This is a genomic window from Mesorhizobium sp. 10J20-29, assembly GCF_054130485.1.
The window spans coordinates 2127271-2182931 of the sequence record NZ_CP199156.1; the positions used below are offsets into that span (position 1 = coordinate 2127271).

A 55661-nucleotide genomic window follows, 5' to 3' on the forward strand; every position below is an offset into this window, starting at 1 on the left:
CGTCGTCCAGCGCGCGAAACCCGACCTCTTTGTCGGCCAGCGTCTTCAGAATCGCGTGGAAGTCAGAAGCTGACCTGGCAATGCGATCAATCTTCGTAACCAGAAGCACGTCGCCGCGACGGACAAACTTGAGGCACTCCTGGAGCTTTGGGCGTTTAGCGTCGGCGCCGGAACGCTTTTCCTCGAACATTTCATCCGTACCGACGCCAGCGGCTAGCAGTCGGGCGCGTTGTGCGTCTAGTGATTGGCCTGTCGATGATACGCGGGCGTAGCCAACTGTGGTCACGTTTCTTATCTCCTAAGACGTTGTGAGAACGCCTTTCTGACACATAAAAAGAGACACACAAAGCAATAGCTTCAGAAAGCATACAATATGAGACACTTACCGCGGGAGTTTTCGGCTGGCTGCCAGTAGGAGCGTCGGACTGGGCTGAAGTGCCCAACCAACTCGCCCTACGCGCCCATCCAGATCGCGCAACAAATCGGCGGCATCGTGAAAACTGGGCAGACGTCTATAGCGGCGAGCGACTCACAAAGACTCGAAGCTCTCGTTGCAGGACCTCCGAAATTGGTGAGTCCTGACCTTAGTTGTGAATGATCGGAACTTCTTCCTCGCTGCGGTCTTCCGCATCGTTTGAAGGTAGGTCAGGAATTGTAGCCTGCACGCCGTCAAGTGCGTATTGCCAGGGTCCCGGCAACGACTGCTTGAGTACTTCGAGCATTGCAACGCCGGAATCGTTGCCATTGAAGACGATGGCCGACGCCAGTCCAACAGCCCATCCATCGGGATCCGCTTCCATCTCCTGTTTGATTCTTTCCATGTCTTCAGGCCCGCCATGGGCTGCAAGATACTGTGAGAACGGAGAACGATCGTTGAGCCCATAAGTTTTCACTGAATCCCGTGCGATTTGAAGCTGCAACTCGGCATTGGCAAGATCGAGAAACACTGCATAGGATTTGTAGAAAGTCGGCTTCTCTGCAGCAGCCTTTTCAAGATCCGGCTTCAACTTCGGGAGCACTAGTTCGGGTTCGCGCTGAATCCGCGCCACCGCGAACTCGTCCTTAGACTGCGAATCCCGAGGATAGGTTGGCGATTCCAGAAGCCAAGCGTATGCTTCTTCGTCCGTCGCGAAGGGGTTCTCGATCGGTTGCCCAATGGCAATGCTCGAAAAGGCCATCCATACCATCACGAGCCAACCCGACGTCGCTTTCATCAGGCCAGATTTGATCATCGCTATGGCACCCTTAGCAAGTTGTTGCCGGCCCCACCAATTCCGGCCCGAGGCGTGGTTTTGATCTGGGTTCCCCTTGCGTGCTGAATGCGTCGCAGCGTCAAATAGGTGGTGCTGTCTCCAGCAGCGGCTCCACTCGATGGAAAGTACATGTATTGCGGCACACCAGCCATGTCAGGCCGGTTGGTCAGTTGGTGCCCAAGCTCGTGTGGGAAAGCCCCTGGCACATTCTGAGTAGCGCTGTTGAGACCAACCATGACCAAATTGGCGATGTTAGCCGGGACACCCGGTTGTGTCGCAGCGTAGCCGGGCCGCCACTGCACCGCAAAGAAGTTGTCAGGGGCGCCGTGATTGAGCGGAGCAACAAGGTACAGATCAACGATATCGTTGTTCGGATTGACGTCAATATTGACGGCTGACCTCATCGCCGGGTGAATAGCCCGCTCGTCAGCACTTAAGCGGTTCCCCGCCGCATCGCCCAATCCGTCGGTGAAGCCCGGAATAGTGGTGAACAGCACTGGACCAGGGTTAAGCACTGTTCGCCCAAGTTCATGCACCCTTATGCAGTCGACCGCGAGATAAGACCGCAGATGCAGCATCTGCCGGTCGATTTGGGCTGTTGTCCAGATTGGCCCCCATGTGCCGCCCAACCCGAAAAAGACCGAGCCGGCGCTGATGTCGATGAACGGCTCATTGGCATCTCGCCGACCCGGGGTGAACGGGGGCGTGGGGATATCAATCCAGGGCTCGTTGAAGTTGTAAATCATCACCTCGAGTCGGTGGCGACGTTCCGGGTTGCGCTCGCATACCGGAATCTTCATTTCCACATTCTGGCCAGCGACGGCCCCCACGGGTTGATACGTCAGAACGACCTCGCCATCGACGGTGGCTCGGTGCGAGCGGTCCTCTGCTTGGTCATCGCAGACTACGCCGGCGGTCGACCTGACCGCAAAATCATCGTCGGCGTTGTCGGTGTCGTAGTTGCCGTTGCCATTCAAGTCGGTAAAGGCTTCACCTGCGTCGTGTTGGCAGTTTCGATTCGTGTCGGTGAACGGCTCATTATATACGTCTGGGCCCACGATCATCTGGGATTCGGAGGCGAAAATGCCTGTATTGGAGCCCGTCTCTACGAGAGTAATTTGCGTCGGGTTGTCGTCGGGCAGGGGCACCGGCAGTAGCGGTACGCCTCCAAAGGTGAAAGTAACGACTCTTGTCGTTGAGATGTTGGTCGTGGTTGTATCGACTGCACTCGGATCAGCGTCCAGCCGATAATCTCGCAGCCGGACGTAGATCCGGTTTGGATCCCTATCGATGAAATTGTTCCAGGCGTTGGCAGCCGTGCCAACAGCATTGCGAACTGCTGGCGGGACGCCCCCAATGTAGCCGGTAAGGCCGCCACCGACGCCGCCGATGTCAGCGCCCCAGCGACCGAAATTAACATGGGTCATGGCCGGATCGGACATGTCGATTGTGCGCGCCGGCGCTGCCGAGTCCTGTACTATCTGGAGCAACGCGTTGCTAATCTCGGATGTGTTTCCGTTCAGGTCCGTCACAGTCAGCGTGACATTGAGGCCGTTGTTAGAGAGACCTGCATGGGCGAAGTGAAATCGGCCGTCGGCGCCGACAGTTGCGTTGCCTAGATACTCGGCCGCCTCGTTGTTCGTATCTTGAAAGACTTCCACGCGGCTGCCGGACGGCTGAATCATTTGCCCGTCAACACTCGCAGCAGAAACAGCAGTTAGTACCGGAGGCGGCGGTTTCCCGTTTGCCAGGCCTGATAGTCGGATGCCCCAGCCGATGTTAGCCGTGATCAGATTCTGGGTGAAACGGTTGTTTATGGAGGTACCACCCGTCGCAGCGATTCCATCGCGCACATTGTGGGCAATCGCGTTGGCCGGTCCGACCGTATTCTCCGACGAGTCGGCTAGAACGAGCCCGTGACCGTCATTGGGCATCGGATTGTTCTGGCGGTCACGGCCAATGAAATTGTTAAGGATCTTGTTGAGCTTCCCACCGGATATATGGATAGCATTTCCAACATTACGGCCGATCGTGTTCATATTTATCAGGGCACCCTCGGCGTTGTGAAGCGCGATGCCGGCTCCCTCGCCGACGGCGGGTGGAACACCGATGACGATTTGCTTCGTGGCAGCATTTCTGACAATCGTGTTCTCGCCGAACAAAGTTCCGTCTCCGATGGTCGGCTTTGCGTCGCGCGAATAGAGGCCGCCGCCGACCTTGGCCGTATTGTTATCTAGCCGGTTTCCGACGATTTGGCCGTTGTACCCGCCGAAGACGGCGATCCCACCGCCAAGGCCACGGTCTGGCTGCGGCGATGCGGCCGTGTTGCCAGTGAAACTATTGCCACGAACTTCATTGCTGCCGCCTTCGATCAGCAACCCGCCACCATTGCCGTTCACCGTTGAGTTGGTTTCGAATCTATTGACGTCAGTTCGCTGGCGACCGCCGATTACGGTAGTTGGTGAGTCCTTGATGTAGAGACCGCCTCCATGATCGTCAGCCCTATTAAGCTTGAAATAGTTGCCCAGGATCGTAGCCTTACAGCGCGCCAGAATCGCAACACCGCCGCCACTCGCCGCACCAGTATTTGCTCCGTGGATGGCTTTGTTATTCTCGAATTCGTTGCCGACGAGCTCAATTCGCGATCGACCGGTACAGGCCAATCCACCGCCAACGCCGTCTTTCGCTTGGTTCAAACTGATTGTGTTTTTCTGCACCGCACTGAGACCGCCAACGAAACCTGCTGAATCGATTATCGCGATACCGCCGCCAGAGGATATTGAGCGATTGTCGGAGATTGTATTTCCCTGAATTCTTGCAGTTGACTGCTCTATTACAACAATGCCCCCACCTATCGCGGCACGTGTTGGAGTTTTCGAGTTACTGATGATCTTGTTATCGATAATTGAAAATTCTACCGGTGTTCGTCGCACGGAGACGCCGTTCTGGTGGTTGTCCCGAATTACATTGCTTCGTATTTCGCCCTGCATTTCATCCGAAATGCTGACGCCGCGCCCTTCGTTAGCTCTGATCTCGGGATTGTCCCGTATGATCGCTGTTCCTGGCCCAAGCGCGAACAATCCAGTCGCGTCGTTCTCAGTGATGCGGTTTTTCTCGACAAGGGCATCTGGGATCAAGTTAAGATAGACACCGAAATTACCGTTGTTATGAACCACCGCGCGGCGAAGGATGAACCTGCCGAGCTGATCGGCAAAAATGCCGTCGCCGCCATTATTGCGAACGTTAATATCGGAGAACAAGAGCCGGTTTGTGGTCTGCCGAGCGGATATGCCCCGCTGACCATTGTTGTCGACATCGGTGTCAATGACGCTTCCGTACGAGTTCCCGGAGTATGTGACGCCGTGTCCGCTGGGGTTGTTGGAAATCGTGCTGCGTGTCGCCCCTAGGCCCCGGATCAACATCACTGAGCCAGCGCGGGCATACGCCCCCCCATTTGCGTTGTTCGTGATCTGGCCACCTTCGATCAAATTCGCAGGCGAATCATCTGCCACGAAGCCAAAACCGCCGCCGTCCTTTATCTCGACGTCAATCAGGTGAGAGGTGCTTCGGTCAATGACACAGATCCCGTCGGAGAATGCATTGGTCACGTCAACGTCTCGGCCGTTAAGCGTTGAAGCCTGCCGCGCAACAATGCCGTGGGCGCCAGTTGGACCAATCTGCACCCGAGACAATGTGAGTGTTGTGCCGTTGACAATGATGCCGCTGCCGCCTGTGCCAGTCACCTGCACACGGTTTAACGTCAGCGCAGGGCCGCTCGTGCCGCCGCCGCCGCTCGCGACAACGCCTTGAGCCGAGGCGCCTCTGATGACTAGGTTCTCTAGGGTCACCCCGGCTGAACTCGACACCCTCACGCCAACTGTACCGCCGGCCACGACTGTCGGCGACGTGCCGGCACCTCGTATGGTGATGCCTACGCTTACATCAATATGCCTCGGGACCCCTGCCGGGACATTTGGTTCATGGGCGTTGAACGGGCCAACGCCTCTGATCTCGATAACCGTATCTGAGATTAGATTTCTCCGCAGCGCATAGAGCGCGCCCTGAATGGTACGGAAGCGCTTTGTCCTTAGAGATTGGTCTGGGGGGATGCCATTGGCAGGATCGCCACGGTCAATTCCGGGAATACCGTTCGTGTCGTCTTGCGCCCCCGGCTCGATGACTACGACGGCGTGGGCCGACCCCGAGCCGACGAGCGACAAGATCGCCCCAAATGAAATCGCAATGGCAATACTTCGTATCGACATGACCACCACTCCAGAGTGTGGTAGCGAGATAGTGTAGCACAAACCATCCCGGTTCACCAATTCAGCCATCGGCGGTCTGGCAGCAGGCGCGGCGAAAATCAGGATCCTGTCGCGCCCGGCCAGCGCCTTTCAGGCTGCCGCGATCTCGATAGTTTAGCCAAAGTCTTGGATCTCGAGGCGCATGTCCAAGCGCAAGCCAAAGGTCCGGAGAGGCTCCCGCTGTGAGCCGTTTCAATCCCGGACGCTAACGCTGATTGAAACTCGGCAGGAGACACAGCAATGGCCACCATTGTCGATTCAAAAAACCGCAAGCCTGCGCGAACGCGCCAACGCAAATTCCGATATCATCAATTGGGACGATCCGTACGTGAAAGAGCTTGCGCGCGTCGAAGGTCGCGTCTTGATTGACGGTCTGGTGCGTGTCGAGCTGGCGCTGGAGTCCAAAGAGATTGCGATCGGCGCAACGTCGTCGCTTAGGTGACCAGATGTGAAGTGCCAAAAGGACGCCCTTGGTGGCGCTCCTTTCGTTGGCCCGACACAGGACAATTTTCCCGAGAGACGCACGCTTCCGGTGCTTTGCTATCAATCCGCTACCATCAAACAATCGCAAAGCTTTGCGATGCATGGCGTGACCACTGTGTCAATAAGGGAGTGCATGCACCATTTAGCGCGATCCAATCGACGGAGGCTCGCTGCTGCGGTTCTATCTCCGAGCTACACGAGCATGAGGGCGCTGGACCGAGCCTAGCCCGCCCAGCGTCCGGGCACAGGCCTAGGCCACCCCCCGGTACAGTCCCTCGCGCCGTTCTATTGGGGCATCGAACCGCGATTGGAATTTGTCGCGGCGTGGAACTTTTCTGATTGAAAGATAGGGCGTAGTCAGGATCGGGTCCGATTCAGATCCAGAGCTTATCCTCGGGCAATCAAGGGACTGCAAACAATGTTTGAGCCCCGCAGGACGATGGATCGGCGTTCGAGAGGGTGAGATGGAGTTTCCTGAAAATGATCGATCTAGATCCTTTAGATGCACTAGCGTTGACGTTGCACCACTCGCCGGGGGTGCAAGCGCTTCTACTCGGCAGCGGTATATCTCGGCCGGCCGGAATTCCCACTGGGTGGGAGATTACACTTGATCTCATTAAGCGCCTGGCCAGTGTGCAGAATGTAGCGGACAAACACGACTGGGCCGCGTGGTACCGGGATCGATATGCTCGAGAGCCGAGCTACTCTGAAATACTGGACTCAGTTGCCACCGCGCCGGCAGAACGCCGTTCGATCATACATAGCTATATCGAGGCCCGCGACGATGAGGATATCCGCCAACCGACAAAGGCGCATCATGCGATAGCGAGATTGGTAGCACTCGGCGCCGTAAGGGTCATCCTGACAACGAATTTTGATAGGCTGTTGGAGAGCGCGCTTCGCGACGCTGGTGTGGAGCCAGCCGTAATTGCGTCAGAAGACGCCTTGGTCGGCGCAACGCCTCTGGTTCACTCGCGATGCACGGTCATCAAACTCCATGGCGACTATATGGACGCTCGCATTCGAAACACAGCGGACGAGCTTGAGCGTTATCCACCGGCTGTTGACGCCGTTCTAGACCGAGTTCTCGATGAGTACGGTCTGATAATTGCTGGGTGGTCCGGCGATTGGGATACCGCTCTTCGCAATGCGGTCCTTCGAGGAACGAGTCGAAGATACCCGTTTTATTGGGCAGTACGCGGCAGTCTATCCCCGATGGGGACAGACTTGCTTCTACATCGCAAAGGGCGAGCAATCGCCATCGACGATGCGGACAACTTCTTTTCGCAACTATCCAACAAAGTCGACACACTAAGCAAACTCGGTCGGGCACACCCCGAATCGATTGCGCTGACCGTTGCGGAAGGAAAGCGCCTCTGTCGCGATGACCGATTTGCCGCGGAGTGGTCTGACCTACTTGCACGAGAAGTCGATCGGGTTTCCTCGTTTGTGAACGGGCCCGATTTCCCTCGCGACTCCCCCACCAACCAATCAATTAATGATCTGGTGAGGACAACTATAGCCCGATCCGAGGCAATCCGAAGGCTCATTCTAGTTGGGATCCGTTGGGGAAGCGAAGAAGCTTTCAAGATCACATTGCGGGCAATCTCTGCGATGGCCTTCGATGGATCAGACAGCTCGGGGGTAAGATATCCATGGCTGACATCCCTAAGCCAGCTCTCAGCATCTATGGCATTCCATTGGGCTGTAGCCGCGGCCTTACTTCGCGAAGATTTCGGCCGCGCCTCGCAGGTCATGAGTCTGCCAATCAAGTCCCGAAGCGAGGGGCAACGACCGGCGGTCTCCGCATTGCCTTTGGCCGCACTCGACAGTGTCCAATGGAAGGTGCTTGAAGGATACGAGGAAAGAAGAACGCCCCACAGCGATTATTTCTCTGAGATTTTCCTGAACGAGGCCCGTGACCTGGTTGTCGGCCTCGATGAAGCTGAACAATCTTGGGACGATTCCGAGTTTTTGATCACGATGGAGGCGGCTCACCGACGATCATCGATAGTCAAAGATAGTGGACTTTGGTTTTGGGTCCCACTTGGGCGTTTTTATTGGAGACGTAGCGGTCAGGAGTTGAAAGATCGGCTAAATCGTTTCAGCGATTTGCCTGTAGACTCGGCGGAGTTGCAGGCGGGTCTTTTGGGGGGAACCCCACAATCGGCCAAGGAGGCGGCGGAAGAGGTCAGAAAATTTATTCGCGAGAATGTTCGTTTCTTTTGACGATCTTGCTGATGGGAGGATGGGTAACTTAGCGCCTCGCGAAGAGTCCTGCACCGCGGTATCGAATTGGATTCCGAGTGCTTGGCACCTTGGAAGGCCGCGACACGTACGGGTCGCTACTTATCGCAGCCAATTCCATCGCCGTCGCGGTCCAAGCCATAGATGTCTGTTCCGATGACGATCACCGGCCCTTGAACATACGCCGGGCCGTTACCCTTGCCTCCCGCGCAATCCACGTCACTGGCAATGGGGACGCAGGGCGGGGACTGGTAGTCCGGGTCGCACTCCTGCGCGCGAGCCGAAAAGCAGACGAGCATTCCGGTTGCCGCAAAGATCATTTGTCTGCATCCGCGCATTGTGCTCCCCAAAAGCCCCTGCAGGTTCGCTATTTCTGTCAGCGTGGGGCGAGACTTTCTGTATACGACCTAGAATATTTCTGGACTATCTCGTCCACCTCCCTCAGTAGACGCAAGGGGGGGGATTCTACAATGAAATCGATAGCAATATTGGTGGCCGTTGCTGCGCTGCTTTGCGGTTGCAATGCAAGTACCACTGTTCAGCGCGGCGATATCAGGTCCGAGAGTACCAACAGTCTGTGCCAAGCCTGGCTCAACAGCAGTGATCAACAGCATCGTATCGAGGTCGCCGAAGTGCTTAGAAAGCGCGGTGCGTCGAATGATAAGTGCCGCCGCCTCGTCCAGGCCGACAATTCGATCGCGACTGGAATTGCCATCGCGGGACTTGGGGTGGCTGCCGGCGCCGCAGCCAGCAATGGCGGCGGGGGCTACTATCCGAACGCCTACGGTGTCGCTTGGGACCAATTCTACGATCAGTACTACCAACTGACTTGGCGTTGCAGAGACCGCGCGACGGGGGGATTCGTGGACGACTATCGTTGCAACGGGAAGCCTATGGTAGACTCCACGTGGCCCGGATGGACCGCGTGACCCATGTCAGAGCTTGTTGAGAAAGTGCTGGTCGAACTCATCCGCGCAACCGATGCGGCCGAGCGCCCACCTCTGTTTGCACGCGCCAGGCTGCTTCGACAAGCGGCTGTGCTGATCGAGGTTCTCAGGGAAAGGATCAGTTTCCAGGACGGGGACGGCGCCGTAGCAGGACTTGCCGAAGAGCTCAACGTCAAGGCTGACACCGTGGATTTGCAAACTTGGCCAGAGGTGAGCGGATTGATCCTGAGGGCACGATCGGCGATCGAGACGCTCCAGCGGGAGCTCGATCACACTATGGATCGGGACTATGAAAATTTGATCGATGACTTGAACGCGTATCTGCGTGATCGATGAAAACGTCTGCGATTTCGTTGATGGATATTCCCGCTACCGCAAGATAATCGTGATACAGCGCAGGCATCTGACCAGAACTCGGCAGGCCACTTTGTCCACGCTCTGCAGGGTCCGCTGATAATCCTCTCATCAGTTCAGATGGAGGTTCAAATGCTGACCCACGAGACGTTTTTCTTCACCACCCTTACCCTTACCACTGTCAGCGGAGCGACCGCTGTCGCGATTGTCGCATTTGGCGATACCCGCAAGAACGCGGGCCACCGTATCGTCGCTCAGACATTTGCGCAGATCACATTGCTCGGGGCAGCCGCCATCATTGCGCTGCTGAAGATTAGCGCCTAGGGCTGCCGATATGCTGAGTTTGATTTCCTCGACGATCATCGCCTGCGCCAGCCTATCGGCAGTGGATGGCGACACGATCAAGTGCAACGGTCAGAACATGCGCATTATGGGGAATGGCGCACCCTTCAAATCAGGGGTCGATACGCCGGAGATCCGAAACGCGCAGTGTGCCAAGGAACGCTTATTGGGCGTCCAGGCGAAGTTGCGGCTTTCCGAGTTGATAGTCGAGCCGGGGACCGAGATCGAAGATTCTGGCAAGCGTGATCGGTATGGCCGCCCACTAGTCTGGGTGCGTCTCGCCAACGGGAGAACGGCAGGGGCAACGCTTGTTGCGGAAGGCTACGCAGTAGTTTGGCGGCCAGGAGCAAAGGTCTCATGGTGCGATTGAGCTTCGGCACGGCACTTCGCTGCAATACATTGCTTCCAGTTGATATCAGATTAACTTGACGAGCTGCCCGGATGGGGCAGCACTTCAGTTCTGGCGAGGGGAGCATTTGCGATGCATATTATTATCCAAGTTTTTGGCATCATCGTCGTGATTGTTGGCGGCGCAGTTCTCTATTTCGGGTTGGGCGCTGCAGGCGAAGCTGCCGGTTCCGGTCTGGTAGCTGTTGCAGTCATGGCCACGGGCCTGGGCACTGTCGTATCTGGGGCGGCGATCTATTGCTTCGGCGCCATAGTTCAGCATCTGATCGCGATCCGGCGAAACAGCGAAGCGCAGTTAGCGATTTTCCAGCAAAGGATTGGGCAACGATGAGCAGGACTGGATACTACCTGGGTGGACACAAAATCATCCGAGGCCCTGCACCAAGCAGTAAGGGTCGTCCGAAGGTGGAGTCCAAACTGATCTGGGCGCCGGCTGCTCTCGAAACAGAATTGCGTGCAAGCCGTCAGGGCCAACGGCCAAGCGCGAACCCCCAATCGAGCCAAAGAGGGTTGGATACGGCTTGTGCGGTCACTGCTAAGAAGGAATAATGTCCTAGTGCGGCGATTCTCATTTGGAGTTCGTCATGTCTGGATATCGCAAGAAACCTAGCCATCTCTCCGAGCCGGAAATTGACCGGCTTTTGGAGGATGCCGAGAAACTGCACGCCACGATTTGCCGCCCGCTGATCTCGCCTCAGAGCAGCCATTACAAAGCTTGCCTCGCCCTCAATGAGGCAATCTCGCGCGCAATTATCGAGATCACTGGAAAAGAACCGCCATGGTTCTTTCGATCAAGTAGCGGGCCCGTGAGGTTGGCCGCTGACCGCCCGCATTATCGCCCCCCAAACCATAGTGAATAGCTCAAGACGCATCTTCTGCCGAAGCCGAGGCGCATCACAGTTTCGTTCCGACATGGTCAGAACCGGCGCGACGCTCGACAGGGGCAGGAGAAACCGAATGTGAAACCTCTACAACTTGGCAACCACGCAGCAGGCCGTTATCGAATGGTCGCGCGCCAGGGCTAGGGAAGCAAAAGCCGCCTACTCGGCTCCACAGTAACCGGACAAGGCAAAGCCAAGGGCGATGCTGGCGGGCTCTATGAGGGCCGCGCGCAGGCCCTGACGGAATCGCCAGAAAAGGCTATGAAGCATGTGGTAGGGCAGCCCTTGGGTGAAGCTTTGGCTCAGAGCGGCTGCGCACGGAGTGTGGTGCAATCCTTCATCCTCACATGCGCCGGGCGACCAAACTTCGGACCGCAGCGGCGATAGGCAGACTCAGGCTAGAAGCACTCCTGGCACCGAGTAAATTTGACTGACTTATCCCCTAGAATTTTTCAATGAACGTCCAACGATCATTGCTACACGAAGTTGTTCGTGAATACTCTATAAACCTTCAGCATTTTTTGGGAGGGGCGATATGAGGCAGAGCATATATATCGCAGTCTTGGCGTTCTTGCTTGCCGCGTGCGCTCACGTCGCGCCGCTTCCCTCCGAATATGACGTAAGTGTTTCTGATGTAGTCAATAATGTCCGATGTGAGTTCAGGAATGCTAGCCGCGATTTCCGATTCTTGAGTGATGGGCCCGGTTGGCGCGCGGCAACAAACTTGAGTCTACAAGTTGTTGCGTCAGCAGACGTTGGCGGAGACCCGAGACTGGACGCACCATTGTCGCCGGGCTTACTGGTTGTCACGGCAGGCGCGAAGTATCTCGGTAAGGCTGATAGCACTGCCTCACTGAAATTTACGCAGAACCTAGACAACTGGGAATCTATCCCTTGCGACACCCCAAATGCCGACAGGAAAAATCTCCCGCAACTCAGGGGTGATCTGAAGATATACGACTGGCTCAAGAACATCCGGAATACAATTAAGGAGACCGATTCAGAGATTCCTGAGGCCGGCTACACTGTCGAATTCACGATTGATAAAACCGCTGGTCTTGGCCCTACATTCTCGCTTGTTCCAGTCGGAAACAATTTGTTTGGCGCCTCCTTTAAGCTAAACGGAGGCCGCAAAGACGTGCACAAAATCATCATTGCCTTCGCACGAAATGAGCCACCGTCTTCTGGCGGGAAGAAAGGCAAGAAGGCGCGCGAAGCCGCAGATAACAAGGCTATCCTCGACCAGCTAAACGTTCTGACTATTATCGACGCGGTGAAAGACAAGTAAGTATCGAACGGCAAATGCCGGCCGACAAATCCGCATGAAAGATCAAGGGCAATACCCGCGGATCTCCACCCGCTCGACAATCCACGACTCTGGCGTCCCGCTCGGCCCCGCGGACTTCGTATACCACCAGGAATTGCACGAGGTGGAGAAAATAAAGACGCGCTGGCCGGTCAGGTTGAAATAGTTGTCAGGCGTGGCGCCGTTCTTCAGCATGAAGTCGGACAGCGGGCGACCGACATAGGTCGAGTTCAGGAGTGCTGTCTTGTTGGCTTCCTGCTCGACGGTCGTGCAGCCCGCAAGGAATCCGACCGCAATGACGACTGCGCGCTTCATTGTTCCGATCCTTTGGTGGCTTTGGGAGGCAGCTCGGCTTGGCCGATCCATAGCAAATTCGACGGCCAGGCGAGCCCTTATGTGGGACGACTGTGTGGGGCGGTTGAAGCAACCGCCTGACAAATCCGATAACGCATTGATTTCATTGGCGCACCCGAGAGGATTCGAACCTCTGACCTCTGCCTTCGGAGGGCAGCGCTCTATCCAGCTGAGCTACGGGTGCTGGCCGGGAACCGACGTGGGCTCCGGGCGCGGCAGCCTGACGGCCGCCGCAACCTGGCTGTCATAGCCGAAGAGACATGGCGCATCAACGGCCAATATGGAGGCTGCGCTGTCCTCCTCAGGCAGATGTCAGAGGTTCGAACTCTCTCGGGTGCGAGTGGCGGGGATGTGCCTGTCGATCAGGTTCTATTGCTGTGATTGCGGCAGTAGTCGGTGTCGACCAGCTAGGGCGACCCGATACTGGTCAGTCGGGTAGAGAGCTATCGGTCTGGAACACGAAAAACCCCGCCAAAATTGGCGGGGTTTGTCGAGATAGCGAACTGCAATCGCGCTAGCTCTTGCGAGTTTCTGGTTAGTCGACCGCAGGAACAGCGCCGAGCCAGCGTCCGAAGTTGGGCAGATCGGGAGCCGTGTTGCGCTCGCGGTCCTGTGGGGTCATTGCGCCGAAGCGGAACTTCAATCCGACACGCACCGTATGGTCGGTCAGCTTTTCGTCTCCACTATCAACACTGTGTTCGATGACATGAATGCCTTCGTATGCAGCAAACACAGACAGTGCGCCACCACCGACAGCGAGGTCTGGCGTGTGCTCAAGCTCCAGACCCCACGCGATCAGATCCGTGTCGTCTTGAAACTCCGGATCTGAATCATAATCCTGGGTCCCGTTCGCATAAGCGATGTCGCCCTGGAGCATCGTGCGCCCGCCATTGAAGAACGCTTGACCAATGCCGCGGATGAAAAAGGCATCATCAATGTGTTCGCCGTCGTCACTGTTCGAGCCGAGATAGCCACCCTGTGCCGCAAATGAAAGATTGTTGAAGTTCGTGCGGGCCGCGAGACCGGCGAAATAGTGCGTCGCGTTCTGATCGTCGTCGTCGCTTTGGTCAACATTAAAGGTCTTGCCACCACCTGCGAACGCACCGAAGAGATACTGGTCAGACGTCCATGCCGCCTGCATGCCGGCCGTAATGCTGCCGGCATAGGTGTCATCGACGTCCAGATCATCGTCGTAGAATGAACCCTCCCCGCTAATCTCGGTCTGCCAAAGCCAAGAGTCGCCGATAGGAACAGCTGCTAGACCGCCGCCACCCATCAGCGGAAAACCGTCATCCTCATCGCCATCGTCATCAATAGCGTCGCCGGTCCGCCATAGGTAGCCACCCCAGACGTTTACTTCGACAACCATCTGACGTTCCGCCGACTTGGATGTCCAGACTTGGTGGCGCGGGCTCGCGATCAAGCATCTGTTGGAGAGAACCGCAGGATCCGAAGCTGCTTTACGCGAGCCTGTGGCCTCGCTCCCGAACGACCCTTGGATAGACGGCGGGCCGGCAGCCCGACAGACTTTCGCAACGCAGACGTCGCCTGTATGAAATCCCAAACCGGCGAGGGATCATGACGGTAGCAGATCAAGGACAAGTGACGCTGGGCAAGGTCCATCCGCCGGTACCGGACCCACGGTTCCTGCCGAAGATGAAGCGAAAGCTGCGGGCGTTCCGGCAGGCAATACGCTGCACGGCCATTCCCTGGCTTCTGGCGCGCGGCAAGAAGCCGATGACGGTCCAGATGGCGGAGGTCTACGACATTCTGCGCGTCTATCGCCGCTGGCCGGGATATTGCTTCCGGTTTCGCGGGTATCTGAAAGAGCCGGACAGGGCCGAGCAACTCGTTTCGCCACGGCTGCTCGATAAGGTGCAGTTCGATCTGAACCGCAATGCCGACCTGCAGCTTGTCGGCGACAAGCGCCGGTTCAGAATCTGGATGCAGGAACTCGGCTATCCGGTCATTCAGGAGTTCTTTTCCAAGTACGGACCGGGCGCGATCGTGGACGGCGAGGGCGCCCTAGTCCCGCTCGAGCAGGTCGCCGCCTTCCTGAAACAGCGCAAGGGCGACCTGTTCGTCAAGCCGCTTGGCAGTTCGCTGGGCCGCGGAGCCTTCGTCTGGAAGCCGGGCGACAGCACCGGCTTCCTTGAAAGGGAATGCACCTGGATCATTCAGGAACGGTTGAAGCAGCACCCTGATATGAACCGGCTTTACCCCGGCGCGCTCAACACGCTGCGCATCCTGACGGTCGAACATGCCGGACAGATCCATGTCGAGATGCTCGTCTTGCGGATCGGGTCGGGTGGATCCTGCGTCGACAATTCAGGCGCTGGCGGCCTGTCGGCCCGCGTTGACCCAGACACCGGCAGGATCGCCACCCCGGCGACGAGACGCTACGAGTTCGATCCGAGCCAGCGGCCTTATCGAGAACACCCAGACACAGGGGTGACGATTGAAGGGTTCGAGATTCCGTTCTTTCGGCAGGGCCTTGAGATGGTCGTCGATGCAGCGTCGAAGACCAGCAGCTTCCGGTCGCTCGGATGGGACGTTTGCTTCATGGGAGACGGCCCGCTGATCGTCGAGGCGAACGCCCAGGCCTCGGTCGACCTCTTCCTGCGCTTTTGCGATGTCGCAAACACGGCTACCGGCCGGATGGCTCGCGAAACCTACGCGCGCCGCGGCGGGTAGGGTCTTTGGCGCGGTAGGGTCAAGTTTCGTTCTTGCCGGCCAGGGTCGCTTCGTAAAGCGCCAACAACCGGTCGATCCCCTTTTCCAGATCGGCGTTTGCACGCAGCCATTGCGTCGCTCTCGCGGCTTGTGCCGGATCGTAGTCGTCGATGGCGCGATTCAGCGCATCGAGCGACACGGGGGAAGAGAACGACCGATAAGAAAAATTGCCCTCGTAGTAGTGCCGGATGTTATCTCCAGTGAGAAAGCCTCCGACACCGTTGAAGTCGGTCACCACCACGCCCGCGCCCGCACAGCAGGCCTCCAGCGCACATCGGCCGGAGGCGAAGACGAGGTCGAACTCCGCGCAGGCCTTGGGCAGGTTGTCGACACGGTTGAAGTAGCGCGGACCGATGGACCGCAGCATCCGGCCATGCTTGAGCGCGATCCAGAAAAGTTGCGCGTAGAGACCATAGCCGCGCTTCTGCTGGCCGACGAGAAGCCAGCGGGCCGGCCTCGCGGGCAGAGGCGCACTTCTCGCCTCGAAGCGCCGAAGGTCGACGTAATTGTGGGCAAGACCATGCGTCGGCCGTCCGGTGTACCGTGCAATCTTCTCGATGATGCGCTGGCTCACGCCGGTGATCGCCACGATGTTCGTGCCCTCGACGCTGAAGCTCGTCGGCACGAACCGATGCCATTGCAGGACGGCGGGCGTGCTCGGAAACGCCCGGGTCGTTTCCTGCGCCATGGTCAGATCGTTGAAGTGAATGATGTCCGGCCGGAACGGGATCGCGGCAGGATCGGTGGACACGCAAACCCCGTTCCTCTCGACCTCGGCCGCAATTTCGCCCGCCTCGCCCGTCAGGATGGCGACGCGATGTCCTCGCCGCGCAAGCCCGAGACTGTAGTCGCGGGTGACGATTTCAGTTCCGGTTCTTTTTGCGAACCGTTCGTTGACGATCAGACTATTCACTGAGGCCTGCGGCGAAAAACGCTGGATACCCTTCGACCCGCCTGCGCTCTTTTGCTGGACGCGATGACTTGTCCGTGCTGAGCATGGTCTGCGGCGATGCTGGGCCAATTGCACGTGCTGACCAGCAGTGTTGCGATCTGATATGTGCCGTGTCGCGAAGCGATGGTAAGCATTAGCGGATCCGGGAAGGCCTCTTCGAGTTGGACAACCCGGCCGTCCGCATCTCGTTCCATGCCGAACGTGACGATCAATTGTCTTGTTCGGCTGGCCATCTGCATGACGTACTCGTCATCGACGTTCAATACCGCGGCCACCTTTTGAGCGCCTTGCCCGACGGCGCAGGGGGCGGGTGCTGCTGCTGCGCAGCCAGTCGAGAATGCCGGGCAAGAAACCATGCGCGGGTTTTAATATAATCGGGACTCGAAGCAAGGCATGCCGGCGGCACTGGATGCGACCGAGAACCTCGGCTACTGCGCGGCCATGCCGGTCAGCTTGCCGAGAGCCTCGCCCATCGCTTCGAAGGATTGATCGGCGCCCTCAATGCCATACCTGGCTTTCAGGGCCTCTGGCTTCTCGTAGCCGATCATGGCCGAGCCGTTCTCCTCCCAGACCAGCACGCGGATGGGCAGGTCGAGGCCGGCGCGGCGGTCGGCCTGGATGATCGGCGTTCCCACCTTGGGATTTCCGAAGATGACCAGAACGGTCGGCTCCATCTCGGCGCCAATCGACTTGGCTCCGGCAGCATGGTCGACGGTTGCAAACACCTTGGCGCCGGCAGCCTCGATGGCCGTCACCAGCTTCTCTACCGTCGTCGGAACATCCGACCTGCTTTGCGTGGTGACCCAGGTGTCGGCGGCCAGCCCGGCATTCATGCCGAGGGCCAGGAATGCGGCTCCGATGATCAGTCTTTTCATGTCCATCTCCTTTGCGCCGGGTGAGCGCCGTGATCGCATCGCGTGGGGCGAGGTCGTCCTGCTCCGCAACGATACGACGATCCGGTTCGAAGTGACCGTCCCGGCATCTCAGGACTGTCGCACGGGCACGGACAGCCCTCGTTCAAGAATTGCAGGGCAACGTTCACTTCATGGTGTGTTTCGCTCAGCTAAGGTCGGAGAGCCTTGCATGCGGCTCGTGCTGATCGAGCTGAGCCTTCAGACGGTTCCTGTATAGCTGCAGCAGGCCCGCGGCTTCGGTAGTCAGGAACCACGAGCGGCGCAGGTCCCACAGTTCGCCCTGGCGCGCAAAGACCTCGGGCCAGTCGATGCGGTCGTAGCCGCCTTCGGAATAGAAGGTGTATTCGGAAAACCATATGTCGCCGTCGGTCTCGTAGAGATCGACCCGTACCGAATCGAATTCCCGCCCCAGCCTTTCGGCCGAAGCGAGGATCGCGTCCCAGTTGTCGGGCTTGTCGTGATGAACCGAGAAATAGCGGCCGCTGCACTCGGTGATCCGTGAGTTTCCGGCCCGATCGAACAGCACATCGAGCGGATTGTCGCCGAAACGGTCGACCTTCATGTAGACATAAATGCAGCGGTCGCCGGCCATGTAGCATTTGTATTCGCGGTCGACCGGGCGGCCGGAATGCATCACCATCTCTTCGACGAAAAGGCGGGGCGCGATGTCGCGGTAGCCCCACTGCATGCGGCCGCGGCCGTAATAGCGCCGGCGCATCCACTTTCGTGCCTTGCGCAGCATTTCCCGTCTGTCGTAGCGGCCGTCATGCACAAGGAAGTTCCAGCCGCTGCCGTGACTTGCCTTGACGACGCAATTGCCTGCAAGCACGGAGGGCGGGATCAGCGCCGGGTCGTCGCCCTCCCACAGCGTGGCAGGCAGCCGGATGTCGGGGAATTTCTCGCCGATATGCTGTTTGCAGCGCAGCTTGTCGATTCGTTGCGGCAGGCGCGGGTCGTGATCGAACAGCTTTCGCCACAACATCTTCTCATTGTAGTTGCGCGGCCGCGAGGGCCGCGGCCAGTACCCCATGTTCCGGAAGTAGCTGAGCATCAGGAAGGGGTGTCGGACATAGAGCCAGATGTCGAAGAGTCGAAAGAACCGATGCTGCATGCTGATTCTGAATGTTCCTCCCAGAAAGGTGGACGGTCATAGGGGATCGACGGTCGCGTGGCTAGCCGCAGGGTTGTTTCACGGCCACCGCGGAGTCCGAAACCGCGCCTGCGAATGCCGGTTTTGGCGAATGATGCGTGCTTGGCAATCACCACACGATGGGGCTGCCGTCATAGGCGAAGAAGCCGCCGGACTGGTCTGCGGCGAGGCCGTCGAGCAGGCCAAGCAGCATGGCTGCCGAGCGCTCGGGCGTCAGCCGTTCGCGGTTGCCGGCGAAGGGGTCGGAAAGCGCCGTTTCGACCGTGCCGGGATGCAGTGCGGCCAGTACCGCCTGCGGTCGGGTCCGGGCGATTTCGATGGAAGCGGTCCTGACGATCTGGTTCTGGGCCGTCTTGGCGGCCCGGTAGGAAATCCAGCCACCGAGCCGGTTGTCGCCGATGGAGCCGACACGCGCCGAGAGCGTGGCGAAGAGGGCGCGACGATCCTTCGGCAGCAGCGGTACGAAATGCTTTATGAGGAGGGCCGGCCCGATGGCGTTGAGCCTGAACTGCGCGGCCATGGCCATGGCATCGATCGCCCGGATGGACTTTTCGGGAGCAGCTCCGTCGATGACGAGGGCGCCCGTGGCATTGAAGACGAAGTCGAGCCCATTGGTCTGCGCTGAGATGCGTAGGGCGGCATCAGCGACGGATGCCTCGTCGCCCACGTCGAAGGAGGGGTGATCGCGGCGCGACAGTCGCACGAGCCGGCCGCAGGCGGGATCTGCCTCGACAAGCCGCGCGATCGCCGATCCGATGCCACCGGATGCGCCGATGACGAGGGCTGAGTAGCCTTGCCCGAGTGATGAGAGCCTTGTCATGCCGATCCGTTGCCTGCGACGGACCGGGGTAGCGGCCCTCCGCCTCACATGGCGTCCAGCGCCCGGAAGGCAAGTATCGAGCCCGCGTTGGGGGCAGACGTGTCGCCTAGGGTGCAAGTTCGATCCAGACGGGTGCGTGGTCGCTCGCGCCTTCCTGCCCGCGCACCGCCCGGTTGACGCCGCCCGCGGCGAGCCGATCGGCCAGATTCGGGCTAAGAAGCAGGTGGTCGAGGCGCAGGCCGGCGTCCCGCTGCCAGCGCATTCGTTGGTAGTGCCAGAAGGTGTAGAGGCGCTCCTGCGGGTAGAGCTTATGCAGTGCGTCGATCCAGCTGCGGCCGACGAGCCGTCTGAACGCGGCGCGACTGTCGGGATGGATCAGCGCATCGTCGTCCCATGACTGTGTCGGGTAGATGTCGAGATCGGTCGGGGCGACGTTGAAGTCGCCGGCGAGCACGACGGGGGCGCCGCTTCTGCGCAGCGCAGTGGCATGCTTGTGGAGCCGCTTCAGCCAGGCGAGCTTGTAGTCGAACTTCGGGCCGGGCAGAGGGTTGCCGTTCGGTGCGTAGATGGAAGCGATGAGAATGCCGCGCACCGCCGCCTCGATGTAGCGCGCCTGCTGGTCGGACGGATCGCCGGGCAGTTCGGTACGGGTCAGCACCGGTGTTGAGTCGCGCGCGAGGATGGCCACCCCGTTCCATGTCTTCTGGCCAACCCAGACAGCCTGGTAGCCGGCCTTCGCCAGCACTGCCTGAGGGAAGGCTCTTTGCTCGGCCTTCAGCTCCTGCAGGCAGACAACATCGGGGCGCGCCAAAGCGAGCCAGGCCAGCAGGTTGGGAAGGCGCCTGTTGACGTTGTTGATGTTGAAGGTCGCGATTTTCATGGCGTCGTCCGGGTCCCTGCCGAAACCGGGCTGGCCGGCTTCCGTGCCGACCCAACGCCCGACGGCGGGCATTGTGCCGTACCGCCGCGGGAAAATGCCTCCAAGGCGCTACGTTTGGGCGAGGAGCCGCGTTACGCGTCGTCGCCCGAGGAGGTCCAGCGGGCCGTCTTGCCGTCATCTCGCGAGGCCGGCATGGACCAGGCATCGTCGCTGACCGCGCGATAGGCCTCGAGGGCCTTTGCGTCAGCCGCCTTCGCCTCGTCATTGGCGTCGAGCGGAGAAAACAGTGCCTCCAGGTAGCCGGCAGGAAGGGCGCCGCTCGCCAGCCTGTCGAGCAGGTTGAGGGCGCCGAGTCCGCCGGCTTGGCCGGTATCCTCGAGGCCTACGAGATTCTTGTCGCCGACGATTTCCTGCGTAACCGTGCGGGTCCTGACCTGCTCCCTGCCAATCGCGACGAGCTGTTCCCCGGTCTTTACCCACTCGACGCCGAGTACGACTTGGTGTTCGCCCGTCTTGACGCGCTCGATCCCGACGACCACCGTTTCGCTGCCGATGACCACCTGCTCGGTGCCGACCTGGACCTGCTCGGTGCCGATCACCTGAGCCTGCGTCGTTCCGGCGACAAGGCCGAGCTTGTCGAGTGGACTGCGCGAAAAGTCGAGAAACCCGTTTGCGACGTCGGCAATGGTCAGCGAAGTCTGTCCGGCGGCCTGCAGGCTGAGTTTGCCGTTGCTGTCGATCGAGGCGTCGAGGCCGCCCACGCTGTCGAGCGCCGAAACCAGCGCGCTGGCCAGCGATCCACTGGTGTTGTCGTAGGCGAAGTTCTGCGTCACGCCGCCCTGGGTCACGCTGATGCGCGACGACGACGCGAAGGTCACGATCGCCTTCTCGCCGTTCCCGACGGTCACGGAAAAGTCGGCGCCGGTGTCGATCTTGGCGTCGCTCAGGCCCTTCTTGTCGTCGAGCCGCTTGCTGCCCTGGACTTCTGCTGCCCAGACGTCGCGTGCTTCGAACACGGCGCGCGTCTCGAAAATGTCGCGCGTCTCGGTGATGTCACGATCCTCGAAGATGTCCTCGCTGCCGATGACCTCGCGTTCCTCGAAGATGTCCTGCGTGCGTGCGACCGCGCGCGTTTCAAAAGCCTCCCTCTCGACCGTGCGGGTGTTCGCCTCGTAGATCGGCCGGTATTGGCCGCCGATCTCGCCCGGCCGGATGCCAAGGCGGGAACTCGCCTGCTGGTTGGACAGGCTGGCGAGGCCAGCGCCGGCCGTGGGCCGGTCCGGCGCCGGGCCGCGGCTGCCGAGAATGGTCAGTATGGCCGAACCTGTCTTGTCGATCTGCATCAGTCTGGTCTCCTGCGCGCATGGCGGGCAACGCCATAGTGCCGTGCTTTATCAGATCGGGCTTGCTACGGGTCTAAGCATCGTGCCGGCATTTTTGCCGCCGGGTTAACGGCGCGCTAACCATGCAAGCCCCTCTGAAGCACGGGAAATCCGGGCAGACCTTGCCGCCATTGCGCGGGATCAATGCCTTTGCACGAGAGAGACGGGAGGATGTGCTAGCCTGAAGTTCACACGCAGTACCGGCGCGACCGTCCAGCGACGTGACGGTAGACCAAATACCCGAAGCGGAGGATCGACGACGGACCATGAATCCGCGGCTCCTGATTGCCCTCTACCTCCTGATCGTGCTGCTGCCGCTTGGCCTGAGCTGGGCCGGCGGGCGTCCGCCCCGCTCCCTCTGGGACGAGCTGGCCTCCGGCGCAGGCATGCTCGCATTTGCGATCGTGCTGGCGGAGTTCCTGCTTTCGGGACGCTTCCGCACGGTGTCGAATCGCATCGGCATGGACGTGACGATGCGGTTTCACCAGCTGCTGGCGCGCAGCGCGCTGGCGTTGGCACTGGTCCATCCCTTCCTCTACAGCGCACCGACCAAGCCGGCCTATCCGTGGGACACAACGCGGCAACTGACGCTGAGCGACGATTTTTCCGCCTATTCCACTGGCCTGTTCGCCTGGCTGCTGCTGCCGGTCCTGGTGCTGCTGGCAATCGGCCGGAGCCGGCTCGACTATCGCTACGAGACTTGGCGGCTGATGCACGGCATCGGCGCAGCACTCATTGCCGGCCTGCTCCTGCACCACACGCTCCACGCCGGGCGCTACAGCCAGGACCCGCTGCTGGCTGGCGTCTGGAAAGGGCTGTTTGCAATCGCGCTGGCATCGCTGCTCTTCGTGTATCTGGTCAAGCCGGCGTTGAAGCGCCTGTCGCCCTGGGTAGTCGAGCGGGTGCGCAAGGTCGGCCTGAAGACCTGGGAGGTCACGATAGCGCCACAGGGGCACAAGGGGCTGCGCTACCAGGCAGGGCAGTTCGTCTGGCTGAATATTGGGCACGGCGCGGCGTCGCTGGCGGAAAATCCCTTCTCCATCAGCTCGGCTCCCGCCTCGGGCAACCGGCTTCAGTTCATCATCAAGGAACTCGGCGACTTCACCAGGACAGTGGGCGCCATCGCGCCCGGAACGCATGCCCATGTCGACGGGCCGCACGGCAATCTGGTGGTCACCGGCCGCAAGGAGCCCGGCATCGCCCTGATCGCTGGTGGCGTCGGCATCGCGCCGCTGATCGGCATCCTGCGCCAATTGCATTACGAGGGAGACACGCGCCCGACGACACTCGTCTACGGCAACCGCGTCGCGGAGCAGATTGCCTGCAGGGAGGAGCTGGAGACGCTCACCCGTGAACATGGAACGCGGGTCGTGCATGCGCTCTACGAGCCGCCGGAGGGTTGGACCGGGCGAACTGGCATGTGCGACGGCGACCTGATCCGCGAGGTATTCGACAGCGCCGAAGCCCGCCAATGGCTTTACGTTCTGTGCGGCCCGCCGGCGATGATGGAGGTTGTAGAGACAGCGCTGATCGGCATGGGCGTGCCGGCCGGCCAGATTCTGTCCGAGAGGTTCGACTATGGATAGATGGCTGGCGAAGCGTTCCGCCGAAGGGCGCAACCGCGTCGTTTATCGCGTGCTGAATCTCGCGATCGTTCTTGCCCTGCTCCTGTTCGCGCTGCGCGGCCTGCTGACAACAGGATAGGGCGCGACGGGGATTCCTAGAAGCGCTCGACCCAGGGCCTGATCGACAGTTCTTCCGACCAGGTGGAGCGGTTCTGGCGGATCAGCGCCAGGTAATTCTGCGCGATCGCGTCCGGGTCGAGCATGGAGTCCGGCTTGTCGGCGGCTTCGCTACGCTCGCGATTGCGGATGCCGCCGTCGATATTGACCCAGGCGACGTGGATGCCCTGCGGATGGAGTTCGCGCGACATCGACTGCGACAGGCCGCGTTGCGCGAACTTGCCCATGGCGAAGGGCGCCGACTGCGGGAACCCCTTCACGCCCGCCGAAGCGCCGGTGAACAGGATGGTGCCGCGCACGCCGTCTTCGGGCTCCTGCGCAAGCATGGTGCGCGCTGCCGCCTGTCCGACCAGGAAGGCGCCGTAAGCGGTGACCTCGATCGACCGCCTGACCTCCTCGGGATCGAGCTCGGCGACCGGCCCGCGCTGCCGCGCCGAGGGGTTGTAGATGACGATCCGGAGCGGCGCCGGCGTTCCGGCAAAGAGGGTGGCGACATCGGCGGGCTTGGAGGCGTCGCAGGCGATGGTTGCAGCACCAGTCTCCTCGGCGAGTGCTGAGATCTTGCCGGTGTTGCGTGCGGCGAGAACCAGCCCGTATCCCTCACGGGACAGCAGGCGCGCGAGCGATGCGGAGAGTCCGTCGCCGACGCCGACGATCAGCGCAGTATCCTTGGTCATGGCAGAATCTCCTCTCGGCAGTGCCATATCACTCTGCGCGTCGGCGGCGGACAAATCTACAGGTGGCAGCCGGGCATGCGCTTGTGCGCCAGGTACTCGTCGATGAGCTGGCGGTAGCGGGTCGCTCCGAAGCTCGGAAAATGCCCGCCATGCACGATTGCAACCGGCAGGTCGCGCATGCGCTCCAGCGTCGCCAGATAGTCGCCGGCGTCCGAGTGGTAGGCATCGTCGATCAGCGGCCCGTCATAAACGATGTCGCCCGACAGCAGCGTGCCGGTCTTCTTCTCGAATAATGCGATGCCGCCCGGCGAATGGCCCGGCGTGTGGATCACCTCGAAGGCGCGGTTGCCGAGATCGACGACGTCGCCGGCCTCGAGGATGCGGCCGGCAGGCGCAGCCGGTATCTGGTACCGCGACGCGTCCCAGCCTTCGGGCGAGGAGATGAACATCTCGTCGGTGGCGTAGCGGTCGGCGAGCGTCCAGTCGTTGCGCGGATCGGCAAGGATCGCGGCCTCGGCGGCGTGCACGCAGCGGTCGGGAAATTCGTGGTGGCAGCCGATATGGTCGAAATGCGTATGGCTGGCGACGCAGACGAGCGGTCGTTCCGCAACCAGCGGCACGTGTCGGCGCAGGCTGACATGGCCGAGCCCGGTATCGAACAGCAGGTCGCGGTCGCGGCCGCGCACGTGCCAGATATTGCAGCGGAAGAAGGGCTGGATCCACGGCTCGTGGATCAGCGTGACCCTGTCGGCCATGCGAAGCGTCTCGTACCAGTGGCGGTGCGGGATCGGCGCTTCCATCGTGTCAGCGCGACATCAGGATCATGTCGGCGGCCGGGCAGAACAGCTCGACGGTGTCGCCGACCGAGACCGGGCGGTTCGACGGCACCTTGACGATGAAGGTCACCTCGGGGTTCTTGTCCGAGACGGCGAGAAGCCGCTTGAAACTGCCCTGGAACACTACGTCGGTGACCTTGGCTTCGCCGAGCGCCACCGAGGGCGGCACATCGACCAGCGTGATGTGCTCAGGCCGGATCGCCAGCGTCACGTCGAAACCCGGTTCGCCCGACGCCGAGATGGCGACCGGGCCGACTTCGGTGGCGACGCTGATCTCGTCCATGCCGAGATCCTGCACCTTTCCGGTCAGCAATGTGCTCTCGCCCATGAAGGTGGCGGTGAAGCGCGAGGCGGGTCGCGAATAGACGCGCTCGGGCGGCCCCTGGTCCTCGATGCGGCCTTGGTTCATCACGACGCAATGGTCGGCGAGCGCCATCGCCTCTTCCTGGTCGTGCGTGACATGAATGAAGGCGGTGCCGACGCGTTTCTGCAGGGCCTTCAACTCGTCCTGCATCTGGCGGCGCAACTTCAGGTCGAGCGCGCCGAGCGGCTCGTCGAGCAGCAGCACGGCAGGCTCGACGACGAGCGCGCGGGCAAGGGCCACGCGCTGGCGCTGGCCGCCCGACAGCTGGTGCGGCTTCTTGGAATAGGCGTCGGCAAGGCCGACCATGGCGAGCGTCTCGCGCACCTTGGCGTTCCGCCTCGAACGGCCGACGCCGCGCATCCTCAGACCGAAGCCGACATTGTCGCCGACGCTCAGATGCGGAAACAGCGCGTAGTCCTGAAACACGGTTGCTGTCGGCCGTCGGGCCGGCGGCGTGGCGGTGCAGTCTTCGCCGCGGATTAAGACGCGGCCCTCCTGCGGCGCGAGAAAGCCGCCGAGGATGGAGAGCAGTGTCGTCTTGCCCGAACCGGAGGGGCCGAGTAGCACCGTGTAGCTGCCCGGCTCGACATTGAGCGCAATCTCGTCGAGCGCTCTGTGCGTGCCGAAGCTGTGCGACAGCTGGCGGATTTCAACGAGGGGCCCGGTCATGCGCGGTTCCTTCGCAGCAGGATGAGTTCGAACAGGATGGCCAGCACTACCGAGACGCCGAAGACCAGCGAGCCGATGGCGTTGGTGCGTGGGTTGAGCCCGGAGCGCAGCAGGTTCCAGATCTCGACAGGCAAGGTGGTGTCGAAGCGGGTGAGCAGGAACGAGATGACGAACTCGTCCCAGGAAAAGGTCATCGACAGGAAGAAGCTGGCGAAGATCGCCGGCCACATGACGGGCACGCTGATCAGGAACAGCACCTTGCATTCCGGCGCGCCGAGGTCGCGCGCGGCGCGCTCGAGATTGACCTGGTTGTCGCCCATCTGGCTGTAGATGATGGCAAAGCAGAGCGGCAGGTTGATCACCACATGGCCGATGCCGGCGGCGGCCAGCGACTTCGGGATGCCGGCGGAGTTGAAGAGGATCAGGATGCCCATGCCGATGATCAGATAGCTGACGGTAAGCGGCAGCGTGATCAGACCGCGCAGCAGGGCGGCGCGCGGCAGGTGGTAGCGGGCGAAGCCCCAGGCTGAAAGGAACCCGAGCCCGACAGCCAGCGCGGACGAGATGACTGCCACCATGACCGAGTTGACCAGCGCCGAGGTCAGCCGCGTATCCCCGAGCACCGCCTCGTACCAGCGCAGCGACGGGCCGGTGAATGGCGGGATGGGGAAGGACGTCGCCTGCAGCGAGAACAGCACCAGCACGACGACCGGCAGGAAGATGAAGGCGTAGACGGCGAGCCCGTAAACGGCGACCAGCAACTTGCCCAGCACCCGCATCGCTCAGCTCCGCTCCAGCTTGAGCCAGCGGGCGCAGAACAGGTAGGCGATGGTGACGACCACCATCAGGATGATGGCGAGTGCCGAGGCGAGCGGGAAATCGCCCCGTCGGCCGATCTGCATCATGATCAGCTGCGGCATCAGCAGCTCGTTGTTGCCGCCGAGGATCTGCGGCGTGATGTAGTCGCCGATGCACAGCACGAAGGTCAGGAAGGCGCCGACCATGATGCCGGGCAGCGTCAGCGGCAGGATGACGTGCAGAAAGGTGCGCAGCGGTCCGGCGCCGAGATCGGCGGCCGCCTTGCGATAGCTGGGCGACAATTGCTTGAGGTTGGCGAAGATGGTGAGTGTCAGGAGCATGACGAAGAAATGGACGAAGCCGATGACCGTGCCGGCCCGGCTGTTGGCGAGCTGGACGGGGTCAGACAGCAGGCCGGAACCGGTCAGCGCCTTGTTGACGACGCCGTTCTCCGAAAGCACAAGCAGCCAGCTGTAGGACCGCACAACGTAGGAGGTCCAGAAGGGCAGCACGGCGAGCATCAGCGCCAGCCGCTGCAGCCTCAGCGGCACGACTTCGGCGAGGATCCAGGCAAAGGGGTAGGCAAGCAGCACCGAGATGGCCGTGACGGTGAGTGTCACTTCGAGCGAATTGACCATCGCCCGCCAGTAGCTCGGATTGTCGAAGAACTGCCGGTAGTTATCGAACGAGGCACTGCCGTCGCCGCCGTGCTGCATGAAGCTCAGCACGCCCATCGCGACGAAAGGCAGTACGAAGAAGCAGACCGTCCACAGCAGCGCCGGCGTTACCAGTGCCCAGCCAGGCGCCCGACTGGATGGGCTTCCAAATGACGTGCTCACAGGCCCTATTTATTGTGCCTGCAGCATCTCTGTCCAGACGTCCTGCATCTTCTTGTCGAGGTCGGCGTCGGGCGACGGGTAGCTCTGGGCGCGCGCCAGGAACTCGGGTTGTTCGTCGAAACGCAGCGTCTTCTTCTCGTCGTCGCTGAGTGCCGCCTTGGTGTTGGCCGGCATGCCCCAGTAGCAGGAAGAAGTGGCGAGGCGCGCCTGGCCCTCGGGGCTCATGATGTACTGGATGAACTTCAGCGCCATCTCCTTGTTCTCGGAGTCGGCGAACATGGCGAGCGACTGCGACCACAGCACCGCACCCTCCTGCGGGATCGAGAAGTCGAGCGCCGGGTTCTCCTTTGCCAGTCCGGCCGTCACCCATTCGCCACCGCCGACCAGAATGTCGACCTCGCCGGTGGCAAGTGCGGTCTGGCTGGCGACGACTTCGCCGACCAGCTTGGCGTTGGCCTTCATTTTGAGGAGAACGTCCTTGATGGCCGGCAGGTCGGCCTCGGTCAGCTCTGCCGTCTTCTTTCCGATCGACATAGCTGCCATGCCGATCACCGGCAGGTAGTAGTCGTAGATTGCGATGCGGCCCTTGTACTTGTCGTCAGTGAGGGAGGCCATCGATTGCATGTCGGCCGGATCGACCTTGGTATTGTTGAAGCCGATCGTGTTGTAGCCGAATTTTTCGGTAATGCCGTAGCGCTTGCCGTCAACCATGGTCGCGCCGTCCATCTTCACTTCCGCGAAGAGGTCGCCGAAGGGCAGCTGGTCTTCCGGTAACGGCTCGAACAGGCCTTTCTCGACGCCACGCGGAATGTCGATGGAATCGATCACCATGACGTCCCAGTCGCCGGGCTGCGACTGCTCGACGATGGCCAGACCCGCGCCGGTGCCCTCGAACTCCTTGACGTTGACCTTGATGCCGTTGGCCTCCTCGAAGGGCTGCAGCAGCGCCGGGTCGGCATGGTCGCACCAGATCAGCGCGTTGAGGTCCTTCGCCAAGGCCGGCGAGGCGGAAATAAGCGCAAGAGCGGCCGATCCAAGGCCCGCGGCGCGGGCAATGTTCTTCAGGTTTGCAAGCTTGTTCATGGTCGTAGGTCTCCTGTGTTCCCGGTGCCTTTCCGGCGGTTGCAAAAAAACTGAACCAATTACAAACTTGAGTCAATTCCGATTCCGAGGCAGTCTCGCCGCGCATGGTCGGATTACGCGCAAAACACAAGGCTGACAGGCACCGCCGCATCCTCGAGGCAGCGGCCGAACTGTTTCGCGAAGCCGGCTACGAGGGTGCCAAGATCGAGGCGATCGCGACTGCGGCCGAGGTCTCGGTCGGCACGATCTACAACTACTATCGCAACAAGGGCGACATTCTCGTCGCCATCGTCTCGATGGAGGTCAACGAGGTGCTGAACGCCGGGCGTGGCGTCGTTGCCACCCCGCCCGCCAACGTCGGCGACGCCGTTGATACGCTGCTCGGCATCTATTTCGAGCATTCGCTGATCTATCTCAGCAAGGCGATGTGGCGGCAGGCCATGGCGACCTCGATGCAGCAGCCGGACAGTCCGTTCGGGCAGACCTATTCGGCGCTCGATCGCGCGCTTGTCGACCAGACCTGCGAACTCGTCGACCGGCTGAAGCGCCTCGGCCTGGTGCGGCTCGACGCCGACACCCGCGCCACCGGCGAGATCATCTTCAACAACATGAACATGATGTTCACCGAGTTCGTGAAGCAGGACGCCATGCCGATTGCCGACCTCAGGGCAGCCGTTCGCCGGCAGAACAAGGTGCTTGTCGGTGCGATTGAGATGCTTGGAGGAACCGGCCAGACGAAGGCCTAGTCTGAGAAGACGGCACGTTCGAACAGGACAATCGGCTTGTCGTGATAGCTGGTTGCGAGCACTTCCCGGTAGCCGCATTTCTGCGCGACCTTGATGAATGCGGCATTGTCCGGGGCGATGATGCAGACGGTCCTGCCGCCGAGGTTGGCGTCGATCCAGGCCGCGGCGCGGCCGATCACTTCCGTGGCAAGCCCGATCCCCTGGAAGGCAGGCGCCAGCGCCCAGCCGGCCTCCGGGATGCCTTCGATCGACGGCTCGATGCTGCGCTTCATATCCTGGAAGCCAGCCTCGCCGACGAGGGCGCCGCCGGCCTTGGCTTCGATCGCCCAGTAGCCGTAGCCGAGCATTGACCAGGTGCCGGTGTGGCGCAGGAACCGGACCCACGACTCCTCGCGCGTGTGTGCCCGCCCGCCGATGAATCGCGTCACCTTCGGATCCGTCCACATCGCCTGGTAGGCGTCGAAATCCTCAAGCCTGTGCGGTCTGAGGATTACCCGCTCGGTCTCGATGACGGGAGCTTGCGTGAACTTGGTCATCAAAGGCATTCTCCGGCGACGTCGTCATTCGATTAGCAAATACGCGCCGCCGGACAAGAGCCAGTATAGGGCGCTGTGCCGACAAGCTGCAGGGCCAGGCTTGAAAGCGTGTTGCAGCACAGCCAACTTAGGTTGAGTATAGGTTGTGTCCGAGGGGGGCCGCTATGCATGTCGTCGATCTTTTACTTGCAATTGCGCACCATCTGCTGGTGTTTTCGCTGGCCGGAATCCTTGCCGCTGAACTGGTGTTGATAAGGCCGGGCCTCTCCGGGCCGACGCTGGGGCTGCTCGGCCGGATAGATAGCGCCTATGGCGGAGTTGCCATGGCGGTTGTGGCGGTCGGCATTTGCCGGGTCGTTTTCGGCCTGAAGGGGTGGGAATTCTACATCTCCAACCATGCTTTCTGGGGCAAGATGATTGCCTTCGTGATCGTCGCCCTGCTGTCGATCCGGCCAACCATGCGTATTCTCGCCTGGCGACGTGCCGAACTGGCGACGGTCCCGGACGACGAGATTTTCGCCGTGCGCACCTGGATCAAGGGTGAAATCGCCTTCCTCGCCCTGGTTCTCGCCTTCGCCGCCATGATGGCGCGCGGCGTGGGCTACTGAGCCGCCGCGGCCACTATTTCGGGAACAGGTGCCAGTTCGACCAGCGGGGCCGGTATCGCGCTGGTCTTGACCGCCGCCTTGCAGATGTCAGCGATCACGCAATGCTCGCATTCGGGCCGACGCGCCTTGCAGACATAGCGCCCGTGCAGGATCAGCCAGTGGTGCGCATGGCGCATGTATTTGTCCGGGATGATGCGCACCAACCCGGCTTCGACCTCGTCGGGCGTCTTGCCGGGTGCCAGCCCGATCCGGTTGCCTATGCGCAGTATGTGCGTGTCGACCGCCATAGTCGGCTGGCCGAAGGCCATGTTCAGTACCACATTGGCCGTCTTGCGCCCGACGCCTGGCAGCTTGACCAGCGCGTCACGGTCGCCCGGCACAACGCCGTCATGGTCGCGGATCAGCGCTTCAGACAGCGCGATGACGTTCTTCGCCTTGTTGCGCCACAGCCCGATGGTGCGGATGTGCCCGCCGACCGCCGCCTCGCCGAGTGCCACCATCTTCTGCGGCGTGTCGGCTTCGGCAAACAGCGCCCGCGTCGCCTTGTTGACGCCGGCGTCCGTCGCCTGCGCCGACAGCACGACCGCGACCAGCAGCGTGAAGGCGTTGACGTGTTCAAGCTCGCCTTTCGGTTCCGGTCGCTGCACCGCGAAGCGCCGGAAGATCTCGTCGACCTCCTCCGGCGTATAGCGCGAGAACGGCCGCTTCGGCCGCGGCCTTGGCTTGGCGTTGGAGCCGTCGCGCAGGCGCAATTTGTCGCGGGTTTTCTGTTTGGGTTCTTTCATCGCCCCTCTATAATCGAGGCCCATGAGCGACACAAACCTCGCCCCAGACGAGCCCTTTTTCCGGGCGCTGCTGACGCCGCACCGCTCGCTTGGGCGCACCGGCTTCATGGTGCTGATGGGCACGCTCGCCGCCATCTGGCTGGTCGCCGGGGCGATCTTCCTCGCCCGCGGCGCCTGGCCGGTCTTCGGCTTCTTCGGCCTCGACCTGCTGCTCGTCTACGGTGCCTTCCGGCTGAACTACCGCGCCGCTCGCGCCCGCGAAGAGGTATCGTTGTCGCGCACCAGCCTCGACATCCGCAAGATCGCACCGTCGGGAAGGGCCGTGGCGCACCATTTCAATCCGTTCTGGTCGCGCTTCTCCGTCGCCCGCCATGCCGAGATCGGCATCACCAGCATGGCTGTCGATTCGCGTGGCGAAAGCGTCCCGATCGGCAGTTTCCTCAACCCGGACGACCGTGAGAGCTTCGCCTCGGCCTTCTCCGGTGCGCTTGCCAGGGCCAAGCGCGGTTAAGCTGGAAATATTCGAGCCTGAGCTGCAGGAATCGGGTGGAGAAGCGGCCCGCCGGCGAAGATATTGGCGTTCACGGGAGATTTTTGCCATGAACGCACACATGCCACTCAAAACCGAGACGATCCTCGAGAACGACATCACCCCGACGGGCGGCGACTACGAGACGGTGCGCCGGGTGATCGAGAAGATCAGCCTCGATTTCCGCGACCAGCCGTCGCTGGAAGCGCTTGCCGCGGATGTCGGCCTGACGCCGACCGCGCTGCAGAAGCTGTTCACCCGCTGGGCCGGCCTGTCGCCGAAGGGCTTTCTGCAGGCCGTGACGCTCGACCATGCGAGGCGGCTGCTCGACGAGGGCTTGCCGCTGCTCGAGGCTTCCTACGAGGTCGGCATGTCCGGTCCGGGCCGCCTGCACGACCTCTTCGTAACGCATGAGGCCATGTCGCCCGGCCACTACAAGATGCGCGGCGACGGCGTCACCATCCGCTACGGCTATCATCTGTCGCCTTTCGGCGTGGCGCTGGTGATGGTCACCGACCGTGGCTTGGCCGGCCTCTCCTTCAACGATCCGGGCGATGAGCGTGCCGCCTTCGCCGACATGTCCGGGCGCTGGCCGAACGCCACCTATGTCGAGGACATGTCGGCCACCGCGCCCTATGCCGCGAGGATCTTCGATCCGTCGACCTGGCGCGCCGAGCAGCCGCTGCGTGTCGTCATGATCGGCACCGACTTCCAGGTCCGCGTCTGGCAGGCGCTGTTGAAGATCCCGATGGGCAAGGCGCGCTCCTACTCCTCGATCGCCGAAGAGATCGGCTCGCCGTCGGCCAGCCGCGCGGTGGGTGCCGCGGTCGGCGCCAACCCGGTCTCCTTCGTGGTGCCCTGCCACCGGGCGCTCGGCAAGTCGGGTGCGCTGACAGGCTACCACTGGGGCCTGACGCGCAAGCGCGCCATTCTGGGCTGGGAGGCAGGCCAGCTTTCGGCCTGACGCTTTCTGGTGCGATGGCCGCTGGAAAGCGGCGCCGACAAAGGCTAGCTTCCCGGAAAATTTCCGGGAGGCATCTTCTTGATCACGGTCATCGGCTCCATCAATCTCGACCTCATCGCCAATGTGACGCGCCTTCCGGCGGCGGGCGAAACCGTGCCCGGCGACGATTTTCGCACCGCGCCCGGCGGGAAGGGCGCCAACCAGGCGCTGGCGGCGGCGCGGGCCGGCGGCCAGGTGCGCATGATCGGCGCCGTTGGCAAGGACGCTTTCGCGGCCGAGGCGCTGGCCTGTCTCAAGCAGGGCAGGGTCGACCTGTCCGGAGTCGGCGAGACCCATGCGGCAACCGGCACGGCGCTGATCCTGGTCGACGAGAAGGGCGAAAACGTCATCGCCGTGGTGCCGGGCGCCAACGCCACTGTGCTGCCGGGCGATATGACAAAGGCCCTGCTCAAGAAGGGTGAGGTCGTACTGCTGCAGCACGAGATCCCGATCGCCACGGTGCGCAAGGCGCTGGCAACTGCGACCGCTGCCGGCGCCATCAGCGTGCTCAACACGGCACCTTTCCGCGCCGACGCCGCCGACCTCCTGGCCTCTGCCGACTACGTTGTTGCGAACGAGACCGAGTTCGACCTCTATGCCGACGCGCTGGAACTCGCGGGCGGCGACCGCGCTGCGCGCATGCGCACCTTCGTCGAAAAGACTGGCCGCACCGTGATCGTGACGCTGGGCGGCGATGGCGTGCTGGCGGCAACACCGGAGGGCGATATCAATGTACCTGCGCTGAAGATCATGCCGGTCGACACGGTTGGCGCTGGCGACACTTTCTGCGGTTATCTTGGCGCAGGGCTTTCGGCCGGGCTGCCGCTCGAACAGGCGCTGCGACGCGCCGCGGCCGCAGGCTCTCTCGCCTGCCTGAAACCGGGCGCTCAGCCGGCCATTCCGCACGGCAAGGACGTGGATGCGGCGCTGGCCAAGGAATAGGACTGGCCGGCCGGGTACGTTCGTGTGGCATGCGTCAAAGTCTGCGGCCCGTATCAGCCACTTCGAATCTCCGGGTGAAACTGTATGCGAGGCCAGACAATTCGGGGCAGAGGTCCATGTTCAAGAAGTTCTCCCGCTCCATCCGACGGCGGATCGGCAACCAGGCCCGTGGCAAGCGCTTTGCAACATCCCCGGTGTGGCCGGCTCTCAAGTCGTCTGAAAATAGACCCGCGAAGAATGATCTCGAAGAGTTCTTCGACCGCAACATCGACGGCCCCGGTATCTGGAAGTGGCGGCACTATTTCGACATCTATGACCGGCATTTTTCGAAATTCAGGGACGCCGCTCCCACCGTGCTTGAAATTGGCGTGTTTAGCGGGGGCAGCCTGGCGATGTGGAAAGACTATTTCGGCCCCGGTGCAAAGATCGTTGGCGTCGACATCGAGCCGGCATGCAAACGCTATGAATCGACGGACGTCCGAATATTTATCGGCGATCAAGCAGACCGGGACTTCTGGCAGGGTTTGCGTCGCGAGGTCCCGAAGGTCGATATCGTCATCGATGACGGGGGGCATCTGCCGGAGCAGCAGATGGTTTCGATGGAAGAGATGCTACCCCATCTCGCGCCCGGCGGCGTCTATCTATGCGAGGACATTCACAGCGAGAGGAGTTCCTTTGCAAGCATGGTGCACGGCCTTGCCGATACGCTGAACAACAACCGGAACCAAACTGCGGGCACTGATCCGGAACGCCGTACCGTTGTGCCCTCGACGCCCTTCCAGAGCCGCGTCAGGGGGATCCATCTGTATCCATTCGTGGCGGTTATCGAGACCAATGAATTGCCCCGAACGGAACTGGTCTCGACAAAGCACGGCACAAAGTGGGAGCCGTTCCTCAGCTAGGGCCGATCGACCATAGCAGTGGACCGCAGCCCAGGCACCAGGGTCTATCCCCAGGCGTGATCCATGGATTGCAGGCCAAGGCGAAATGACCTTGCCGAGGCATAGTTCGCCGAGCAAACAGGGACGCGGCCGTAGATCAAGGCCACGAGCCGCCCTGCAAGACGGCTGCCCCTGCGGAATACGGGGTTGGAACCCTGCACCTTCATGGGTTAAGCCTGACGGGCAGAAAAAGAGGGTGTTTCCCGTGAACCTTTTCGAGCCCGGCCGCGACAGAGGCTTAGGAGCCGCGCGCCAGACATGAGCGCCGCACCAAGCCAGCAGTCCGACCTTGAACTGGTCGGTCGCGTCGCAAAGGGCGATCGAACTGCCGTGCGGCTCCTGTTCATGCGCCACCACGCCCGGATCTACCGGTTCGTGGCGCGCCAGACGGGATCGGAATCGATGGCAGACGATATCGCAAATGAAGTTTTTCTGGAGCTCTGGAAGCAGGCACCCGGCTTCGAGGGCCGTTCGCAGGTTTCGACCTGGCTGCTCGGCATTGCCCGCTTCAAGGCGCTGTCGCATCTGCGCAAGCGCAAGGAAGAATGGATCGACGACGCCGATGCGGCAGCCGTGCCCGACACTGCCGACACGCCGGAAGTCGCCGTCATGAAGGACAACAAGGCAGGCGCGCTGCGCGGCATGGTAAATGCCTTGCCCGAAGAGCAACGCTCGGTGATCGACCTTGCCTATTACCACGCCAAATCCGTTACAGAGATCGCCGAAATCCTCACGATTCCGGTGGCTACGGTGAAGACCCGCATGTTCTATGCCCGCAAGAAACTCGGCGAGGCGCTGCAGGCGGCCGGCTTCGAAAGGGGATGGCCATGAGCGAGCCCGCGAAGATGTCGCGCCGCGACGAACTGGAAACACTGCTGCCCTTCTACCTGACCGGTACTCTGGAGGGCGAGGACCTTGCCGCTGTCGAGGAATGGCTGGCGAGCGATCCCGCAGCCGCCGATGCGCTGGCCGAGGCCGAGGCCGAGTTCTCCGGTGTTTCGGCCGCCAACGAGGCGGTTCGGCCGCCGGCCGACGCGCTCGCCCGGTTCAACAGGATGCTCGACGCCGAGGCGGGCCCGGTGCGCCATGCCTCGCCCTCGACGCTGGCGCGCCTCTGGCAGGGGTTTCTGGGCGTGCCCTCGTCGGTCGCCTGGGGTGCCGCCGCCGCTGCCATCGCGTTGCTGATGGTGCAGGCGGTGCTGCAGCCCATTGGGTCTGTCGGCGATTTCGAGATCGCCGGCACAGAGGAAGCGGCGGACATGCCGTTCGTCTTCGTCACCTTCAAACCGGAGGCGACGATAGCTGACGTCTCGGCCTTCCTCGCCGAAAACGGCGCGACGGTGCTTGCCGGACCCGCTGCAGGGGGCGTCTTCAAGATCGGTATCGGGGCCGTGACGGCTGCCGATTATGACAGGATTGTCGGCCTTATTGCTGCCCAGCCTTTTGCCGAGACTGTGGTTCCCGGGAGGAAACCGGCCGATGGCGGCTAGAGGCGTTGCATTCCTGATTGCATTCTTGGCGGCGGTCCTGGTGGCCGCCCTGCCTGTCTCCGCGCAGACCAACGACCCCAACATCACCCAGGACCAGCTCGACTGCATCCAGACCATGGCAGCCGGCGGCGTTTGCGGCCCGGATGGCGGTACTGCCGCGCCGGGGGCTGTGGTGCTCCCCGAACTGATCTTTGACCTGTTTCCGCAAACGGCGTCGGGCGAGCCCTCATCTCCCGCCGACCCCGCATCTACCGATACGGCAGCGACATCGGAGCCGGCAGCGACCGCAGGTGCCGATTCGTCGTCGCCCGCCGCGCCGCCGCCCGGCTCGCTCACGACCGCACCGCCGGTCGTGGCGCCCGTCGCGGTCAGCGGCGAATTCGTGCCCGACGAGGTGCTGGTAACGGTCGATGGCGACGCGGCCGTGGTTTCGGCGCTGGCGGCTGCCTTCGGCCTCGAGATCCGTTCACAACGCGTCTCGACGCTGCTCGGCTCGACGGTCGTGCGCTTCGGTATTCCGGACGGCCGTCCGGTCGGCCTGGTGCTCGCACAGCTTGCCGGCGACGCCCGTACACAGGCGCGCGTACCCAACTCCATCTACGACCTGCAGCAGGCGGCCGGCACGCAGAACTATGCCTTCCAGCGCATCGCGCTGAGGCCCGACAGCGCCAGCGGCGAAAATGTCCGCATCGCCGTCATCGATACCGCCATCGATGAGACGCACCCGGCGCTGAAGGGCGTGGTCGAGGGCATCTTCGACGCCATGCCGGGTGTCGAGGTGACGGTGCGCGACCACGGGACTTCCATTGCCGGACTGATCGCGGGCATCGGCGACCTGCCGGGCATGGCGCCCGGCTCCAGGATCTACCACGCACGCGCCTTCGAGGGTGGCCGCTCGACCATGGACATCATCCTCTCGGCGCTCGACTGGGCGGCAGAGCAGGACGTACGCATCATCAACATGAGCTTCGTCGGCCCGAAGAACGACATGCTTGAGGCCGCCTGCGCCGCGGCGCGCGGACGCGACATGGTGCTGGTGGCGGCAGCGGGCAACAACGGCCCCAAGGCCCCGTACGGCTATCCCGCCGCCTATGACAGCGTGATCGCGGTAACCGCAACCGATGACAAGGACGAACTGATGCAGCAGGCCAATCGCGGGCCCTACGTCTTCGTCTCCGCGCCCGGCGTCAACGTAATGGCACCGGTTGGCGGCGGCCAGGATCTCGTTACCGGGACCTCATTCGCCGCGGCCATCGTTTCGGGCGCCATCGCAAATCTGATCCACGCCGCGCCGGAGCGCTCGGCTGACTGGATCGAGGCGGCGCTGTCGGCGACGGCGAAGGATCTCGGGGAAGCGGGACGCGATGCTGACTATGGCTATGGCCTGATCGACGCGGCTGCCGCCGAAGCGCTCAAGTAGACTAGGGTGCGCTGCCGATCGAGGCGCGCACCACCAGGTCGACCGGCCAGACCTCGCCTTCGAAGCCGCTTTCGCTGCCGGTGATGCGGGCGGCGAGACGCTCGGCGATGCGCTGGCCGGCAAGCCGGATTGAGGAGCGTGTCGTCGTCAGTGGCACTGAAAAATTCTCCGGTCTCAGCCACGGAAAGACGTCGTCATGCGCGACCAGCGAGACGTCGCCCGGAACGGTGAGCCCGAGGTCGCGGATGGCGCGCACCACGCCGAGCGACATGATCAGCGAGGAGCAGATGATGGCCGTCGGCGGCGTGCCGCTTTGGAGCAGGCTGCGCGCTGCGCGGTAGCCGTTCTCCTCGGTCATCGCCACCGAGCGGATCGAGGAAGGCGGAAGCGCCAGGCCGCTGTCGGCCAGCGCGCGCTGCGCGCCGCGCTGGCGGAAGATCGCGAAGGTCTGGCGGATGTCGCCGTTGATCAGTGCGATCCGGGTGTGGCCGAGCTGGATCAGAAGGCGCGCTGCGTCGTGGAAGGCCATTTCGTTGTCGATGTCGACATAGGCGTAGTCGAAGCCCAGACCTTCGCTGCGCCCATGCACGATGAAGGGGATGCCGAGCCGGTTGAGCAGCGAAATGCGCCGGTCGGCGGGGCAGGGCGAGGAGATATAGACGGCGTCGACCTGCTTGTTGGCGACTATGCGGCGGTAGGTTGTCTCCTCGTCACTGGCGTCGGCGGGGCTGAGCACGAGGTCGAGATCGTGGCCGCGCGCATAGTCGCCGAGACCGGACAGGAACTCGACGAAATGCGGGTCGATGTCGACCGAGGCCCCTGTCGGCAGCACGTAGCCGATCATGCCGGCCTTGCCGGTGGCCAGGCGCCGCGCGCTCGGATTGGGCCGGTAGCCGTGCCGCTTGGCGGCGTCTGCGACGCGCCGACGCGTTTCCTCGCTGACCTCGGGATAGCCGTTCAGCGCACGGCTCACCGTGGTCTGCGACAGGGCCAGCATGTCGGAGAGCTGCTTCAGATTCAAAACAGCCTCCGCGCCTTCAAAGCGCTTTGAGACATCTGCGCATTTCCTCCCCGTGGCATGCACGCATTACGTTCCAAGTTTAGCGCCAAATCAGGCAGAGTGAAGCAAAAACGGCGCGTGCAGCGCCGCAAAACCATAGTGCAGCGCACCAAACCTGCGCGCGCGGAAGAAATCGTGAAGACAAGCCGCTTGACTCGCGCACCAAATGGTGGCGAGATGAAGGTAGCCAAAGCGCTTTGGAACCCGCGTTCAAGCCGTTGCGATTGGTTTGATCCCGGGTCTCAGTTGAAGCACGTCGGCAGGCCGGAATGGAGGTTCCGCGCCTTGTCTTGCGATCCACAGGGAGGACCATCATGAAAAAGAGCCTATTGCTGGGCGTGGCGCTTGCCACTCTTGCCCTTTCCGCACCCGCCTCGGCCGAACTCAAATTCAAGCCGGGCGAGGATTCCAAGTTCACCTGGTCGAACTACGACGAGCTCAAGAACGTAGACCTCAAGGGCGAGACGCTGACCATCTTCGGTCCGTGGCGCGGCGAGGACGAGGCGCTGGTCCGTTCGGTACTGGAGTATTTCATCGAGGCGACAGGCGTCGACCTGAAGTACTCATCCTCGGAGAATTACGAGCAGCAGATCGTCATCGACACGCAGGCCGGCAGCCCGCCGAACATTGCCGTGCTGCCGCAGCCCGGCCTGATCCAGGATCTCGCCTCGAAAGGCCTGCTCACCCCGCTTGACGACGCCACTGCCGACTTCGTGCGCGAGAATTACGGCGCCGGCCAGTCCTGGGTCGATCTCGGCACCTACAAGGACAAGCACGGCACCGACAAATATTTCGCCTTTCCCTACAAGGCCGACCTGAAGTCGCTGGTCTGGTACGTACCGGAGAATTTTGAGGAAGCCGGCTACGAAGTGCCCAAGACCTGGGAAGAGATGCAGGCCCTGACCGACCAGATCGTCGCCGATGGCGGCGTGCCATGGTGCATCGGGCTTGGTTCGGGCGGTGCCACCGGATGGCCCGCGACCGACTGGGTCGAGGACATCATGCTGCGCACGCAGTCGCCCGAGACCTACGACAAGTGGACCAAGAACGAGATCCCGTTCAACGACCCGTCGGTCGTCGAGGCGCTGCAGATCTTCGCCGACATCGCGACCAACGACAAATATGTCGACGGCGGTGCGGCCGCGGTTGCCGCCACCGACTTCCGCGACAGCCCGAAGGGTCTCTTCTCGATCCCGCCCAAGTGCTACATGCACCGCCAGGCATCGTTCATCTCGTCCTTCTTCCCGGAAGGCACCGAACTCGGCGTCGACGCCGACTTCTTCTACCTGCCGCCCTTCGCGTCTCATGCCGATCTCGGCAACCCCGTGCTCGGCGGCGGCACGCTGTTCTCCATCACCAAGGACTCCAAGGCGGCGCGCGCCTTCATCGACTTCCTGAAGATGCCGCTGGCGCACGAGATCTGGATGGCGCAGTCGGGCCTGCTGACACCGCTCAAGACGGCGAACAAGGATGCCTACGCCAACGACGCGCTGAAGAAGCAGGGTGAAATCCTGGTCAACGCCTCGACCTTCCGCTTCGATGGCTCGGACCTGATGCCCGGCAAGATTGGCGCCGGCGCCTTCTGGACCGGCATGATCGACCTGGTCGGCGGCAAGCCGGCCGCCGACGTGGCGGCCAACGTCCAGACCAGCTGGGACGCCATCAAGTAACGGCGTCGAGCGTTACCTCGTCCACAGTCTAGATCCGGGCCATCGCGGCCCGGATCCAAGCGGCAAGCCGCCCGTACCGGCAGCGCCAGGCGCTCGGTCGGGTCCGGCAACAGGGGAGGAAGCCATGGCGGCGCAAATTCTGTCGGCCATCATCACCATCATCGTCGGCGTCGGCGGCGCGGTCGCCTATTTCTGGGGCGCCAACCGTCTCCTCGACTTGATCTTTCCCTCGCGCGGCGTTGCCGGGACGGCTGCAATCGACAATCTGCGCCGGCAGGGCCTGATCCGCCCCTGGCTGTTCATCGGCCCGGCGCTGATCATCCTGACCGTCTACCTGATTTACCCGGTCGTGCAGACGCTCTGGCTCTCCTTCCACGGCCGCAACGGCGAGGACTTCGTCGGCTTTGCCAACTACACCTGGGCCTTCGGCGACCGCGAGTTCCGCAACTCGATCTTCAACAACCTTCTCTGGCTCGCCGTGGTGCCGGCGGCCTGCACCTTCCTCGGCCTGGTGATCGCGGTCCTGACCGACAAGATCTGGTGGGGTACCATCGCCAAGAGCCTGATCTTCCTGCCGCTCGCCATCTCCTTCGTCGGCGCCAGCGTGATCTGGAAGTTCATCTACGAGTACAAGGGTGACGGCCAGACGCAGATCGGCCTGCTCAACGCCATCGTGCAATTTCTCGGCGGCAGCCCGCAGGTCTGGATATCGCTGCCCTTCTGGAACAATTTCTTCCTGATGGTGATCCTGATCTGGATCCAGACCGGTTTTGCCATGGTGATCCTGTCGGCAGCCCTGCGCGGCATTCCCGAGGAGACCATCGAGGCGGCCGTCATCGACGGCGCCAACCCGTTCCAGATCTTCTGGAAGATCATGATACCGCAGATCTGGGGCACCATCGCCGTGGTGTGGACGACGATCACCATCCTGGTGCTCAAGGTCTTCGATATCGTGCTGACCATGACCAACGGCCAGTGGAACAGCCAGGTGCTGGCCAACCTGATGTTCGACTGGATGTTCCGTGGCGGCGGCGATTTCGGCCGCGGCGCCACCATCGCCATCATCATCATGCTGGCTGTGCTGCCGATCATGGTCTGGAACATCCGCCAGGCGAACCGCGAGTCGGGGGATCACTGAGATGGCAAACGCCACGGGAAAAAGCTTCCTCGGCCGCTTCGGCGTCCACATCGCCGTGCTGGTTTTCGTCACCATCTGGACGATCCCGACTCTCGGCATCCTGGTGTCCTCGTTGCGCGACAAGGACCAGATCATCGCCTCGGGTTGGTGGAACGCCTTCTCGAGTTCCAGCCAGACCGAAGCCGGCCGCCTGCCGCCGCCTACGGCGCAGGTAGAGAAGGACGGCAAGTTCGTCCTCGAGGGAAACATCTTCGAGGGCGGCGAGGCGCGCAGGATCAGCGCCTTCGGCCTGAAATCGGCTGCGCCGACCGAGTTCGAAGCCGGTGCGGTGGCCGACCTTGGCGACGGCGTCTCGCTGCAGCTCAACGAGGACGGCTCCTTCGTGATGACCTCTCCGGTCGAGATGGAGGGCAAGCGCGGCCAGCGCGTCTACTACGAGTCCTCCGCGCCGCCGCGTTTCACCACCGAGAACTACAAAACGGTGATGTTTTCGGAAGGCATCGGCCGCTCCTTCGTGAACTCGCTGACGGTGACCGTGCCGGCTACTGTCATCCCGATCATGATTGCCGCCTTTGCCGCCTATGCGCTTGCCTGGATGCGCTTTCCGGGACGTGCGTTGATTATCGCCGTCATCATCGGCCTGCTCGTCGTGCCGCTGCAGATGGCGCTGATCCCGCTGCTGCAGCTCTACAACGGCGTCGCCATGTTCTTCGGTGTGCCGTCGAAGACCTATCTCGGCATCTGGCTGGCGCATACCGGCTTCGGCCTGCCTTTCGCCATCTACCTGCTGCGCAGCTACATGGCCGGACTGCCGCGCGAGCTGATGGAATCGGCGCGCATCGACGGCGCCAGCGACTTCGAGATATTCATCAAGATCGTGCTGCCGCTGTCCTTCCCCGTGCTCGCCTCCTTCGCCATCTTCCAGTTTCTCTGGGTCTGGAACGACCTGCTGGTGGCCATCGTGTTCCTGGGCTCCGGCTCCGACCAGCTTGTGCTGACCGGCAAACTGAACGCGCTGCTCGGTTCGCGCGGCGGCGACTGGGAAATCCTCACGACCTCGGCTTTCATCACCATCATCGTGCCGCTGATCGTGTTCTTCTCGCTGCAACGTTACTTCGTGCGCGGGCTGCTTGCGGGATCGGTCAAGGGAGGATGAGTGCGATGCCTGCAGTATCGATGCCCGCACAGGCGCCGGCGCTCGCCGCCGACCGAGACTGGTGGCGCGGCGCGGTGATCTACCAGATCTACCCGCGTAGCTACCAGGACTCCAACGGCGACGGCATCGGCGACCTTGCCGGCATCATCCAGCGACTGCCCTATATTGCCGGTCTTGGCGCCGATGCGATCTGGATTTCGCCCTTCTTCAAGTCGCCAATGAAGGATTTCGGCTACGACGTCTCGGACTATTGCGACGTCGATCCGATGTTCGGCACGCTCGACGACTTCGATTCGCTGGTCGCCGAGGCGCACCGGCTGGGGCTGCGGGTGATGATCGACGAGGTGCTGTCGCACACCGCCGACGAGCACCCCTGGTTCGCCGAGAGCCGGTCGAGCCGCGATAACCCGAAGGCTGACTGGTATGTCTGGGCCAATGCCAGCCCGGACGGCACGCCACCAAACAACTGGCTGTCGATCTTCGGCGGCTCGGCCTGGCAGTGGGACACACGCCGCCAGCAATACTATCTGCACAATTTTCTCGCCGAGCAGCCGGACCTCAACTTCCACAACAGGGAGGTGCAGGACGCGCTGCTGGAGGTGACGCGCTTCTGGCTCGACCGCGGCGTCGACGGCTTCAGGCTCGACACCATCAACTTCTACTTTCACAGCCAGGGCCTGGAGAACAATCCTGCGCTTCCGGTGGCCGAGCGCAACGACCAGACCGCGCCCTCGGTCAATCCTTACAACTACCAGGACCACATTTACGACAAGAGCCGCCCCGAGAACGTCGCCTTCCTCGAACGCTTTCGCGCTCTCCTCGACGAGTATCCGGCGGCCGCCGCTGTCGGCGAGGTCGGTGATGCGCAGCGTGGCCTGGAAGTCGTCGCCGCCTACACCGCCGGCGATAACCGGGTGCAGATGTGCTATTCCTTCGACTTCCTGGCGCCGGAAAAGCTGAGCGCTGAACGTGTCCGCGCAGTGCTGGAATCCTTTGGCCGGGTCGCCGAGGACGGCTGGTCGTGCTGGGCCTACTCCAACCACGACGTGATGCGCCACGCCTCGCGCTGGGCGCAGGGCGAGAGCGACCGCACCGCCTATCTCAAGGTGATCTCGGCGCTGCTGATGTCGCTGCGCGGCTCGGTCTGCCTCTACCAGGGCGAGGAACTCGGGCTCGGCGAGGCAGATCTCAATTTCGACGACCTGCGCGACCCCTACGGCATTCGCTTCTGGCCCGAGTTCAAGGGCCGCGACGGCTGCCGCACGCCGATGGTGTGGGAGGAGGCCGAGACCAATGCCGGCTTCTCGACGGGCCGTCCCTGGCTGCCGGTTGCCGCCGACCATCGACCGCTGGCGGTCAACCGGCAGGAAGGCGATCCGCATTCGCTGCTGGAGCATTACCGCCGCTTTCTCGACTTTCGCCGCGCCCACCCGGCGCTCGCCAAGGGTGACATCGAGTTCCTCGCGGCCAAGGGCGACGCCATCGCCTTCACGCGGCGCGAGGGCAATGAACAGCTGGTCTGCGCCTTCAATCTCGGCGACCAGCCGACCGAGATCGACCTCGGCGAGGGAGACGCGGTCCAGCCGTTGTCGGGACACGGCTTTGCCGGCGGTCTCGAGGGCAGGACGATCAGACTGAACAGCTACCAGGCGTGGTTCGGGCGCATCGCCTGAACTGCGGGAAATCAGGTTTTTCGGGAGGAAACCACATGGCCGATCTCAGCCTCAGGCAAATCAAGAAGTCCTATGGCAATCTGAAGATCCTGCACGGCATCGACCTCGACATAAAATCGGGCGAGTTCATCGTCTTCGTCGGCCCGTCCGGTTGCGGAAAGTCGACGCTTCTGAGGACGATCGCCGGGCTTGAGGAGATCACCTCGGGCGAGCTGAAGATCGCGGGCGAGGTGGTCAACGACGTGCCGCCATCGAAGCGTGGCATCGCCATGGTGTTCCAGTCTTACGCGCTCTACCCGCACATGACGGTCTACGACAACATGGCCTTCGGCATGAAGATCGCGCGCGAGGAGAAGTCGGAAATCGACCGACGGGTGCGCCAGGCCGCGGAAATCCTGCAGCTGACCAACTATCTCGACCGCCTGCCCAAGGCGATGTCGGGCGGCCAGCGACAGCGCGTGGCCATTGGCCGCGCCATCGTGCGCAATCCCAAGGTCTTCCTGTTCGACGAACCGCTGTCGAACCTCGACGCGGCGCTGCGCGTCGCCACCCGCATCGAGATCGCCAAGCTGAAGGAGAGCATGGCGGCGACAACGATGATCTACGTCACGCACGACCAGGTCGAGGCGATGACGCTGGCCGACCGCATCGTGGTGCTGAAGGACGGGCGCATCGAGCAGGTCGGCACGCCGATGGAACTGTATCACCACCCGGGCAACCTGTTCGTGGCGCAGTTCATCGGTTCGCCAGCGATGAACATCGTGCCGGCGACGATCGACAAGGCCGGGGACCAGACGCTTATCGCTCAGGTCGGTGGCCGCAAGACCGATGTCCCGGTGGCCACCCCTGCCGACGCGGCGGGCGCCAAGATCAGCTTTGGCGTTCGACCGGAGGATCTGCGCGTGGCGACCGGCGATGGCGCGCTGTTCGAGGGGCGCGTCGACTATGTCGAGCAGCTCGGCGAGGTGCAGATGGTCTATCTCGACATTGGCATCGCCGACCAGCCACTGGTGGTGAAGCTGCCCGGTAATGCAGAGGTCAAGCGTAACACCAAGATGAAGGTGACCGCCGATGCCGACACGCTGCACATCTTCGACGCCGATGGCCGATCCTTCGCTCGCGCGCAGAATGCGGTTCAGGCGGCCTGACGAGAGAACAAGGCTTCGACCCGGATACGCCGAGATGCGGACTCCAAAAAATCCGCTTCGCGTGTAGGCGCGCCACGTTGCCGACCGTCCTTGCATCGACAGGAACCGGATTTCGGCCTAGGTTCTGGGCGCTCTCGCGCATCCGGACCAGCCGTTGCGGGGCCTGCCGGTCATGCTTGTGGAGGTGGTGATGGCAAGGAAAATTCTCGTTCTCCTGGGTACCAAGAAGGGCACGTTCATCGCCGAGAGCGATGAGGCGCGCAGGGACTGGAAGCTGCGCGGTCCCTATTGCGAGACCTGGCCGATGAACCACGTCATGGCCGACCCGGCGACCGGCACGATCTATGGCGGGGGCGGCAATGAATGGTTCGGTCCCGCAGTCTGGAAATCCGACGATCTGGGCGAGACATGGAGCCATTCGAGCGAGGGGCTTGCCTATGAGGCCGGTGTTGAACCGATCAAGGCGGTGTGGAGCCTGGCGGCGCGCGATGGCGCGCTCTATGCCGGCGTTCAGCCGGCCGGCCTGTTCAGGAGCGACGACAACGGAAAAACCTGGCAGCATCTCGACGGGCTGCAGAAACATCCATCGCGGCCGCACTGGAACCCTGGCGGCGCGGGTCTGATCCTGCATTCGCTGGTGCTGCACCCCGAGGACGAAGGCCAGGTCTGGGTCGGCATTTCGGCCGCCGGCGTGTTTCACACTGCCGATGGCGGCGCGACCTGGGAGCCGCGCAACAGGGGCACGCGCGCCGACTTCTTTCCGGAAGGCCAGAACTACCCGGAATTCGGCCAATGCGTGCATTGCCTGGTGATGGCGCCTGGCGAGCCCGACACGATGTACCAGCAGAACCATTGCGGTATGTACCGCAGCAAGGACGGTGGCAGGAGCTGGGAGAGCATCGAATCCGGCCTGCCCTCCACTTTCGGCTTCCCGGCGGCGGCGCATCCGCGCGATCCCTCGACGCTCTTCCTCGTACCGCTGAATGGCGATTCCGCCGGTCGTTACATGCCTGACGCCAAGGCGGCGGTCTGGCGCACGCGTGACGGCGGTTCGACATGGCAGGCGATGCGCGAAGGCCTGCCGCAGGAAAACGCCTATTTTGGCGTGCTGCGCCAGGCCATGGCGACAGACCGGCTGGAGCCGGCGGGCGTCTATTTTGGCACCGGCGGCGGTGCCCTGTTCGCAAGCGCCGACGAAGGCGAGAGCTGGATCGAGGTGGCGGCGCATCTGCCGGCGATCTCCTCTGTCGAGACGCTGGTCGTCGATGCCTGAAATGGACGGCACTTCACCGCGGCCGGGTCACAACCGGCCGCCGAGGACGGTAGTCGTCAGGCTGCCGGGGGTTCTGGTCGACCTCTTTCCCGGCGCGCCGCGACGCCTCGAGGTGCAGGCCGCGAGTGTTGACGAGATGGTGGACCGGCTCGACGAACTGTTTCCGGGCATGCGCGACCGGCTCTGCGATTCGACGCCGGCGGTACGCCGCCACATCAACATCTTCATCGACGGCGAAAGGGCGCGGCTTGAGACGCCGCTGTCGCCGGGCTGCGAGGTTTTCGTGCTAACGGCTATCAGCGGCGGTTGAACTCCCCAGGCGTGACGTCATTTCTTTGCAACTGACTGTCATCTGGCGCATAGTCAGGCAATGAAACGGCAGGCAGTGCGAAGAGTGGACTACGAAAAGGAATTGCGCCGGCGCGGCGTGAGAATCACCCGCCCGCGGCGCATCATCCTGGGTATCCTGTCGGAGACTGAAGACCATCCGGACGCGTTGGAGATTTTTCGCCGCGCGGTCGCGGTCGACAGCTCGATTTCGCTGTCCACGGTCTACCGGACGATGAAGCTTCTGGGTGATCTCGGCGCCATTCACAGGCACGCTTTCGAGGGTGGCCCGTCTCGCTTCGAGCATGCCACCGGCGATCATCACGATCACCTTATCGATATCGAATCGGGCGACGTCATCGAGTTTAAGTCGGACCGCATCGAGCAGTTGCAAAACGAGATCGCGCTCGCGCTGGGCTACGACATTGTGCACCACCGGCTGGAGCTTTACGGGCGCAAGCGCCGGACCGGCTGAGCGCCTGCACCCGGCGTGCCAATCGGGAACCGGTGTGTTGACGAAGCCGCCAGCGCGCGGCAAACATCGCGCGCGCCGGCGCCCTGCCGGCGTCAATCGCCGGGCCGGCGCACTTGAATTGGGATGAAACGATGGCGGAAGCGGAAATCGGATTGATCGGCCTTGGCGTGATGGGATCGAACCTGGCGCTTAACATTGCCGAGAACGGCCACCGCATCGCGGTTTTCAACCGCACGACGTCGCGGACCGGCGAATTCCACGCCCAGGCCGGCAGCCTGCAGGACATGGTTGTGCCCTGCGAGACGATCGAGGACCTTGCCGCCGCGATCCGTCCGCCACGCCCCGTCATCATCATGGTGCAGGCCGGCCAGGCAGTTGACGAGCAGATCGCGCACCTGCGCGGCGTGCTGTCGGAAAACGACATCGTCATCGATGCCGGCAACGCGAATTTCCATGACACGATGCGCCGCTTCAAGGACCTCGAGAATTCCGGCCTGACCTTCATCGGAATGGGCGTCTCCGGCGGCGAGGAGGGCGCGCGCCACGGGCCTTCGATCATGGTCGGCGGCACCGAAGCGTCATGGAAGCGTGTCGAGAAGGTTCTGATTGCTATTTCGGCCAAGTATGAGGGCGAGCCCTGCGTCGCCTGGCTCGGAACCGACGGTGCCGGCCATTTCGTCAAGACCATTCACAACGGCATCGAATATGCCGACATGCAGATGATCGCCGAGATTTATGGCGTTCTGCGCGACGGGCTGGGCATGGGCCCGAAGGAAATCGCGTCAGTTTTCGCCACATGGAACAAGGGGCGTCTGAATTCCTACCTGATCGAGATCACGGCGTCCGTGCTTGCCGCCGACGATCCGAAGACCGGCAAGCCGATGGTCGACATGATCCTCGACCGCGCCGGCCAGAAGGGCACCGGCAAATGGTCGGCCATCGAGGCGCAGCAACTCGGAATCCCGGCGACGGCGATCGAGGCGGCGGTGGCCGCCCGCGTGATCTCGTCGCTGAAGGACGAGCGGGTGGCAGCCGAGAAGGCTTACGGCATGGGCGTCTCGCCGGTTTCGGGCAACAGGGATGCCATTCTGGCGGATCTCGAGCTTGCACTGTTTGCCGGCAAAATTGCTGCCTACGCGCAGGGCTTTGCAGTGATGTCTGCTGCCTCGGAGGAGTTCGACTGGAACCTGCCGCTGCCGACGATCGCAAAAATCTGGCGCGCCGGATGCATCATCCGCTCTCAATTTCTCGACACCATCGCTACGGCCTTTAACGCCGGGCCGGTAGCGAACCTTTTGATGGCGCCAGATTTCGTCCAGATGATGAAGGAGGCCAATCCGGCGCTGCGGCGCATCGTGGCGCGCGCCGCCGAGGCAGGCCTGCCGACGCCGGCACTGTCTTCCGCGCTCGCCTATTTCGATAGCTACCGGCTCGGCCGCGGCACCTCGAACCTCATTCAGGCGCAACGCGACTTCTTCGGCGCGCACGGTTTCGAGCGCATCGACGCCGGCGGCGCGCACCACGGCCCCTGGGGAAGCGGCGCGGCCGGCTGAACAGACAAACAGACAGACCCAACCGGGAGACACGATCATGAGCTGGCAACCAGCCGACAATCGCTATGACGCGATGACCTACAATCGCTGCGGACGATCGGGCCTGAAGCTGCCCGCCATCTCGCTCGGCCTGTGGCACAATTTTGGCGAGGATACGCCGCATGCGACCAAGCGGGCGATCTGCCAGAAGGCTTTCGATCTCGGCATCACGCATTTCGACCTTGCCAACAATTACGGGCCGCGGCCCGGTTCGGCCGAAGCAGCGTTCGGCGAGATCCTGCGCACCGATTTTGCCGGCTACCGCGACGAGATGGTCATTGCCACCAAGGCGGGCTACGGCATGTGGCCCGGGCCCTACGGCGAATGGGGCAGTCGCAAGTATCTTCTGTCGAGCCTCGACCAGAGCCTGAAGCGCATGGGCCTCGACTATGTCGACATCTTCTATTCGCACCGCTACGACCCCGACACGCCGCTTGAGGAGACGATGGGCGCGCTGGACAGCGCGGTGCGCGCCGGCAAGGCGCTCTATGTCGGCATCTCGTCCTATAACTCGCAGCGCACGCGCGAAGCCGCCGATATCCTGCGTTCGCTCGGCACGCCCTTCATCATCCACCAGCCGAGCTACTCCATGCTCAACCGCTGGGTCGAGGAGGACGGTCTGCTCGACACGCTGGAAGGGCTGGGCCTCGGCTCGATCGTCTTCTCGCCGCTGGCGCAGGGTATGCTGACGTCGAAATACCTCAATGGCGTGCCGGAAGGCAGCCGCGCCACGCAGGGCAAGTCGCTGAAGGAGAATTTCCTGAACGAGGCGACGCTTGGCAATATCCGCTCGCTCAACGCGATCGCCGAGAAGCGTGGCCAGACACTGGCACAAATGGCGCTGGCCTGGGTGCTGCGCGGCGGCCGCGTGACAACGGCACTGATCGGCGCCAGCCGGCCCGAGCAGGTCGAGGATTGCGTCGGAGCTCTGAAGAATCCGGATTTCAGCGACAGCGAGCTGGCCGAGATCGACCGCCACGCGCATGACGCCAACATTAATCTCTGGGCAAAGTCGGCCGAGCGTGAAGGGCCGGCACGCTAGGCAAGCCGGCCGGTCGGCAAGCGGGGGAACAATGACAGGCATTTCCAACCCGGTGCTGACCGGCTTCAATCCCGACCCGTCAATCTGCCGGGTAGGCTCGGACTACTACATCGCCACCTCGACCTTCGAATGGTATCCGGGCGTCCAGCTTCACCACTCCAGGGACCTTGTGAACTGGCGGATGGTCAAGCGGCCGCTCGAGCGGGCAAGCCAGCTCGACATGCGCGGCAACCCGGATTCAGGCGGCATCTGGGCGCCCTGCCTGTCTCACGCCGACGGGCTGTTCTGGCTGGTTTATACGGACGTGAAGCGGCTCGACGGCAGCTTCAAGGACACGCACAACTACATCGTGACGGCGCCTTCGATCGAGGGTCCCTGGTCGGATCCCGTCTACGTCAATTCGTCGGGGTTCGATCCGTCGCTCTTCCACGACGATGACGGTAGAAAATGGTTCCTCAACATGCTGTGGAACCATGTCTCCAGCGGCGTCGGCGGCCAGCCGAAGCATCCTTCCTTTGCCGGCATTCTTTTGCAGGAATACGATGCGGCGGCGGGCAGGCTAGTCGGCCCGGTAAAGAACATCTTCGCGGGCAGCCCGCACGGCCTGGTCGAGGGGCCGCATCTCTTCAAGCGCAATGGCTGGTACTACCTGACAACTGCCGAGGGCGGCACTGGCTACGGCCATGCGGTGACCATGGCGCGCTCGCGGTCGATCGACGGCCCCTACGAACTCGATCCGGAAACCCATCTGATCACCTCGAAGGATGCGCCCGAAGCAGTGCTTCAGCGCGCCGGGCACGGCCAGATCGTCGAGACGCCGGACGGCGAATTCTACCACACGCATCTCTGTTCGCGGCCGCTGCTGGGCACGCGGCGCTCGCCGCTCGGCCGCGAGACTGCGATCCAGAAAGTCGTCTGGACGGACGATGGCTGGCTGCGGCTGACGCAGGGCGGCAGGGTGCCCGATGTCGAGGTTCCGGCGCCGCAGGGCGCGCAGGCCGAGCCGCAGGACGGTGCAACGCGCTATGATTTCGACGGGCAGGCTCTGCCGCTCGATTTCCAGTGGCTGCGCACGCCTTATCCCGAGCGCATCTTCTCGCTGTCGGAGCGGTCGGGCTTCCTCAGGCTGCATGCGCGGGAATCGCTGGGCAGCTTCTTCGAGCAGGCGCTGGTCGCGCGTCGGCAGCAACATTTTTCGCTGCGCATCGAGACGGAACTCGACTTCCGGCCCGAGACGTTCCAGCAGGCGGCCGGCCTGGTGCACTACTACAACCGGCACAAGCTGCATTTCCTGGCACTGACGCACGACGTCAGACTCGGCCGGGTGCTAATGATCATGAGTTGCCCGGGCGACTGGCCGGATGCGAGGCTCACATTCCCGCTGGAGACGCCGATCCCGCTTCCCGGCAATGAACCCGTCGGGCTGGCGGCCGAGATTGACGGTGCATCGCTGCAGTTCAGCTATCGCAACGGTGACGACTGGAAGCCCGTTGGACCCGTCCTCGACGCCAGCGTCATTTCGGACGAAGGCGGGCGCGGCGAGCATGGCTCCTTCACCGGCGCCTTTGTCGGCATGGCCGCATTCGACACCAGCGGCACGGCGTGCTCCGCCGACTTCGACCATTTTGCCTACCAGCCGTCGTGATTCCAGAATGGCGGATTTCAGCCGCGGGGCAGACGCCCGCGGCTGAAAGAGGTCGTTACATCCCGGTTTTTCCGGCGATCCAGTCCTTGTAGTTGGCGACCCGTGTGTAGACGCCATAGGCATTGGCGTGGCCGCAGGCGGCGGCTGCATCCATCGGGCCTTCGCCCCAGCTGACAATACCGATCTGGACAGCGCCGTCAGGCTTCTCGACAAAGAGCGGGCCGCCGCTGTCGCCGTTGCAGGCGTCACGCACGCCGGTCGTGGTGCCGGCGCAGATCATGTTGTCGGTAAGCCGGTCGCTCATCGTGTCGACGATCGACTTGGTCGCGCTGGTGATACCCGTCTCGGAGTAGAGCATGCGCGGCGCGAAATTGCGCAGGATGAGCTCGAGGTCTCTGGCGTAGATCGCCCGGATGCCCTCGTTGCAGGCCGAGATCGGTTCGAGGTCGAGTTCAGCCTCCATCAGTGTCATCGGGAAGTTGCCGTCGTCCATGCGGCCCCAGCCGGTGACGCGAACCTTGCCCTTGTCGTCGCCTCGCGCCTCGACCAGCTTCACGGTCGGTGCGTCGGCCGGCTCTGCGAGCTTGATCAGCGCGATGTCGTTGTCGAGCGTCGTTTCGTCGTAGCCCTCGTGCCGCACCACCTCGGCGACCATGAAGCGGCTGCCGTCCTCGAGGCTCGTCGCCCCGGTCAGCACGACCATGGTGTCGGGGCTGACCGTCATGCCGCCATCGGTCACGCAATGCGCCGCCGTCAGAACCCATTGCGGTGCGATCAGGCTGCCGCCGCAGAACTGCGCATTGGCCTGCGAGGCAACGCTGTCATCGAGCATGCTGCTGGACAGCAGCGCAACCTGGAAGGGCCATTCGCCGGGATCGGCCTCGTTGCCGCCAAAGACGCGATCGTTCGACCCGTCGTCGGACTTCGCTGCTTCGGCACGCGCCGCGGTGACGCGGCTCATCGGCGACAGTTCCGGCCGCATCTCAGCGCCACTGGCCGGAGCGATGCCGCCCATTCCAGCCGTGACGACGACCAGCGCCGCAGCTGCCAGCGGCAGTTTCGAATTCACAAAAATCAAGTTGACCTCCTGAGACAAACCATTCCGCCGGCGCTCGACCCAAGCCCGGGCGCACCGCATTATCTAAAGCCCCCCACGGGCCAAGAGATAGAAAATTGTCGTTTTCAATCTTGGATTTATTTGGGCAGTGTGTTCTGGTTGACGCAGGGTCGGGTTTTCCGGGGAATCGCGGGTGAACATGGGGCCGATGCCGCCGGGGGGTGGCCGGGCGGGAATCCGCGATGACCAAAATATCGACATGATTCCACTTATCTCATCCGGCCCTTGCTGACTTTGGGAGAGTCTCACTATGAAGAAACTTGCTAAGCTTATTGCATTGTCGACTGTCGTGTCGGCGGGCGTCTGGGCAGCCCCCGCCTTCGCGGAAATGGGTTCCGCCAGCCCGGGGACAGGGGAAGAGTCGCGCGGTTCTCCGGCGACCGATCACCAGCTCCAGGGCGAAACACCGAGTGCTCCGCCGAAGATCGAAGCCGGCGAAGAATCGCGCGCCGCGCCGATGCTCGACGAGGAAAAGGCCGTCGAGGCGTTGACCGTCGTGACGCGGTCGGCGGACGGCAATGTCACGCGCTCGGCACCGAGCGAAGAGGTCCGCGGGCTGGTTCTGAAGGAACTGGGCGCGGAAGAGGGCAAGGGTACCAGCGACATCGAGAAGTCCGAGGACCCAGCTTTCAGCGAAGGCGAAGAGGCCAACAGGCAGGTTTTCGGCACGGACGACCGCGTGCAGGTCGCCAATACCAAGGTTTATCCTTTCAAGGTGTTCGGCTACATAGAGGCCAAGTCGAAGAGTGGCGTAGGCAGCTGCTCGGGTACGTTGATCGGGCCGCGCACCGTGCTGACGGCAGCGCATTGCGTCTACAGCGTCGAGCACCAGGAATGGCTGACCGACGTGCTTTTCGCGCCGGGCCTCAACGGTTTCGGCGATGCTCCCTTCGGAGCGGTTGCCGCGGAATCGATGAGCATCCTTGAAGGCTTCATCACCAACTACCAGGGCTACTATGGCTCGGTCGTGCCGTGGGATCTCGGCATCATCACGCTGTCAGAGCCGATCGGCGACAGCCTCGGCTGGCTCGGCTATGCCAATTACGATGGGCTCGGCGATTTCACCGCCAATATCGTCGGCTATCCCGGCGACAAGGAGCCGCCGGCACTGATGTGGCGCGCGACATGCGAAGTGATGGCCGAGCAGGTCGGCGCGATCAACTTCTCGTATGATTGCGACACCTATCCGGGTTCCAGCGGCAGCTCTGTCTACGCCTACGATTCAGGCTCCAAACAGCGCGTCGTCGTCGGTGTGAACATTGCGGAAAGCCCGTCGGCGAACACCGCTGTGCGCCTGAACGCCAGCTACGTCGCCTGGATCAACAGCCTCTGGAAGTAAGGCTGAATCGGCGCGATCATCAGCGTTTGAAGGGGGCCGGCGACAGCACATGTTGCCGGCTCCCTTTGCTTATCAACATGCTGATTTGACTGGACAAGATCGTCTGCATACCTTTGCGGAAGGCCGGCTTTGGGGGCCGGGAGAAACGGGGTTTGGGCATGCAGTGCAGGATCGGGTTTGTCGCAGTCTTGCTGGCAGGTTTTTTCATCTCGTCGGCATATGCCGAGCGCGCAGCGCCGGACGGCGCGTGGGCCGAGCGCGTTCAGGTCCTCTACGTCAAGGACAAGGGAACGGTGGAGCGCCACGTCGTGCGCGTCTGGGACAGCGAGCCCGAAAAGAACCTCGACTTCGTCTGGGAGCCTGCCGAAGACGGAACGCTCGCCGCCGACGGCACGGTGAACGGCAGGGGCAAGCTCGTCTGGCGCGTGCGCGGCTCGGCGAGCTATGACCCGGATACGATCTACAGCACCTATGTCGGCGGCCTGAAGGACGGGCGGCTCGACGGCCAGGGCCGGCTGCAGTTCCGCTCCGGCGAACTCTTCGAAGGCCATTTCGTTGCCGGCCGGCTGGAGGGCAAGGGCCTGCATGTCGACACGGCAGGCAACCGCTACGAGGGCGGGTTCATCGCCGGCCGCCCGCATGGCGAGGGTCGCCTCGCCGAGACCACGGGCACAATCTACACCGGCTCCTTCGCGAACGGGCTGAAGCACGGCGAGGGAACGTCACAGTTGGCCGGCGGTGCTACCTATGTCTCGCGCTGGACGATGGGTCTCGAGAGTGGCCGACCGGAAGTAGTCGCCGACGCGACGCTGGGCGGGCTGCTGAAGACACAGTCGGGTGGCGATGCCGGCAAGGCCGAGATTGCCGTGGCGATCGAGCCGCGCATGACGCAGCGCGCCAGCGACAGTGGGGTCATGGCCTACCAGCACCTCGTGCAGGACCAGTCGATCGCGATCTACCCCATCGACGATAGGATCAACGGCCTGTGGAACGGCAGCGGCCAGATCTGGACGGACAGCTGGATGTTCGACAACCGGGACTGGGATGCATCCGCCTATGTCGAGGTGGGCGTGCGCACGCGCGATGGCTCCAAGGTGAAGCTGGACCGGCTCGAACTTGCGGTCGACAACAGCGAGGCCTACCGCAAGCCGATGCTGGCGACGATTTCACACCAGGGATGCACGGGCTTTCGCCCGTCTTTCTCGATCAAGAACTACGGCTGGGGCGATGTGCGCGACATGAAGATGACGCTGCAGTTCACGACCGAGAAGGATGACATTCCCAGAAG

56 protein-coding genes and 1 tRNA gene (2 of these 57 only partly in view) are annotated in these 55661 nt (G+C 62.4%); 33 read left to right on the forward strand and 24 right to left on the reverse strand.

Annotated features, from left to right (window positions below):
- From ACT2BZ_RS10175 to ACT2BZ_RS10185, 3 genes are all read right to left on the reverse strand, one after another.
- Positions 1–286: the 5' portion of a recombinase family protein gene (locus ACT2BZ_RS10175; protein ID WP_457940837.1), read on the reverse strand. 293 nt of this gene lie to the left of the window's left edge; only the first 286 of its 579 coding nucleotides appear in the window; the start codon lies at positions 284–286; its stop codon lies beyond the left edge, outside the window.
- Positions 287–584: 298 nt separating this feature from the next.
- Positions 585–1232, reverse strand: a complete 648-nt coding sequence (locus ACT2BZ_RS10180; protein ID WP_457940838.1) for a hypothetical protein — start codon at positions 1230–1232, stop codon at positions 585–587.
- Positions 1233–1234: 2 nt separating this feature from the next.
- Positions 1235–5518 carry a right-handed parallel beta-helix repeat-containing protein gene (locus tag ACT2BZ_RS10185; protein ID WP_457940839.1) on the reverse strand — a complete coding sequence of 1428 codons (4284 nt, stop codon included), beginning with the start codon at positions 5516–5518 and terminating at the stop codon, positions 1235–1237.
- 181 nt (positions 5519–5699) lie between these two features.
- On the opposite strand from ACT2BZ_RS10185, the gene ACT2BZ_RS10190 reads away from it, so the two are divergent.
- Both ACT2BZ_RS10190 and ACT2BZ_RS10195 read left to right on the forward strand, forming a co-directional pair.
- Positions 5700–5999 (forward strand): hypothetical protein, encoded by a 300-nt coding sequence (locus ACT2BZ_RS10190; RefSeq protein WP_457940840.1) that lies wholly within the window; start codon positions 5700–5702, stop codon positions 5997–5999.
- Positions 6000–6520: 521 nt separating this feature from the next.
- Positions 6521–8269, forward strand: coding sequence for an SIR2 family protein (locus ACT2BZ_RS10195; protein ID WP_457940841.1), 1749 nt, complete (start codon positions 6521–6523; stop codon positions 8267–8269).
- Between the two features lie 116 nt (positions 8270–8385).
- On the opposite strand, the gene ACT2BZ_RS10200 is transcribed toward ACT2BZ_RS10195, so the two are convergent.
- Positions 8386–8607, reverse strand: coding sequence for a hypothetical protein (locus tag ACT2BZ_RS10200; RefSeq protein WP_457940842.1), 222 nt, complete (start codon positions 8605–8607; stop codon positions 8386–8388).
- Between the two features lie 150 nt (positions 8608–8757).
- Here ACT2BZ_RS10200 and ACT2BZ_RS10205 point away from each other — a divergent pair, with 150 nt between their 5' ends.
- The 6 genes from ACT2BZ_RS10205 to ACT2BZ_RS10230 all read left to right on the forward strand — a co-directional run bounded on the left by ACT2BZ_RS10205 (position 8758) and on the right by ACT2BZ_RS10230 (position 12507).
- Entirely contained in the window at positions 8758–9216 is a 459-nt protein-coding gene (locus ACT2BZ_RS10205) for a hypothetical protein (protein WP_457940844.1), read from the forward strand.
- Positions 9217–9219: 3 nt separating this feature from the next.
- Positions 9220–9570 (forward strand): hypothetical protein, encoded by a 351-nt coding sequence (locus tag ACT2BZ_RS10210; protein WP_457940845.1) that lies wholly within the window; start codon positions 9220–9222, stop codon positions 9568–9570.
- Between the two features lie 150 nt (positions 9571–9720).
- On the forward strand, positions 9721–9912 hold the full coding sequence (locus ACT2BZ_RS10215; RefSeq protein WP_457940847.1) for a hypothetical protein: 192 nt from the start codon (positions 9721–9723) through the stop codon (positions 9910–9912).
- A 10-nt stretch (positions 9913–9922) separates the two neighbouring features.
- Positions 9923–10300 (forward strand): thermonuclease family protein, encoded by a 378-nt coding sequence (locus ACT2BZ_RS10220; RefSeq protein WP_457940849.1) that lies wholly within the window; start codon positions 9923–9925, stop codon positions 10298–10300.
- A 111-nt stretch (positions 10301–10411) separates the two neighbouring features.
- The gene (locus ACT2BZ_RS10225) at positions 10412–10669 is read left to right on the forward strand and encodes a hypothetical protein (RefSeq protein ID WP_457940850.1); all 258 of its coding nucleotides are present in this window, start codon (positions 10412–10414) and stop codon (positions 10667–10669) included.
- Positions 10670–11943: 1274 nt separating this feature from the next.
- Entirely contained in the window at positions 11944–12507 is a 564-nt protein-coding gene (locus tag ACT2BZ_RS10230; RefSeq protein WP_457940851.1) for a hypothetical protein, read from the forward strand.
- Between the two features lie 42 nt (positions 12508–12549).
- On the opposite strand, the gene ACT2BZ_RS10235 is transcribed toward ACT2BZ_RS10230, so the two are convergent.
- From ACT2BZ_RS10235 to ACT2BZ_RS10245, 3 genes are all read right to left on the reverse strand, one after another.
- Positions 12550–12840: a hypothetical protein gene (locus ACT2BZ_RS10235; RefSeq protein WP_457940853.1), complete on the reverse strand. Its 291-nt coding sequence runs from the start codon at positions 12838–12840 to the stop codon at positions 12550–12552.
- A 146-nt stretch (positions 12841–12986) separates the two neighbouring features.
- Positions 12987–13063: transfer RNA gene (locus ACT2BZ_RS10240), tRNA-Arg, on the reverse strand.
- Between the two features lie 351 nt (positions 13064–13414).
- Positions 13415–14248, reverse strand: a complete 834-nt coding sequence (locus ACT2BZ_RS10245) for a hypothetical protein (RefSeq protein WP_457940855.1) — start codon at positions 14246–14248, stop codon at positions 13415–13417.
- A gap of 209 nt (positions 14249–14457) precedes the next feature.
- On the opposite strand from ACT2BZ_RS10245, the gene ACT2BZ_RS10250 reads away from it, so the two are divergent.
- Positions 14458–15573 (forward strand): sugar-transfer associated ATP-grasp domain-containing protein, encoded by a 1116-nt coding sequence (locus ACT2BZ_RS10250; protein ID WP_457940857.1) that lies wholly within the window; start codon positions 14458–14460, stop codon positions 15571–15573.
- Positions 15574–15592: 19 nt separating this feature from the next.
- Here the strand turns inward: ACT2BZ_RS10250 and ACT2BZ_RS10255 are convergent, their stop codons facing one another.
- From ACT2BZ_RS10255 to ACT2BZ_RS10285, 7 genes are all read right to left on the reverse strand, one after another.
- Positions 15593–16525, reverse strand: a complete 933-nt coding sequence (locus tag ACT2BZ_RS10255; RefSeq protein ID WP_457940858.1) for a hypothetical protein — start codon at positions 16523–16525, stop codon at positions 15593–15595.
- A complete protein-coding gene (locus ACT2BZ_RS10260) occupies positions 16522–16827 on the reverse strand; it encodes a hypothetical protein (protein ID WP_457940859.1) in 306 nt (101 codons plus the stop codon). Before ACT2BZ_RS10260 ends, ACT2BZ_RS10255 begins: the two co-directional genes overlap by 4 nt.
- Positions 16828–16992: 165 nt before the next feature.
- Complete coding sequence (locus ACT2BZ_RS10265) at positions 16993–17439, reverse strand: DUF302 domain-containing protein (protein ID WP_457940861.1); 447 nt, start codon at positions 17437–17439, stop codon at positions 16993–16995.
- A 184-nt stretch (positions 17440–17623) separates the two neighbouring features.
- On the reverse strand, positions 17624–18589 hold the full coding sequence (locus ACT2BZ_RS10270; RefSeq protein ID WP_457940863.1) for an ATP-grasp fold amidoligase family protein: 966 nt from the start codon (positions 18587–18589) through the stop codon (positions 17624–17626).
- 148 nt (positions 18590–18737) lie between these two features.
- Positions 18738–19448 carry an SDR family NAD(P)-dependent oxidoreductase gene (locus tag ACT2BZ_RS10275; protein WP_457940864.1) on the reverse strand — a complete coding sequence of 237 codons (711 nt, stop codon included), beginning with the start codon at positions 19446–19448 and terminating at the stop codon, positions 18738–18740.
- Positions 19449–19554: 106 nt separating this feature from the next.
- A complete protein-coding gene (xth, locus tag ACT2BZ_RS10280; protein WP_457941268.1) occupies positions 19555–20328 on the reverse strand; it encodes an exodeoxyribonuclease III in 774 nt (257 codons plus the stop codon).
- Positions 20329–20459: 131 nt separating this feature from the next.
- Positions 20460–21671, reverse strand: coding sequence for a hypothetical protein (locus ACT2BZ_RS10285; RefSeq protein ID WP_457940865.1), 1212 nt, complete (start codon positions 21669–21671; stop codon positions 20460–20462).
- Positions 21672–21976: 305 nt separating this feature from the next.
- Between ACT2BZ_RS10285 and ACT2BZ_RS10290 the strand changes: the two genes are divergently transcribed.
- Together ACT2BZ_RS10290 and ACT2BZ_RS10295 are read left to right on the forward strand one after the other, a co-directional pair.
- Positions 21977–23296 (forward strand): ferredoxin reductase family protein, encoded by a 1320-nt coding sequence (locus ACT2BZ_RS10290; protein ID WP_457940866.1) that lies wholly within the window; start codon positions 21977–21979, stop codon positions 23294–23296.
- On the forward strand, positions 23289–23414 hold the full coding sequence (locus ACT2BZ_RS10295) for a hypothetical protein (protein WP_457940867.1): 126 nt from the start codon (positions 23289–23291) through the stop codon (positions 23412–23414). The genes ACT2BZ_RS10290 and ACT2BZ_RS10295 overlap by 8 nt, the downstream gene beginning before the upstream one ends.
- 16 nt (positions 23415–23430) lie before the next feature.
- Here the strand turns inward: ACT2BZ_RS10295 and ACT2BZ_RS10300 are convergent, their stop codons facing one another.
- From ACT2BZ_RS10300 to ACT2BZ_RS10325, 6 genes are read right to left on the reverse strand one after another with little or no spacing between them, the layout of a single operon-like run.
- Positions 23431–24129 carry an SDR family NAD(P)-dependent oxidoreductase gene (locus tag ACT2BZ_RS10300; RefSeq protein ID WP_457940868.1) on the reverse strand — a complete coding sequence of 233 codons (699 nt, stop codon included), beginning with the start codon at positions 24127–24129 and terminating at the stop codon, positions 23431–23433.
- 56 nt (positions 24130–24185) lie between these two features.
- Positions 24186–24929, reverse strand: a complete 744-nt coding sequence (locus tag ACT2BZ_RS10305) for an MBL fold metallo-hydrolase (protein WP_457940869.1) — start codon at positions 24927–24929, stop codon at positions 24186–24188.
- A gap of 4 nt (positions 24930–24933) precedes the next feature.
- Positions 24934–25998 carry an ABC transporter ATP-binding protein gene (locus ACT2BZ_RS10310; RefSeq protein ID WP_457940870.1) on the reverse strand — a complete coding sequence of 355 codons (1065 nt, stop codon included), beginning with the start codon at positions 25996–25998 and terminating at the stop codon, positions 24934–24936.
- Positions 25995–26777 (reverse strand): ABC transporter permease, encoded by a 783-nt coding sequence (locus ACT2BZ_RS10315; RefSeq protein ID WP_457940871.1) that lies wholly within the window; start codon positions 26775–26777, stop codon positions 25995–25997. Before ACT2BZ_RS10315 ends, ACT2BZ_RS10310 begins: the two co-directional genes overlap by 4 nt.
- Positions 26778–26780: 3 nt before the next feature.
- Positions 26781–27635: an ABC transporter permease gene (locus ACT2BZ_RS10320; protein WP_457940872.1), complete on the reverse strand. Its 855-nt coding sequence runs from the start codon at positions 27633–27635 to the stop codon at positions 26781–26783.
- Positions 27636–27644: 9 nt separating this feature from the next.
- Positions 27645–28718 carry a polyamine ABC transporter substrate-binding protein gene (locus tag ACT2BZ_RS10325; RefSeq protein WP_457940873.1) on the reverse strand — a complete coding sequence of 358 codons (1074 nt, stop codon included), beginning with the start codon at positions 28716–28718 and terminating at the stop codon, positions 27645–27647.
- 104 nt (positions 28719–28822) lie between these two features.
- On the opposite strand from ACT2BZ_RS10325, the gene ACT2BZ_RS10330 reads away from it, so the two are divergent.
- Positions 28823–29464, forward strand: a complete 642-nt coding sequence (locus ACT2BZ_RS10330) for a TetR/AcrR family transcriptional regulator (RefSeq protein WP_457940874.1) — start codon at positions 28823–28825, stop codon at positions 29462–29464.
- Here the strand turns inward: ACT2BZ_RS10330 and ACT2BZ_RS10335 are convergent.
- The gene (locus ACT2BZ_RS10335; RefSeq protein WP_457940875.1) at positions 29461–30000 is read right to left on the reverse strand and encodes a GNAT family N-acetyltransferase; all 540 of its coding nucleotides are present in this window, start codon (positions 29998–30000) and stop codon (positions 29461–29463) included. The genes ACT2BZ_RS10330 and ACT2BZ_RS10335 overlap by 4 nt on opposite strands.
- Positions 30001–30164: 164 nt before the next feature.
- On the opposite strand from ACT2BZ_RS10335, the gene ACT2BZ_RS10340 reads away from it, so the two are divergent.
- Positions 30165–30608, forward strand: coding sequence for a DUF2214 family protein (locus tag ACT2BZ_RS10340; RefSeq protein ID WP_457940876.1), 444 nt, complete (start codon positions 30165–30167; stop codon positions 30606–30608).
- On the opposite strand, the gene nth is transcribed toward ACT2BZ_RS10340, so the two are convergent.
- The gene (gene nth, locus ACT2BZ_RS10345) at positions 30602–31393 is read right to left on the reverse strand and encodes an endonuclease III (RefSeq protein ID WP_457940877.1); all 792 of its coding nucleotides are present in this window, start codon (positions 31391–31393) and stop codon (positions 30602–30604) included. The genes ACT2BZ_RS10340 and nth overlap by 7 nt on opposite strands.
- A gap of 22 nt (positions 31394–31415) precedes the next feature.
- Here nth and ACT2BZ_RS10350 point away from each other — a divergent pair, with 22 nt between their 5' ends.
- The 7 genes from ACT2BZ_RS10350 to ACT2BZ_RS10380 all read left to right on the forward strand — a co-directional run bounded on the left by ACT2BZ_RS10350 (position 31416) and on the right by ACT2BZ_RS10380 (position 37718).
- On the forward strand, positions 31416–31904 hold the full coding sequence (locus tag ACT2BZ_RS10350; protein ID WP_457940878.1) for a DUF2244 domain-containing protein: 489 nt from the start codon (positions 31416–31418) through the stop codon (positions 31902–31904).
- 88 nt (positions 31905–31992) lie between these two features.
- On the forward strand, positions 31993–32886 hold the full coding sequence (locus ACT2BZ_RS10355) for a methylated-DNA--[protein]-cysteine S-methyltransferase (protein ID WP_457940879.1): 894 nt from the start codon (positions 31993–31995) through the stop codon (positions 32884–32886).
- Positions 32887–32964: 78 nt separating this feature from the next.
- The gene (locus tag ACT2BZ_RS10360; RefSeq protein ID WP_457940880.1) at positions 32965–33867 is read left to right on the forward strand and encodes a ribokinase; all 903 of its coding nucleotides are present in this window, start codon (positions 32965–32967) and stop codon (positions 33865–33867) included.
- A 116-nt stretch (positions 33868–33983) separates the two neighbouring features.
- Entirely contained in the window at positions 33984–34769 is a 786-nt protein-coding gene (locus tag ACT2BZ_RS10365; protein WP_457940881.1) for a class I SAM-dependent methyltransferase, read from the forward strand.
- A 297-nt stretch (positions 34770–35066) separates the two neighbouring features.
- A complete protein-coding gene (locus ACT2BZ_RS10370) occupies positions 35067–35639 on the forward strand; it encodes a sigma-70 family RNA polymerase sigma factor (RefSeq protein WP_457940882.1) in 573 nt (190 codons plus the stop codon).
- On the forward strand, positions 35636–36298 hold the full coding sequence (locus tag ACT2BZ_RS10375) for an anti-sigma factor (RefSeq protein ID WP_457940883.1): 663 nt from the start codon (positions 35636–35638) through the stop codon (positions 36296–36298). Before ACT2BZ_RS10370 ends, ACT2BZ_RS10375 begins: the two co-directional genes overlap by 4 nt.
- On the forward strand, positions 36288–37718 hold the full coding sequence (locus ACT2BZ_RS10380) for a S8 family serine peptidase (RefSeq protein ID WP_457940884.1): 1431 nt from the start codon (positions 36288–36290) through the stop codon (positions 37716–37718). The genes ACT2BZ_RS10375 and ACT2BZ_RS10380 overlap by 11 nt, the downstream gene beginning before the upstream one ends.
- Position 37719: 1 nt before the next feature.
- Here the strand turns inward: ACT2BZ_RS10380 and ACT2BZ_RS10385 are convergent, their stop codons facing one another.
- Complete coding sequence (locus tag ACT2BZ_RS10385; protein WP_457940885.1) at positions 37720–38739, reverse strand: substrate-binding domain-containing protein; 1020 nt, start codon at positions 38737–38739, stop codon at positions 37720–37722.
- A gap of 353 nt (positions 38740–39092) precedes the next feature.
- Here ACT2BZ_RS10385 and ACT2BZ_RS10390 point away from each other — a divergent pair, with 353 nt between their 5' ends.
- The 11 genes from ACT2BZ_RS10390 (at position 39093) to ACT2BZ_RS10440 (ending at position 51917) form a co-directional block, all read left to right on the forward strand.
- Positions 39093–40448, forward strand: coding sequence for an ABC transporter substrate-binding protein (locus tag ACT2BZ_RS10390; protein WP_457940886.1), 1356 nt, complete (start codon positions 39093–39095; stop codon positions 40446–40448).
- 124 nt (positions 40449–40572) lie between these two features.
- The gene (locus ACT2BZ_RS10395; protein WP_457940888.1) at positions 40573–41586 is read left to right on the forward strand and encodes a carbohydrate ABC transporter permease; all 1014 of its coding nucleotides are present in this window, start codon (positions 40573–40575) and stop codon (positions 41584–41586) included.
- 1 nt (position 41587) lies between these two features.
- The gene (locus ACT2BZ_RS10400; protein WP_457940889.1) at positions 41588–42742 is read left to right on the forward strand and encodes a carbohydrate ABC transporter permease; all 1155 of its coding nucleotides are present in this window, start codon (positions 41588–41590) and stop codon (positions 42740–42742) included.
- Between the two features lie 5 nt (positions 42743–42747).
- The gene (gene bglA, locus ACT2BZ_RS10405; RefSeq protein WP_457940890.1) at positions 42748–44415 is read left to right on the forward strand and encodes a beta-galactosidase BglA; all 1668 of its coding nucleotides are present in this window, start codon (positions 42748–42750) and stop codon (positions 44413–44415) included.
- Positions 44416–44450: 35 nt separating this feature from the next.
- Positions 44451–45563, forward strand: coding sequence for an ABC transporter ATP-binding protein (locus tag ACT2BZ_RS10410; RefSeq protein ID WP_457940891.1), 1113 nt, complete (start codon positions 44451–44453; stop codon positions 45561–45563).
- A gap of 190 nt (positions 45564–45753) precedes the next feature.
- Positions 45754–46836 (forward strand): WD40/YVTN/BNR-like repeat-containing protein, encoded by a 1083-nt coding sequence (locus tag ACT2BZ_RS10415; protein WP_457940893.1) that lies wholly within the window; start codon positions 45754–45756, stop codon positions 46834–46836.
- 1 nt (position 46837) lies between these two features.
- Positions 46838–47146, forward strand: a complete 309-nt coding sequence (locus tag ACT2BZ_RS10420) for a MoaD/ThiS family protein (protein ID WP_457940895.1) — start codon at positions 46838–46840, stop codon at positions 47144–47146.
- A gap of 60 nt (positions 47147–47206) precedes the next feature.
- Positions 47207–47638, forward strand: coding sequence for a Fur family transcriptional regulator (locus tag ACT2BZ_RS10425; protein WP_457940896.1), 432 nt, complete (start codon positions 47207–47209; stop codon positions 47636–47638).
- A 131-nt stretch (positions 47639–47769) separates the two neighbouring features.
- The gene (gene gndA / locus ACT2BZ_RS10430) at positions 47770–49191 is read left to right on the forward strand and encodes an NADP-dependent phosphogluconate dehydrogenase (protein ID WP_457940897.1); all 1422 of its coding nucleotides are present in this window, start codon (positions 47770–47772) and stop codon (positions 49189–49191) included.
- 37 nt (positions 49192–49228) lie between these two features.
- Complete coding sequence (mgrA, locus tag ACT2BZ_RS10435) at positions 49229–50272, forward strand: L-glyceraldehyde 3-phosphate reductase (protein WP_457940899.1); 1044 nt, start codon at positions 49229–49231, stop codon at positions 50270–50272.
- 31 nt (positions 50273–50303) lie between these two features.
- A complete protein-coding gene (locus tag ACT2BZ_RS10440; RefSeq protein WP_457940900.1) occupies positions 50304–51917 on the forward strand; it encodes a glycoside hydrolase family 43 protein in 1614 nt (537 codons plus the stop codon).
- A 55-nt stretch (positions 51918–51972) separates the two neighbouring features.
- Here the strand turns inward: ACT2BZ_RS10440 and ACT2BZ_RS10445 are convergent, their stop codons facing one another.
- Positions 51973–52986: a serine protease gene (locus ACT2BZ_RS10445; RefSeq protein ID WP_457941269.1), complete on the reverse strand. Its 1014-nt coding sequence runs from the start codon at positions 52984–52986 to the stop codon at positions 51973–51975.
- Between the two features lie 298 nt (positions 52987–53284).
- Between ACT2BZ_RS10445 and ACT2BZ_RS10450 the strand changes: the two genes are divergently transcribed.
- A complete protein-coding gene (locus tag ACT2BZ_RS10450) occupies positions 53285–54373 on the forward strand; it encodes a trypsin-like serine peptidase (protein WP_457940901.1) in 1089 nt (362 codons plus the stop codon).
- Positions 54374–54561: 188 nt separating this feature from the next.
- Positions 54562–55661, forward strand: partial view of an MORN repeat-containing protein gene (locus ACT2BZ_RS10455; RefSeq protein ID WP_457940902.1) — the 5' portion only. It continues 658 nt past the right edge of the window; 1100 of the gene's 1758 nt are visible here — the first part of the coding sequence; the start codon lies at positions 54562–54564; the stop codon falls past the right edge of the window.

What these genes read in the sequence shown, in the direction of transcription:
- ACT2BZ_RS10330 (WP_457940874.1), top strand. Translation starts at nt 28,823, where the DNA reads ATGGTCGGATTACGCGCAAAACACAAGGCTGACAGGCACCGCCGCATC.
- ACT2BZ_RS10245 (WP_457940855.1), bottom strand. Translation starts at nt 14,248, where the DNA reads ATGGTTGTCGAAGTAAACGTCTGGGGTGGCTACCTATGGCGGACCGGC.
- ACT2BZ_RS10305 (WP_457940869.1), bottom strand. Translation starts at nt 24,929, where the DNA reads ATGGAAGCGCCGATCCCGCACCGCCACTGGTACGAGACGCTTCGCATG.
- ACT2BZ_RS10190 (WP_457940840.1), top strand. Translation starts at nt 5,700, where the DNA reads ATGTCCAAGCGCAAGCCAAAGGTCCGGAGAGGCTCCCGCTGTGAGCCG.
- ACT2BZ_RS10265 (WP_457940861.1), bottom strand. Translation starts at nt 17,439, where the DNA reads ATGAAAAGACTGATCATCGGAGCCGCATTCCTGGCCCTCGGCATGAAT.
- gndA (WP_457940897.1), top strand. Translation starts at nt 47,770, where the DNA reads ATGGCGGAAGCGGAAATCGGATTGATCGGCCTTGGCGTGATGGGATCG.
- ACT2BZ_RS10400 (WP_457940889.1), top strand. Translation starts at nt 41,588, where the DNA reads ATGGCAAACGCCACGGGAAAAAGCTTCCTCGGCCGCTTCGGCGTCCAC.
- ACT2BZ_RS10180 (WP_457940838.1), bottom strand. Translation starts at nt 1,232, where the DNA reads ATGATCAAATCTGGCCTGATGAAAGCGACGTCGGGTTGGCTCGTGATG.
- ACT2BZ_RS10415 (WP_457940893.1), top strand. Translation starts at nt 45,754, where the DNA reads ATGGCAAGGAAAATTCTCGTTCTCCTGGGTACCAAGAAGGGCACGTTC.
- ACT2BZ_RS10220 (WP_457940849.1), top strand. Translation starts at nt 9,923, where the DNA reads ATGCTGAGTTTGATTTCCTCGACGATCATCGCCTGCGCCAGCCTATCG.
- bglA (WP_457940890.1), top strand. Translation starts at nt 42,748, where the DNA reads ATGCCTGCAGTATCGATGCCCGCACAGGCGCCGGCGCTCGCCGCCGAC.
- ACT2BZ_RS10315 (WP_457940871.1), bottom strand. Translation starts at nt 26,777, where the DNA reads ATGCGGGTGCTGGGCAAGTTGCTGGTCGCCGTTTACGGGCTCGCCGTC.
- ACT2BZ_RS10335 (WP_457940875.1), bottom strand. Translation starts at nt 30,000, where the DNA reads ATGACCAAGTTCACGCAAGCTCCCGTCATCGAGACCGAGCGGGTAATC.
- ACT2BZ_RS10370 (WP_457940882.1), top strand. Translation starts at nt 35,067, where the DNA reads ATGAGCGCCGCACCAAGCCAGCAGTCCGACCTTGAACTGGTCGGTCGC.
- ACT2BZ_RS10420 (WP_457940895.1), top strand. Translation starts at nt 46,838, where the DNA reads ATGGACGGCACTTCACCGCGGCCGGGTCACAACCGGCCGCCGAGGACG.
- ACT2BZ_RS10365 (WP_457940881.1), top strand. Translation starts at nt 33,984, where the DNA reads ATGTTCAAGAAGTTCTCCCGCTCCATCCGACGGCGGATCGGCAACCAG.
- ACT2BZ_RS10375 (WP_457940883.1), top strand. Translation starts at nt 35,636, where the DNA reads ATGAGCGAGCCCGCGAAGATGTCGCGCCGCGACGAACTGGAAACACTG.
- ACT2BZ_RS10340 (WP_457940876.1), top strand. Translation starts at nt 30,165, where the DNA reads ATGCATGTCGTCGATCTTTTACTTGCAATTGCGCACCATCTGCTGGTG.
- ACT2BZ_RS10185 (WP_457940839.1), bottom strand. Translation starts at nt 5,518, where the DNA reads ATGTCGATACGAAGTATTGCCATTGCGATTTCATTTGGGGCGATCTTG.
- ACT2BZ_RS10210 (WP_457940845.1), top strand. Translation starts at nt 9,220, where the DNA reads ATGTCAGAGCTTGTTGAGAAAGTGCTGGTCGAACTCATCCGCGCAACC.
- ACT2BZ_RS10390 (WP_457940886.1), top strand. Translation starts at nt 39,093, where the DNA reads ATGAAAAAGAGCCTATTGCTGGGCGTGGCGCTTGCCACTCTTGCCCTT.
- ACT2BZ_RS10270 (WP_457940863.1), bottom strand. Translation starts at nt 18,589, where the DNA reads ATGCAGCATCGGTTCTTTCGACTCTTCGACATCTGGCTCTATGTCCGA.
- ACT2BZ_RS10225 (WP_457940850.1), top strand. Translation starts at nt 10,412, where the DNA reads ATGCATATTATTATCCAAGTTTTTGGCATCATCGTCGTGATTGTTGGC.
- ACT2BZ_RS10300 (WP_457940868.1), bottom strand. Translation starts at nt 24,129, where the DNA reads ATGACCAAGGATACTGCGCTGATCGTCGGCGTCGGCGACGGACTCTCC.
- ACT2BZ_RS10350 (WP_457940878.1), top strand. Translation starts at nt 31,416, where the DNA reads ATGAGCGACACAAACCTCGCCCCAGACGAGCCCTTTTTCCGGGCGCTG.
- ACT2BZ_RS10325 (WP_457940873.1), bottom strand. Translation starts at nt 28,718, where the DNA reads ATGAACAAGCTTGCAAACCTGAAGAACATTGCCCGCGCCGCGGGCCTT.
- ACT2BZ_RS10215 (WP_457940847.1), top strand. Translation starts at nt 9,721, where the DNA reads ATGCTGACCCACGAGACGTTTTTCTTCACCACCCTTACCCTTACCACT.
- ACT2BZ_RS10195 (WP_457940841.1), top strand. Translation starts at nt 6,521, where the DNA reads ATGATCGATCTAGATCCTTTAGATGCACTAGCGTTGACGTTGCACCAC.
- ACT2BZ_RS10295 (WP_457940867.1), top strand. Translation starts at nt 23,289, where the DNA reads ATGGATAGATGGCTGGCGAAGCGTTCCGCCGAAGGGCGCAACCGCGTC.
- ACT2BZ_RS10440 (WP_457940900.1), top strand. Translation starts at nt 50,304, where the DNA reads ATGACAGGCATTTCCAACCCGGTGCTGACCGGCTTCAATCCCGACCCG.
- mgrA (WP_457940899.1), top strand. Translation starts at nt 49,229, where the DNA reads ATGAGCTGGCAACCAGCCGACAATCGCTATGACGCGATGACCTACAAT.
- ACT2BZ_RS10205 (WP_457940844.1), top strand. Translation starts at nt 8,758, where the DNA reads ATGAAATCGATAGCAATATTGGTGGCCGTTGCTGCGCTGCTTTGCGGT.
- ACT2BZ_RS10275 (WP_457940864.1), bottom strand. Translation starts at nt 19,448, where the DNA reads ATGACAAGGCTCTCATCACTCGGGCAAGGCTACTCAGCCCTCGTCATC.
- ACT2BZ_RS10355 (WP_457940879.1), top strand. Translation starts at nt 31,993, where the DNA reads ATGAACGCACACATGCCACTCAAAACCGAGACGATCCTCGAGAACGAC.
- ACT2BZ_RS10425 (WP_457940896.1), top strand. Translation starts at nt 47,207, where the DNA reads ATGAAACGGCAGGCAGTGCGAAGAGTGGACTACGAAAAGGAATTGCGC.
- ACT2BZ_RS10250 (WP_457940857.1), top strand. Translation starts at nt 14,458, where the DNA reads ATGACGGTAGCAGATCAAGGACAAGTGACGCTGGGCAAGGTCCATCCG.
- nth (WP_457940877.1), bottom strand. Translation starts at nt 31,393, where the DNA reads ATGAAAGAACCCAAACAGAAAACCCGCGACAAATTGCGCCTGCGCGAC.
- ACT2BZ_RS10290 (WP_457940866.1), top strand. Translation starts at nt 21,977, where the DNA reads ATGAATCCGCGGCTCCTGATTGCCCTCTACCTCCTGATCGTGCTGCTG.
- ACT2BZ_RS10200 (WP_457940842.1), bottom strand. Translation starts at nt 8,607, where the DNA reads ATGATCTTTGCGGCAACCGGAATGCTCGTCTGCTTTTCGGCTCGCGCG.
- xth (WP_457941268.1), bottom strand. Translation starts at nt 20,328, where the DNA reads ATGAAAATCGCGACCTTCAACATCAACAACGTCAACAGGCGCCTTCCC.
- ACT2BZ_RS10410 (WP_457940891.1), top strand. Translation starts at nt 44,451, where the DNA reads ATGGCCGATCTCAGCCTCAGGCAAATCAAGAAGTCCTATGGCAATCTG.
- ACT2BZ_RS10310 (WP_457940870.1), bottom strand. Translation starts at nt 25,998, where the DNA reads ATGACCGGGCCCCTCGTTGAAATCCGCCAGCTGTCGCACAGCTTCGGC.
- ACT2BZ_RS10235 (WP_457940853.1), bottom strand. Translation starts at nt 12,840, where the DNA reads ATGAAGCGCGCAGTCGTCATTGCGGTCGGATTCCTTGCGGGCTGCACG.
- ACT2BZ_RS10380 (WP_457940884.1), top strand. Translation starts at nt 36,288, where the DNA reads ATGGCGGCTAGAGGCGTTGCATTCCTGATTGCATTCTTGGCGGCGGTC.
- ACT2BZ_RS10395 (WP_457940888.1), top strand. Translation starts at nt 40,573, where the DNA reads ATGGCGGCGCAAATTCTGTCGGCCATCATCACCATCATCGTCGGCGTC.
- ACT2BZ_RS10285 (WP_457940865.1), bottom strand. Translation starts at nt 21,671, where the DNA reads ATGCAGATCGACAAGACAGGTTCGGCCATACTGACCATTCTCGGCAGC.
- ACT2BZ_RS10450 (WP_457940901.1), top strand. Translation starts at nt 53,285, where the DNA reads ATGAAGAAACTTGCTAAGCTTATTGCATTGTCGACTGTCGTGTCGGCG.